Source organism: Streptomyces sp. NPDC093600 (assembly GCF_044764755.1).
GTDB lineage: Bacteria > Actinomycetota > Actinomycetes > Streptomycetales > Streptomycetaceae > Streptomyces.
Genome location: NZ_JBIWIU010000006.1, coordinates 1 through 56,670 on the forward strand (window position 1 = coordinate 1; position 56,670 = coordinate 56,670).

General features: G+C 71.8%; 48 protein-coding genes, 2 pseudogenes and 1 riboswitch (1 of these 51 only partly in view). Of the genes and pseudogenes, 20 read left to right on the forward strand and 30 right to left on the reverse strand.

The genetic code is table 11. The features are described from left to right. From ACIRB4_RS16685 to ACIRB4_RS16695, 3 genes and pseudogenes are all read left to right on the forward strand, one after another. On the forward strand, positions 1–2,207 hold a 2,207-nt coding region (locus ACIRB4_RS16685; RefSeq protein WP_403291884.1), incomplete at its 5' end, for an SbcC/MukB-like Walker B domain-containing protein. A 177-nt stretch (positions 2,208–2,384) separates the two neighbouring features. Further along, on the forward strand, positions 2,385–3,083 hold the full coding sequence (locus ACIRB4_RS16690) for a lysostaphin resistance A-like protein (RefSeq protein ID WP_403291886.1): 699 nt from the start codon (positions 2,385–2,387) through the stop codon (positions 3,081–3,083). A 23-nt stretch (positions 3,084–3,106) separates the two neighbouring features. Then, positions 3,107–3,294 (forward strand): annotated as a pseudogene (locus ACIRB4_RS16695) (hypothetical protein); the annotation flags it as partial. On the opposite strand, the gene ACIRB4_RS16700 reads toward ACIRB4_RS16695, so the two are convergent. From ACIRB4_RS16700 to ACIRB4_RS16710, 3 genes are all read right to left on the reverse strand, one after another. Next, positions 3,284–3,730, reverse strand: coding sequence for an Lrp/AsnC family transcriptional regulator (locus ACIRB4_RS16700; protein ID WP_403291888.1), 447 nt, complete (start codon positions 3,728–3,730; stop codon positions 3,284–3,286). The pseudogene ACIRB4_RS16695 and the gene ACIRB4_RS16700 sit on opposite strands and share 11 nt — an antisense overlap. Positions 3,731–3,897: 167 nt before the next feature. After that, the gene (locus tag ACIRB4_RS16705; RefSeq protein WP_403291889.1) at positions 3,898–5,601 is read right to left on the reverse strand and encodes a DUF885 domain-containing protein; all 1,704 of its coding nucleotides are present in this window, start codon (positions 5,599–5,601) and stop codon (positions 3,898–3,900) included. A gap of 49 nt (positions 5,602–5,650) precedes the next feature. Continuing rightward, the gene (locus ACIRB4_RS16710) at positions 5,651–6,148 is read right to left on the reverse strand and encodes an Lrp/AsnC family transcriptional regulator (protein ID WP_403291891.1); all 498 of its coding nucleotides are present in this window, start codon (positions 6,146–6,148) and stop codon (positions 5,651–5,653) included. 60 nt (positions 6,149–6,208) lie between these two features. On the opposite strand from ACIRB4_RS16710, the gene ACIRB4_RS16715 reads away from it, so the two are divergent. Further along, complete coding sequence (locus ACIRB4_RS16715) at positions 6,209–7,426, forward strand: trans-sulfuration enzyme family protein (RefSeq protein ID WP_403291893.1); 1,218 nt, start codon at positions 6,209–6,211, stop codon at positions 7,424–7,426. Here the strand turns inward: ACIRB4_RS16715 and ACIRB4_RS16720 are convergent. From ACIRB4_RS16720 to ACIRB4_RS16730, 3 genes are all read right to left on the reverse strand, one after another. After that, positions 7,338–8,765 (reverse strand): GNAT family N-acetyltransferase, encoded by a 1,428-nt coding sequence (locus ACIRB4_RS16720; RefSeq protein ID WP_403291894.1) that lies wholly within the window; start codon positions 8,763–8,765, stop codon positions 7,338–7,340. The genes ACIRB4_RS16715 and ACIRB4_RS16720 overlap by 89 nt on opposite strands. Positions 8,766–9,002: 237 nt before the next feature. Next, positions 9,003–10,586, reverse strand: a complete 1,584-nt coding sequence (locus tag ACIRB4_RS16725; protein ID WP_403291896.1) for an alkaline phosphatase D family protein — start codon at positions 10,584–10,586, stop codon at positions 9,003–9,005. 134 nt (positions 10,587–10,720) lie between these two features. Next, complete coding sequence (locus ACIRB4_RS16730; RefSeq protein WP_403291898.1) at positions 10,721–12,196, reverse strand: PLP-dependent aminotransferase family protein; 1,476 nt, start codon at positions 12,194–12,196, stop codon at positions 10,721–10,723. A gap of 47 nt (positions 12,197–12,243) precedes the next feature. Between ACIRB4_RS16730 and ACIRB4_RS16735 the strand changes: the two are divergent. Further along, a pseudogene (locus ACIRB4_RS16735) lies at positions 12,244–13,080 on the forward strand (DMT family transporter); the annotation flags it as partial. Positions 13,081–13,122: 42 nt separating this feature from the next. On the opposite strand, the gene ACIRB4_RS16740 reads toward ACIRB4_RS16735, so the two are convergent. Continuing rightward, positions 13,123–13,953: an alpha/beta fold hydrolase gene (locus ACIRB4_RS16740; RefSeq protein WP_403291900.1), complete on the reverse strand. Its 831-nt coding sequence runs from the start codon at positions 13,951–13,953 to the stop codon at positions 13,123–13,125. A gap of 125 nt (positions 13,954–14,078) precedes the next feature. On the opposite strand from ACIRB4_RS16740, the gene ACIRB4_RS16745 reads away from it, so the two are divergent. Next, the gene (locus tag ACIRB4_RS16745; protein WP_403291902.1) at positions 14,079–14,963 is read left to right on the forward strand and encodes an RNA polymerase sigma-70 factor; all 885 of its coding nucleotides are present in this window, start codon (positions 14,079–14,081) and stop codon (positions 14,961–14,963) included. A gap of 273 nt (positions 14,964–15,236) precedes the next feature. Continuing rightward, complete coding sequence (locus ACIRB4_RS16750) at positions 15,237–15,980, forward strand: GntR family transcriptional regulator (RefSeq protein WP_403291903.1); 744 nt, start codon at positions 15,237–15,239, stop codon at positions 15,978–15,980. Between the two features lie 37 nt (positions 15,981–16,017). Here the strand turns inward: ACIRB4_RS16750 and ACIRB4_RS16755 are convergent, their stop codons facing one another. Continuing rightward, positions 16,018–17,175: an ROK family transcriptional regulator gene (locus tag ACIRB4_RS16755; protein WP_403291904.1), complete on the reverse strand. Its 1,158-nt coding sequence runs from the start codon at positions 17,173–17,175 to the stop codon at positions 16,018–16,020. Between the two features lie 153 nt (positions 17,176–17,328). Between ACIRB4_RS16755 and ACIRB4_RS16760 the strand changes: the two genes are divergently transcribed. Continuing rightward, complete coding sequence (locus tag ACIRB4_RS16760) at positions 17,329–17,697, forward strand: hypothetical protein (protein ID WP_403291906.1); 369 nt, start codon at positions 17,329–17,331, stop codon at positions 17,695–17,697. Between the two features lie 70 nt (positions 17,698–17,767). On the opposite strand, the gene mug is transcribed toward ACIRB4_RS16760, so the two are convergent. The 4 genes from mug to ACIRB4_RS16780 all read right to left on the reverse strand — a co-directional run bounded on the left by mug (position 17,768) and on the right by ACIRB4_RS16780 (position 28,240). Further along, the gene (gene mug, locus ACIRB4_RS16765) at positions 17,768–18,337 is read right to left on the reverse strand and encodes a G/U mismatch-specific DNA glycosylase (RefSeq protein ID WP_403292395.1); all 570 of its coding nucleotides are present in this window, start codon (positions 18,335–18,337) and stop codon (positions 17,768–17,770) included. Next, positions 18,334–19,776 carry an adenylosuccinate lyase gene (gene purB, locus ACIRB4_RS16770; protein WP_403291908.1) on the reverse strand — a complete coding sequence of 481 codons (1,443 nt, stop codon included), beginning with the start codon at positions 19,774–19,776 and terminating at the stop codon, positions 18,334–18,336. Before purB ends, mug begins: the two co-directional genes overlap by 4 nt. 245 nt (positions 19,777–20,021) lie before the next feature. Continuing rightward, positions 20,022–20,450 (reverse strand): hypothetical protein, encoded by a 429-nt coding sequence (locus ACIRB4_RS16775; protein WP_403291910.1) that lies wholly within the window; start codon positions 20,448–20,450, stop codon positions 20,022–20,024. Further along, entirely contained in the window at positions 20,447–28,240 is a 7,794-nt protein-coding gene (locus tag ACIRB4_RS16780) for a ricin-type beta-trefoil lectin domain protein (protein ID WP_403292396.1), read from the reverse strand. Before ACIRB4_RS16780 ends, ACIRB4_RS16775 begins: the two co-directional genes overlap by 4 nt. A 646-nt stretch (positions 28,241–28,886) precedes the next feature. On the opposite strand from ACIRB4_RS16780, the gene ACIRB4_RS16785 reads away from it, so the two are divergent. Next, positions 28,887–32,021 (forward strand): hypothetical protein, encoded by a 3,135-nt coding sequence (locus tag ACIRB4_RS16785; protein ID WP_403291911.1) that lies wholly within the window; start codon positions 28,887–28,889, stop codon positions 32,019–32,021. Between the two features lie 85 nt (positions 32,022–32,106). Here the strand turns inward: ACIRB4_RS16785 and ACIRB4_RS16790 are convergent, their stop codons facing one another. From ACIRB4_RS16790 to bioB, 10 genes are all read right to left on the reverse strand, one after another. Next, a complete protein-coding gene (locus ACIRB4_RS16790; protein WP_403291913.1) occupies positions 32,107–32,910 on the reverse strand; it encodes an endonuclease I family protein in 804 nt (267 codons plus the stop codon). A gap of 194 nt (positions 32,911–33,104) precedes the next feature. After that, positions 33,105–33,893: an SGNH/GDSL hydrolase family protein gene (locus ACIRB4_RS16795; protein WP_403291915.1), complete on the reverse strand. Its 789-nt coding sequence runs from the start codon at positions 33,891–33,893 to the stop codon at positions 33,105–33,107. A gap of 110 nt (positions 33,894–34,003) precedes the next feature. Continuing rightward, positions 34,004–35,023: a hemolysin family protein gene (locus ACIRB4_RS16800; protein WP_403291917.1), complete on the reverse strand. Its 1,020-nt coding sequence runs from the start codon at positions 35,021–35,023 to the stop codon at positions 34,004–34,006. Beyond that, positions 35,020–36,360, reverse strand: a complete 1,341-nt coding sequence (locus ACIRB4_RS16805) for a hemolysin family protein (protein WP_403291919.1) — start codon at positions 36,358–36,360, stop codon at positions 35,020–35,022. The genes ACIRB4_RS16800 and ACIRB4_RS16805 overlap by 4 nt, the downstream gene beginning before the upstream one ends. A gap of 212 nt (positions 36,361–36,572) precedes the next feature. Continuing rightward, positions 36,573–37,067 carry a GNAT family N-acetyltransferase gene (locus tag ACIRB4_RS16810; protein ID WP_403291921.1) on the reverse strand — a complete coding sequence of 165 codons (495 nt, stop codon included), beginning with the start codon at positions 37,065–37,067 and terminating at the stop codon, positions 36,573–36,575. A gap of 63 nt (positions 37,068–37,130) precedes the next feature. Next, the gene (locus ACIRB4_RS16815) at positions 37,131–37,796 is read right to left on the reverse strand and encodes a class I SAM-dependent methyltransferase (RefSeq protein WP_403291923.1); all 666 of its coding nucleotides are present in this window, start codon (positions 37,794–37,796) and stop codon (positions 37,131–37,133) included. Between the two features lie 82 nt (positions 37,797–37,878). Then, positions 37,879–38,223 carry a VOC family protein gene (locus ACIRB4_RS16820; protein ID WP_403291925.1) on the reverse strand — a complete coding sequence of 115 codons (345 nt, stop codon included), beginning with the start codon at positions 38,221–38,223 and terminating at the stop codon, positions 37,879–37,881. 19 nt (positions 38,224–38,242) lie between these two features. Next, a complete protein-coding gene (gene bioD / locus ACIRB4_RS16825) occupies positions 38,243–38,959 on the reverse strand; it encodes a dethiobiotin synthase (RefSeq protein WP_403291927.1) in 717 nt (238 codons plus the stop codon). An 89-nt stretch (positions 38,960–39,048) separates the two neighbouring features. Then, the gene (locus ACIRB4_RS16830; RefSeq protein WP_403291929.1) at positions 39,049–40,329 is read right to left on the reverse strand and encodes an adenosylmethionine--8-amino-7-oxononanoate transaminase; all 1,281 of its coding nucleotides are present in this window, start codon (positions 40,327–40,329) and stop codon (positions 39,049–39,051) included. Continuing rightward, positions 40,322–41,578: a biotin synthase BioB gene (gene bioB / locus ACIRB4_RS16835; RefSeq protein WP_403291931.1), complete on the reverse strand. Its 1,257-nt coding sequence runs from the start codon at positions 41,576–41,578 to the stop codon at positions 40,322–40,324. The genes ACIRB4_RS16830 and bioB overlap by 8 nt, the downstream gene beginning before the upstream one ends. 144 nt (positions 41,579–41,722) lie before the next feature. Between bioB and ACIRB4_RS16840 the strand changes: the two genes are divergently transcribed. Both ACIRB4_RS16840 and ACIRB4_RS16845 read left to right on the forward strand, forming a co-directional pair. After that, a complete protein-coding gene (locus tag ACIRB4_RS16840) occupies positions 41,723–42,928 on the forward strand; it encodes an 8-amino-7-oxononanoate synthase (RefSeq protein ID WP_403291932.1) in 1,206 nt (401 codons plus the stop codon). Positions 42,929–43,127: 199 nt separating this feature from the next. After that, the gene (locus ACIRB4_RS16845; RefSeq protein ID WP_403291934.1) at positions 43,128–43,556 is read left to right on the forward strand and encodes an ATP-binding protein; all 429 of its coding nucleotides are present in this window, start codon (positions 43,128–43,130) and stop codon (positions 43,554–43,556) included. Between the two features lie 30 nt (positions 43,557–43,586). Here the strand turns inward: ACIRB4_RS16845 and ACIRB4_RS16850 are convergent, their stop codons facing one another. Both ACIRB4_RS16850 and ACIRB4_RS16855 read right to left on the reverse strand, forming a co-directional pair. Next, on the reverse strand, positions 43,587–44,063 hold the full coding sequence (locus ACIRB4_RS16850; RefSeq protein ID WP_403291935.1) for a C40 family peptidase: 477 nt from the start codon (positions 44,061–44,063) through the stop codon (positions 43,587–43,589). 3 nt (positions 44,064–44,066) lie between these two features. Then, positions 44,067–44,265, reverse strand: a riboswitch (cyclic di-AMP (ydaO/yuaA leader). A 314-nt stretch (positions 44,266–44,579) separates the two neighbouring features. Further along, entirely contained in the window at positions 44,580–45,227 is a 648-nt protein-coding gene (locus tag ACIRB4_RS16855) for an ATP-dependent Clp protease proteolytic subunit (RefSeq protein ID WP_403291937.1), read from the reverse strand. Between the two features lie 55 nt (positions 45,228–45,282). On the opposite strand from ACIRB4_RS16855, the gene ACIRB4_RS16860 reads away from it, so the two are divergent. From ACIRB4_RS16860 to ACIRB4_RS16890, 7 genes are all read left to right on the forward strand, one after another. Beyond that, positions 45,283–45,570: a type II toxin-antitoxin system Phd/YefM family antitoxin gene (locus ACIRB4_RS16860; protein ID WP_403291938.1), complete on the forward strand. Its 288-nt coding sequence runs from the start codon at positions 45,283–45,285 to the stop codon at positions 45,568–45,570. A gap of 184 nt (positions 45,571–45,754) precedes the next feature. Further along, on the forward strand, positions 45,755–46,057 hold the full coding sequence (locus ACIRB4_RS16865) for an urease subunit gamma (protein ID WP_403291940.1): 303 nt from the start codon (positions 45,755–45,757) through the stop codon (positions 46,055–46,057). A gap of 16 nt (positions 46,058–46,073) precedes the next feature. Beyond that, a complete protein-coding gene (locus ACIRB4_RS16870) occupies positions 46,074–46,403 on the forward strand; it encodes an urease subunit beta (RefSeq protein ID WP_403291942.1) in 330 nt (109 codons plus the stop codon). Continuing rightward, positions 46,396–48,117, forward strand: a complete 1,722-nt coding sequence (locus tag ACIRB4_RS16875; RefSeq protein ID WP_403291944.1) for an urease subunit alpha — start codon at positions 46,396–46,398, stop codon at positions 48,115–48,117. Before ACIRB4_RS16870 ends, ACIRB4_RS16875 begins: the two co-directional genes overlap by 8 nt. Beyond that, the gene (locus ACIRB4_RS16880) at positions 48,117–48,788 is read left to right on the forward strand and encodes an urease accessory protein UreF (RefSeq protein ID WP_403291945.1); all 672 of its coding nucleotides are present in this window, start codon (positions 48,117–48,119) and stop codon (positions 48,786–48,788) included. Before ACIRB4_RS16875 ends, ACIRB4_RS16880 begins: the two co-directional genes overlap by 1 nt. 18 nt (positions 48,789–48,806) lie before the next feature. Next, on the forward strand, positions 48,807–49,484 hold the full coding sequence (ureG, locus tag ACIRB4_RS16885; protein ID WP_403291946.1) for an urease accessory protein UreG: 678 nt from the start codon (positions 48,807–48,809) through the stop codon (positions 49,482–49,484). Next, a complete protein-coding gene (locus ACIRB4_RS16890) occupies positions 49,481–50,224 on the forward strand; it encodes an urease accessory protein UreD (RefSeq protein WP_403291948.1) in 744 nt (247 codons plus the stop codon). The genes ureG and ACIRB4_RS16890 overlap by 4 nt, the downstream gene beginning before the upstream one ends. A gap of 218 nt (positions 50,225–50,442) precedes the next feature. On the opposite strand, the gene ACIRB4_RS16895 is transcribed toward ACIRB4_RS16890, so the two are convergent. Both ACIRB4_RS16895 and ACIRB4_RS16900 read right to left on the reverse strand, forming a co-directional pair. Next, positions 50,443–51,480: an NAD-dependent epimerase/dehydratase family protein gene (locus ACIRB4_RS16895; RefSeq protein ID WP_403291950.1), complete on the reverse strand. Its 1,038-nt coding sequence runs from the start codon at positions 51,478–51,480 to the stop codon at positions 50,443–50,445. Between the two features lie 64 nt (positions 51,481–51,544). After that, on the reverse strand, positions 51,545–52,261 hold the full coding sequence (locus tag ACIRB4_RS16900; RefSeq protein WP_403291952.1) for a lysophospholipid acyltransferase family protein: 717 nt from the start codon (positions 52,259–52,261) through the stop codon (positions 51,545–51,547). Positions 52,262–52,351: 90 nt separating this feature from the next. Here ACIRB4_RS16900 and ACIRB4_RS16905 point away from each other — a divergent pair, with 90 nt between their 5' ends. Both ACIRB4_RS16905 and ACIRB4_RS16910 read left to right on the forward strand, forming a co-directional pair. After that, the gene (locus ACIRB4_RS16905) at positions 52,352–53,350 is read left to right on the forward strand and encodes a DUF3048 domain-containing protein (protein WP_403291954.1); all 999 of its coding nucleotides are present in this window, start codon (positions 52,352–52,354) and stop codon (positions 53,348–53,350) included. A gap of 51 nt (positions 53,351–53,401) precedes the next feature. Continuing rightward, positions 53,402–53,752 (forward strand): PRC-barrel domain-containing protein, encoded by a 351-nt coding sequence (locus ACIRB4_RS16910; RefSeq protein ID WP_403291956.1) that lies wholly within the window; start codon positions 53,402–53,404, stop codon positions 53,750–53,752. A gap of 35 nt (positions 53,753–53,787) precedes the next feature. On the opposite strand, the gene ACIRB4_RS16915 is transcribed toward ACIRB4_RS16910, so the two are convergent. The 4 genes from ACIRB4_RS16915 to ACIRB4_RS16930 form a co-directional block, all read right to left on the reverse strand. Next, positions 53,788–53,994 carry a hypothetical protein gene (locus ACIRB4_RS16915; protein ID WP_403292427.1) on the reverse strand — a complete coding sequence of 69 codons (207 nt, stop codon included), beginning with the start codon at positions 53,992–53,994 and terminating at the stop codon, positions 53,788–53,790. A gap of 169 nt (positions 53,995–54,163) precedes the next feature. Continuing rightward, positions 54,164–54,964 (reverse strand): inositol monophosphatase family protein, encoded by an 801-nt coding sequence (locus ACIRB4_RS16920; RefSeq protein WP_403291957.1) that lies wholly within the window; start codon positions 54,962–54,964, stop codon positions 54,164–54,166. Between the two features lie 56 nt (positions 54,965–55,020). Next, positions 55,021–55,971, reverse strand: a complete 951-nt coding sequence (locus ACIRB4_RS16925) for a cytochrome c oxidase assembly protein (RefSeq protein ID WP_403291959.1) — start codon at positions 55,969–55,971, stop codon at positions 55,021–55,023. Between the two features lie 104 nt (positions 55,972–56,075). Then, on the reverse strand, positions 56,076–56,670 hold the 3' portion of the coding sequence (locus ACIRB4_RS16930; RefSeq protein WP_403291961.1) for a 6-phosphofructokinase. The gene runs 431 nt beyond the window's last position; the window shows 595 of its 1,026 coding nt (coding positions 432–1,026); its start codon lies beyond the right edge, outside the window; the stop codon is at positions 56,076–56,078.

Below are 56,670 nucleotides of genomic sequence, written 5' to 3' on the forward strand. Positions count from 1 at the left end.
CGCGCGGTCTGCTCCCGGCCGACCTGGCCGACGCGGGCGCGGAACAGCTCTCCGCGCTGGAGCGGCGGCTGCGTGAAGAGCTCGGCGGCCTCGAATCCGCGCGCCGCGCCGAGCGGCGCGCCGCCGAGATCGCCAGAGAACGCGACGTACTGGAACGGCAGGCCCGCGCGGACGAGGAGATCCTCCAGGACGCGGCCGGCTGGCTGGCCGGATGGGGGGCCCGCCGCGCGGAGCTCACCGCCCGGATCGAGACCGCGCAGGAGGCGGCCGCCCGGGCCGAGCACCTCGCCGGCCGACTGGAGCCCGCCCGGCGGCGGCTGGCGGCGGCCCGCCGCCGGGACGACCTGGCGCTGCGGGCGGCCGAGGCCGAGACCCGGCTGACGGCCGCCCGCGAGCGCCGCAACGAAGCCCACGAGACCTGGCTGGACGTCAAGTCCCGCCGCCTGCAGGGCATCGCGGCCGAACTGGCCGCCGCCCTGACCCCCGGCGACCCCTGCCAGGTCTGCGGCTCGGCCGACCACCCGGCCCCCGCCCGCACCGGCGCCGACCACGTCGACCGTACGACGGAGGACGCGGCCTACGCCGCCTTCACCCACGCTGAGGAGACCCGCACCGCCGCGGAACGCGACCTCGCGGTCACCCGGGAGGCCTGGGCCTCCGCCCGCGCCGACGTCCTGACGACCCCGGCGGCGGTTGCCGGCGGGGGAGAGCGGGTCGCGGCCGCGGCGGGCGTGTCCGGGGGGCCGGTGTCCGGCCCGGGCGGGCGCGCCACGGCGGCCGAGGCCGACGGCTCTGCGGAGGAGTCGGCTCCGGCCCGGACGCTGCCCGCCGCCAGAGGCGAAACGCTCCCCGCCGCCTTCTCGGGCCGACAACCGAACCACGGCACCGTGCCGGAACAGGCGACGGGCGCCGAGTCCGTACCCACGTCCGGCGTACGCGAGCCCAGCGTCGACCAGCTCGCCCGCGAGGTCGACGAGCTGGCCCGGCAGCACGCCGAGGCGCATGCGCTCGCCGCCCAGACCCATGCCGCGCGGGAGGCCCTCGCACGGGCCGAGCGGGAGTACGAGGAGAGGGCCGCGGCGCAGCGGGACGCCGAGCGGCGGGTCGCGGCGCGGACCTCGCAGCGGGAGGCGCTCGACCGGGAGCAGACCACCCTGGAGGCCGAGGTGGCCCGGGGCCGGGGGGAGTCGGGCTCCGTCGCCGAGCACGCCTCACGCCTGGAACACCGGATCGCCGTCCTGCTCGACGCCGCCGAGATCGTACGTACCGTCGAGCTCACCGCGCAGCGCCTGAAGGAGGCCGACGACCGCCTCGCCGACGCCGCCTTCCGCGCCGGCTTCGACACCCCGGCGGCGGCCGCCGCCGCGCTCCTCGACGACCGCGAACACCGGGCCCTCCAACACCGCCTGGACGCCTGGCACGCGGAGGCCGCCGCCGTCGCCGACCGGCTCGCCGAGCCCGAGACCGAGGCCGCCGCGCACCGGCCGCCCGCCGACGTGGCCGCCGCCGAGGCGGCGCATACCGCCGCCGAACGCGCCCTTCGGAACGCGACCTCGGCACTCGCCGCCGTACAGGCCCGATGCGCCGAACTCGCCCGGCTCTCCCGCGCGGCCGACGCCGAGGTCCGCCGGCTCGGCCCTCTCCGCGAGGAGTACGAACGCGTCGCCCGCCTCGCCGGGCTCACCGCCGGCACCTCCGCCGAGAACGAGCGCAAGATGCGCCTGGAGTCGTACGTCCTGGCCGCCCGCCTCGAACAGGTCGCGGCCGCCGCCACGGCCCGTCTCCAGCGCATGTCCTCCGGCCGCTACACCCTCGTCCACTCCGACGCCCGCTCCGGCGGCAAGCGGGCGGGACTCGGGCTGCATGTCGTCGACGCCTGGACGGGCAACGAACGCGACACCGCGACACTCTCCGGCGGAGAGACCTTCTTCGCCTCCCTGGCGCTCGCGCTCGGCCTCGCCGACGTCGTCACCGACGAGGCGGGCGGCGTCCGGCTCGACACCCTCTTCATCGACGAGGGCTTCGGCAGCCTGGACGACCAGACCCTCGACGAGGTCCTCGACGTCCTCGACTCCCTGCGGGAACGGGACCGCAGCGTCGGCACCGTCAGCCACGTCGCCGACCTGCGCCGCCGTATTCCCGCGCAGCTCGAGGTCGTCAAGGAGCGGACAGGATCGGTCGTACGGCAGAAGGGGGTCGGTGCCTGACCCGCCCGGTGTGAGGCCGGTGCCCCCCGGTCAGCGGGAGCGCGGAAGCCAACGTCAGGAGCACGGGAAGACGGGCTTTCCAGCGATCGCGTTCGGAAAGCGGAAGCCTTCTCACAGCAGGGGGGCGGGGCGCGTTGCGGTGTCTTCGCCAGGAACCTGTCGGCGATCCTGGGAACCATGCGGATGCTGCTCTCGGTCGTCTTGGTGCTCGCCGCCGTGAACGTGGTCAACAACCGGTTGGCCCCCGGCCTCTACGTGCCGGTCTGCATCACCACGGCGGCCCTGCTCCTGCTGATCGCGCGGCTCTCCGGACTGACGGCGGGTGATCTGGGGCTCGGCAGGGACTCGGTCCGCCGCGGACTGCGGTGGGGGCTGATCCTGGCCGGGGCCGTCGTCACGGTGTACCTGGCCGGGCTCGCCGTGCCGTTCACCCGGGATGTCTTCCAGGACCAGCGTGCCGCAGGTCTGACCGGCGGCGAGCTGGCGTACCGCGCACTGGTCCGCGTGCCGCTCGGTACGGTGCTGCTGGAGGAGATCGCGTTCCGTGGTGTGCTGTGGGCCATGCTGGAACGACGGTGGGGCCACCTCTGGGCGACGACCGTCTCCTCCTTCCTCTTCGGCCTCTGGCACGTCCTGCCGTCACGCGGGTTGACTCGCGCCAACGCGGCCGCCGAGGCCGTCTTCGGCACCGGCCCCGCCGGCGTGGCCCTGTCGGTGGTGACGGCTGTCGCCGGCACGGCCCTTGCCGGGGTCCTGCTCTGCGAACTCCGCCGCCGATCGGGGAGCCTGATTCCGCCCATGGCACTGCATGGCGCGCTGAACGGCACGGGGTACGTGCTGGCCTGGGCGGCCGGACGCTGGTGGGGCTCCCCGTAGCCCCGCCAGCGCTCCGAGCCTCCGGCAGCCTGGACGACCAGACGCTCGACGAGTCCTGGACGTCCTCGCTTCCCTGCGGGAACGGGACCGCAGTGTCGGCATCGTCAGCCACCTCGCCGACCTGCGCCGGCGGTTCCCGGTCCAGCCGGAGGTGGTCAAGGAGCGGCACGGCTCGGCCGTGCGGCGCCGTACGCGCGGTGTCAGCGGCTGATGGCACGCCGGGGGAGCGGGGAGGAGTAGACGACACTCGTCGTCACCGAGCCCAGTGTCATGACCTTCCCGGAGATCTCCTCCAGGTGCGCCATGGACCGCGCCGCCACCTTCAGGACGAAGCAGTCGTCGCCGGTGACATGGTGCGCCTCCAGGATCTCCGGCGTCGCGTCGAGCAGGTCGTGGAACGGCTTGTAGTTGCCGTTGGGATAGCGCAACCGGACGAAGGCCAGGATCGGCAGCCCTAGCCGCTCCTGATCGACCACGGCCGTGTAGCCGGCGATCACACCGGTCTCCTCAAGGCGGCGCACCCGCTCCGTCACGGCCGACGCGGACATGGAGACGGTCCGCGCCAGTTCGGCGAAGCTGGCGCGGCCCTGGCTCTGCAGGGCTTCGATGATCCGCCAGTCGGTGGCGTCCGGTGCGTATCCGCTCATGGGCGAGGAATAGCAGGGCGGTCCCCGGACGATCAAGCGATGCCCGGGGAGTTCTCGCGGCTCGGACGCGCCGGCGGGCGGAATCCTGCCCGGGAGCGGCCCGCTGCCCGCCGCCGCTCCGGCCCGCCGCCGCTCCTGTCAGCCTCCGCTCCTGCCCGCCTCCGCCGTCAGAGACGGGAGATCTCGTCCACCAGGTCGTCGAGACCGAGCGGCCCCTGCGACAGCGCCGCCATGTGCCACGCCTTCGCGTCGAACGCGTCGCCGTGCGCGGCCTTCGCGTTGGCCCGGCCCAGCAGCCACGCCCGCTCGCCCAGCTTGTAGCCGATCGCCTGGCCCGGCATCGACAGATAGCGCGTCATCTCGCTCTCGACGAACGACGGCGGGCGGCTGCTGTGCTGCTGGAAGAACTCCTGCGCGAGCTCCGGTGTCCACCGCTCGCCCGGGTGGAACGGCGAGTCCGCCGGGATCTCCAGCCGCAGGTGCATGCCGATGTCGACGATCACCCGGCAGGCGCGCATCATCTGGGCGTCCAGGTAGCCCAGTCGGCGTTCGGCGTCCGGCAGGAACCCCAGTTCGTCCATGAGCCGCTCCGCGTAGAGCGCCCAGCCCTCCGCGTTGGCGCTGACGCCGCCGATCGTCGCCTGGTAGCGGGAGAGCTGGTCGGCGACGTGCACCCACTGGGCGATCTGCAGATGATGGCCGGGTACGCCCTCGTGGTACCAGGTCGACACCAGGTCGTAGACCGGGAAGCGGGTCTCTCCGTCGACCGGCAGCCAGGTTCGGCCGGGGCGCGAGAAGTCCTCCGAGGGACCGGTGTAGTACGGTGCGGCGGCGCTGCCGGGCGGGGCGATCCGGGACTCCACCTTCCGCACCCGCTCGGCGAGTTCGAAGTGCGTGCCGTCGAGCGCCTCGATCGCCTCGTCCATCAGGTTCTGCAGCCAGACGCGGACCTCCTCGACGCCCTCGATGTGGGTGCCGTGGACATCCAGGTGCGCCAGAGCCTCCCAGGGGCCGGAGCCGGGAAGGATGCGCTCCGCCTCGGTCCTCATCTCGCCCAGCAGGCGGTGGTACTCGGCCCAGCCGTACGCGTACGCCTGGTCCAGGTCCAGGTCGGTGCCGTTGAAGTACCGCGACCAGCGCTGGTAGCGCTCGCGGCCCACCGTGTCGGGCGCGTCGGCGACCGCGGGAGCGTAGACGTCACGCATCCAGTCCCGCAGGGAGACGACGGCCTCGTTGGCGATCCGGCCGGCGGCGGCCAGCTCCGTACGCAGTTCCGGATCGAGGGAGTCGGGCCTGGAGGCGGCGAACTCCTCGAACCAGCCGGGGCTCGCCGAGTCCGCCCCCGACCACTCGGTCAGCTGGTCGACGAAGGTGGCGGTCGGCCGCGGACCTCCCAGGAGCTTGCGTTCCAGGCCGAGTTCGAGCGAGGCGCGGTAGCCCTCGAACGCCGCCGGCACCGCGCGCAGCCGCTGGGCGACCGCCTTCCAGTCCTCCGCGGTCTCCGTCGGCATCACGGTGAAGACCATGCGCACACTGTGCGCGGGAGAGCGCATGTTGCTGACCGTGCACAGGCCCTCGTCGGCGTCGTGGACGGCGAGCTCGGCCGTCAGACGCTCCCGCAGCAGCCTTCCGCACCGGCGCTCGGCATCGGCGTCCGCGCCCGGCCGCCGCTCGGCCTCGTCGAGCAGTTCCAGAGTGCGGCGGGCGAGTTCGGCCACCGCCTCCTGCCCCGCGGGAGAGAAGTCGGGCAGAAGACCGGCACTCTCCTCGACTCCCAGGTATGTACCGGTGATCGGGTCGAGTGCGATGAGTGCGTCGACGTAGGTGTCGGCGACCTGGCGGGGCAGCGCGCTGCGGGAAGTCTCTGGCATGAGGTTCATCCTTGTCTCTCCGCGGGCCTCGCGTCATCCCCGTTCTCTCTCAGTCGGCTGACAAATGAGCGCTCGGGGACGGCGGCAGGAGCGGTCCGCACTCCCACTGCTGGAAGATCAGCCGGGTCTCGACACGGGCCACCTCGCGACGTGACGTGAACTCGTCCAGGACGAGTCGTTGCAGGTCGCTGGGGTCGGCGACGGCCACGTGCACCAGATAGTCGTCCGGGCCCGTCAGATGGAACAGCGCCCGGGACTCCGGTAGCGCACGGATCCGGTCGACGAACGGACCGATCAGTTCCCGCCGGTGCGGACGCACCTGGACGAGGAGAAGCGCTTCGAGGCCCCGGCCGAGTTTGGCCGGATCCAATCGCAGCTGATGCCCCAGGATCACTCCGGTGCGGCGCAGCCTGGCGACCCGGTCCAGGCAGGTGGAGGGTGCCACCCCGACCTCGGCGGCGAGCTCCCGGTAGGTGGTCCGTGCGTCGTTCTGCAAGAGGCGAAGAATGTGCAGATCGACCGCGTCCAGTACGACAGAATCGGCCATGCGGCGAACGTAGCACGGTGTTTTCCCCCTACCCTCCGGTATCCGTTCACAGTTCCGCCCATGGACTACGACGCCTCGACCACCCCCAGGGCTCTGGCCACCGAAGCCGTGCACGCCGGCCGCGAGGATCTCGCCGGGCTTGGCCTGCACGCCCCGCCGCTCGATCTGTCGACCACCTACCCGTCGTACGACACGCGGGCCGAGGCCGCGCGGATCGACGAGTTCGCCACCACCGGGGCCCGGCTGGACGGCCCGCCCGTCTACGCGCGCCTCGACAACCCCACCACCGCGCGCTTCGAGTCGGCCCTCGCCCGCCTGGAGGGCACCGACTCCGCCGTCGCCTTCGCCAGCGGCATGGCGGCCCTGACCGCCGTCCTGCTGGTCCGGGCGAGCCTCGGTCTGCGGCATGTGGTCGCCGTCCGGCCGTTGTACGGCTGCAGCGACCATCTGCTGAACGCGGGCCTGCTCGGCACGGAGGTGACCTGGACCGACCCGGCGGGCATCGCGGAGGCGATCCGTCCGGACACCGGTCTGGTGATGGTGGAGACGCCGGCCAACCCGACGCTGGCCGAGGTCGACATCCGGGCCGTCGCCCACGCCTGCGGCTCGGTGCCGCTGCTGGTGGACAACACCTTCGCCACCCCGGTGCTCCAGCGCCCGGCCGAGGACGGGGCGCGGATCGTGCTGCACAGCGCGACCAAGTACCTGGGCGGACACGGCGACGTCATGGGCGGCGTCGTGGCCTGCGACGAGGAGTTCGCCCGCGCGCTGCGCCAGGTGCGGTTCGCGACCGGCGGTGTGCTCCACCCGCTGGCCGGCTATCTGCTGCTGCGCGGGCTCTCCACCCTGCCGGTACGGGTGCGGGCGGCGTCGGCGACCGCCGCGGAGCTGGTCCGGCGGCTCACCGTCGACCCGCGCGTCGCCCGGGTCCACTACCCGCGGGTGGGCGGCGCGATGGTCTCCTTCGAGGTGTACGGGGACCCGCACGACGTGATCGCCGGGGTACGGCTGATCACGCCGGCCGTCAGTCTCGGCAGCGTCGACACCCTGATCCAGCACCCCGCCTCCATCAGCCACCGGATCGTGGCCGAGGGAGACCGGCGCTCGGCGGGCGTCAGCGACCGGCTGCTGCGGATGTCGGTCGGCCTCGAGGACGTCGAGGACCTGTGGCGGGATCTGACCCAGGCCCTCAGCGCTCCGCCCGCTGATGCGTCCCGTCCTGGAGCTCCTCGTACGGCGGACGGCTCCGTGCCGCAGTCGCGGCCAGCCGGGCGGTGATGACGAGCGTCCCCTCCTCGATCTGGTAGTCGAGGGGCAGGTTCAGCGCCCGCATGGCGGCGACCATCCCGGTGTTGGAGGACTGCGTGACGGCGTAGACGCTCTCGCAGCCCGCCTCGACCGCCATCGCGACCAGTCGGCCGAGCAGCTCGGAGCCGATGCCGCGACGCTGCCAGTCGTCCTCGACCATCAGGGCGACCTCCGTCTCGTCGCCGTCCCAGAACAGATGGCCGAGGGCGACGAGACGGCCCGAGGCCGTCTGCACGGCGAGCGTACGGCCGAAGCGCGGGCTGAGGAGATGGGTGAGATAGCGGTCGGCGTCGCTCACCGGGCCGTGGTAGCGCAGGCTCAGGGTGCGCTCGGAGCAGCGGTCGTGCATCGCGCGTGCCGCGACCAGGTCGCGCTGGTCGGCGCGGCGGACGGTGATCTCGTTGCCCTCGGGCAGGGTGAGAACGTCCTGGCTGCGCGGCACGCGCGGGCCGAGCCGGGCGTCGAGCTCCACGAGTGCGCGGGCGCGGGCGAACTCGGTCGGGGTGAACGGCAGATACGGCCGCTCGATGGTGATCGCCCCGCCGCCCGGGTCGCGCAGCCGCATCACCGTCTCTTCGAGGATGCCCTCGACCGGGGCGCTCTCACCGGTGGGCCGGCCGGTCAGGGAGACGGCCGGCAGCGAGTGGATGGTGCAGCGGCCGAGGAGCTGACGGAGAGCCAGGGGCAGTTCGGCGGCGTCCAGGGCCGTACGGGTCGCCAGGCCGAGCAGTCGGGTGGGGGTGTCCACCAGGTCGTGGGCGTCGGCCCGCTCGATCCAGGTGCTGCTGCCGCCGGCCGCGGCGATCTCCCGCGTGAGGTGGTTGGCCTGCAGCTCGGCGGGGGCGCGCAGCAGGAACTCGTCGACCGTGCCCTCGGCGAGCGGGTGGGTCTGCAGGGTCAGGATGTCCACCCGGTGCCGGGCCAGCGCCGTGCACAGTGCGGCGAGGCTGCCGGGGGTGTCCCGGACCGTGGTCCGCATCCGCCACAGCACGGCCGCGACGGGCTCGGCGGCCTCGTCCCGCTCCGTGGTGCCGCCGTCGGTCGGCGGCGGGGGAGTGGACCCGCCGCCGGTATCGGTGGCGGGCGGCGCATGGCTGTGACGCCGTGCCCACCAGGTGTGGAACGTGGCGGTGGCGATCAGCGCGATCGCCGAGAACACCAGCATGTACGGACCCTCGGCGCCCCGGACGACGGTCTTGGCGACGGTGTCGGCCACCACCACGGCCGTGAAGAGGGCGGCCAGTTCGATGAGGTCCCGCCGCCAGTGGTGCGGACGGCGGGCACTCTTCGCGGAAGTCACATCAGTCATGACCTCACTGTGACCCAACGGTGTTGCGTGATCACGAACGCTTTGTGACTGACGGGTTAAGCGCTGATCTGGGGGTTTAGTGGCCGTTTTCAACCACTTGTGCGCGGAGCTGATCGGTCTGTGGTGAGATCCTGTCGCCTAGTCGCCTAGTCGCCTAGTCGCCTAGTCGCCTAGTCGCCTAGTCGCCAGAGCGCCTTCCGTGGACGCTTCGCCCGGCCCTCCGCCGTCACCCGGGCGTCACTGCCCCACGCGGCCCGGCTGCAGCACCTTGCTGAACAGCACAGTCCCGCCCTCCGCGCGGAGCCTGACCGTCAGCTCGCCGCTGCCGCCGTCGATGTCGACCTCGCCGAAGTACTGCGGGCTCTCCATCGGCGACACGTTCGCCCGCTCCGGCGCCCGGACGAAGACCCGCTCAGGGCCGAAGGTGGCGTCCAGCTTGTTGGCCGGGAAGCCACCCGCGGCCAGCGGCCCGGAGACGAACTCCCAGAACGGCGCGAAGTCCTGGAAGGCCGCCCGCTCCGGCGCGTAGTGCTGCGCCGAGGTGTAGTGCACATCGGCGGTCAGCCAGAGCGTGCCGGTGATCCCGCGGTGCTTGACGAACCGCAGCAGCTCCGCGATCTGCAGCTCCCGGCCGAGCGGGACACCCGGATCGCCCTGGGCGATCGCCTCGATGTTCGCCGCGCCGTCCGGGACGACCAGGCCGAGCGGCATGTCCGCCGCGAGGACCTTCCACACGGCCCGCGACCGGCTCAGCTCCCGCTTGAGCCAGGCGAGCTGGCCCTCGCCCAGGATGCCGGTCGTGTCGTCCGCCTGCCGGCCGGGCGAGTTGGCGTTGCGGTACGAGCGCATGTCGAGGACGAACACGTCGAGCAGCGGCCCGTACCGCACCACGCGGTGCATCCGGCCCTCGGCGCCGCCACCGCGCGCGTGGAGCGTGGACACCGGGAAGTACTCGCCGAACGCGCGCGTGGCACGGGCCGCGAGCACGTCCACGTCCTTCTCCGTGTAGCGCGGGTCGTCGAGGATCTGGCCCGGGTACCAGTTGTTGCGGACCTCGTGGTCGTCCCACTGCACGATCGACGGCACCTGCGCGTTGAACGCGCGCACGTTGTGGTCGAGGAGGTTGTAGCGGAAGTTGCCGCGGTACTCGTCCAGGGTCTCGGCGACCTTCGACTTCTCCGGCGTGGTGACGTTCCGCCAGATCCGCCCGTCCGGCAGCGTCACGCTCGGCTGGAGGGGCCCGTCGGCGTAGATGGTGTCCCCGCTGCACAGGAAGAAGTCCGGGTCCAGCCGGCGCATCTCCTCGTACGCCCGGAAGCCGCCGATGTCGGGGTTGATCCCCCAGCCCTGGCCGGCGATGTCCCCCGACCACACGAAGCGCACGCCGTCGCGCCGCCTGGCCGGAGCCGTACGGAAGGTGCCGACGACCGGCTCGCCCGTACGTCGCGGGTCGTCCGGGTCCGCGAGGGTGACGCGGTAGTGGATCTGCTCACCGGCGGGCAGCCCGCGCAGAGCGGTCGTCCCGGTGAAGTCGCTGCCCGGGCCGAGGAGGGGCCCGTAGTGGCGGCGGCCGCGGCGGAACGATTCGCTCGCCGAGGTCTCCACGATCATGCGGGCGGGCCGGTCCGACCGGACCCACACCAGGCCGGAGGAGGCGGTGACGTCCCCGGTCTGCACGCCCCACGCGGCCCGGGGGCGCCCCGACAGGGCCAGGGCCGGGGCCGTCGCGGCGCCGCCCAGGGTGAACGCCGCGGAGGCGGCCAGCGAGCCGCGCAGCACACTGCGGCGGGCGGGGGACGGACCGGGGGTGCGGTGCGACATCGAGAGGCCTCCAGAGCCTGGGCCGGGTGGGTGCGTGGTGCCGCCCCATGAGTAGAGGACGCGGGCGGCGCGGACACGAACCCCGCGTGAACAGACCGGAAGCGCTCCCACGCCACCGCCTCACCCCCGGCCGGCTACCGCCCCGCCGCCCCACGGGCCCGCGCCGCCAGGCCGATCCCGTGCGCGATCTCGGACGGTGTCAGATGGGCGTACCCGATGACGAGACGGACGGCGCCGTCCGCGTACCGGGCCGTGCCGTACTCCTCCAACGGCCGCAGGAGCACCCCGGCGGACGCCGCCCGCTCCACGAAGAGCGAGGTCGGCCCGTAATGCCCCGGCACGCGCGCGATGATGTGCAGTCCGGCGGCGATCCCGCTCACCCGGGTGCCGGGGAAGTGCTCCTCCAGGGCCGCCACCAGGGCGTCCCGCCGCTCCCGGTACGCCCGCTGGCAGCGGCGCAGTTGCCGGTCGTAGGCGCCGCTCGTCACGAACTCGGCGAGCAGCGCCTGGTCGAGGGCGGGATTGCCGAGGTCCATCGTCCGCTTGCGCTCCACGACGTCCGCCACCATGCCCTCCGGCACCAGCATCCAGCCGAGCCGCAGCCCCGGAGCGAGGGACTTGCTCACCGAGCCGGTGTACACGACCCGTTCCGGGTCGAGCCCCTGGAGCGCGCCCACCGGCGCCCGGTCGTAGCGGAAGTCCCCGTCGTAGTCGTCCTCCAGGATCCAGCCGTCCACCGCCCGCGCCCAGTCGAGCAGTTCGGCCCTGCGGGCCGCCGAGTACGCGAGCCCGGAGGGGAACTGGTGCGAGGGCGTCGTCACCACCGCACGCACCCCCGACGCGGCGAGCGGACCGGGCATCAGCCCCTCCTCGTCCAGCGGCAGCCACACCGTGTCCATTCCGGTGGAGGCGAACAGCCGTCCGTGCTCAGGGCTGCCCGGGTCCTCGATACCGACCGTCCGCTGTCCGCGCGCCCGCAGGACGAAACCGAGCAGCGTCGACGCCTGCGCCACCCCCGAGCAGACGACCAGGCGCTCGGGATCGGCCACCACCCCGCGCCGCCGCGCCAGCATCCCGGCCAGCGCGTTCCGCAGCTCCGGCAGCCCGCGAGGGTCGGGATACCCGAGCGACCGATGGGGCAGCCGGGACAGTACGGAGCGGTGCGCCGCCGACCATGCCGACCGGGGGAAGAGCGAGAGGTCCGGCGTTCCCGGGCGGAAGTCGACGGCCTCGGCCCCGGCGCCCGGCGCGCGCGGCGCGAGATCCCGGGCGCCCTGCGCGGCTGCCGCCCGCGCCGCGTCGCCCACCCAGGTGCCCGAGCCCCGGTCGCTGCGCAGATAGCCCTCGGCGGTGAGCTGTTCGTACGCCTCGGTCACCAGGCCCCGCGAGACACCGAGGTCGGCCGCCAGATCACGGCTGGACGGCAGCCGGGTCCCCGGCGCGAGCCGGCCCGTGCGCACCGCCTCGCGCAGCGCCTCCCGCAGCGCCCGGCCGCGCCGCCGCGCTGGAGCGGCCACCGCGGGAAGCAGCAGCTCCCAGGCGGGATGCGCGGCCGCCGCGGGTGAGCCGGGCTCCGGCACCGTACGGGAAGTGGTCCCCGATGTCGTCATGGAAGTGGACCTTAAACCGGACCGCCCCGCTTCCTAACGTCGGGACCATGAACGCGAACTCCCTGCGCGGGGCGCTCCTCGTGACCCTCGCCTACGCCCTCGTCGGCGCCTCCTTCACCGCCAACAGCCTCCTCGGCGACTATCCGTACGCGGGCGGCCAGGCCCTGCGCTACGGCGCCGCCTGCCTGCTCCTGCTGCCTCTCCTCGGCTCCGGCGGTCTCGCGCCCCTCCGCGGGCTGACCGGTCGCCACTGGGTGCGTCTCGCCCTGCTCGCGGCCGTCGGCATGGTCGGCTTCAACCTCGCGATCCTCGCGGCGGAACGCACCGCCGAGCCGGCCGTCCCCGGTGTCCTGGTGGGCTGCGCCCCCGTCGTGGTGGCCGTGCTCGTCCCGCTCCTCGACGGGCGCAGGCCCACCCGGCCGGTCCTCCTCGGGGCGCTGCTCGTGGCCGCCGGGGCCTTCACCGTGCAGGGCTGGGGCCGTACCGACCTGGCCGGCCTCCTCTACTCCGTGGGAGCCCTCGCGGGCGAGGTCGGCTTCACCGTCCTCGCCGTGCCCGTGCTGCGTCCGCTCGGCCCGAAGCTGCTCACGGCCGTCGTCTGCGCGATCGCGGCCGTGGAATCGGCCCTGCTCGGTCTCGTCGTGGACGGCGGCGCGTTCCTGCGGCTGCCGACGGCCGTGGAGACCGGGGCCCTGGTGTGGCAGGCGTTCCTGGCCACGGTCGTCGGCTTCGTGCTCTTCTACATGGGCGTCCAGCGGATCGGTATGGAGAGGGCCACGCTCTATACCGGTGCCATTCCGGTGGCCGCCGCCCTGACCGCGGTCCTGGTCTCGACCGGTCGCTTCGGCCTCCCGCAGGCCGTCGGCAGCGTTCTGGTCGGCGCCGGAGCGGTCCTCGGGACGGGGCTGTTCACGCGCGCGGGGCGGTCAGCGGCTGCCGTCCAGGATCACCCGCGCGACAAGAGCCGGGTCGTCGTTCATGGGCACATGACCGCAGCCGGGAAGCCGGACGAGCCGTGCGCCGGGCACGGTCTGCTTGGCCCGGACGCCTTGCCGGCGCAGCAGCAGCCGGTCCCGGGTGCCCCACGCGATGGTGACGGGCACGGCGGGCACGTCGTGGCCGAACACCACGGTCCGGCCGGCCTCCAGCGTGTGGCGGAAACCGGTGGCCTCGCGCAGGGCGAGCGTCTCGGCGACCACCGCCTCCGGTGAACGGCGCCCGGGCCGTGCGTAGATGGTGCTGGTGAGGGCGGTCCGCCCGGCCGCGGTGCGGGAGAGGCGCTCGATCACCGGCACCGGCATCGCCAGCGCGGCCACCCGCATCGCGCGCAGCGTCCCGAACGCGTACAGCCGCTCGCGCTCCGACCAGAAACCGGCCGGGGAGAGCGCGGTCACCGAACGCACCAGCTTCTCCCGGCCGAGCTGCAGCGACAGGAGCCCGCCCAGCGAGTTCCCCGCGACATGCGGCCGCTCGATGCCGAGGGCCTCGCAGAACGCGCCGAGCACCGGCACGACGGTCGACAGGTCGTACGCGCATCCCTCCGGCAGCGCCGGGGAGGCGCCGAAACCCGGCAGGTCGACGGCGACGACATCGCGCTCGGCCGCGAGGACGTCGAGGACCGGCTCCCACGCCTGCCAGTGGTGACCGATGCCGTGCAGCAGCAGCAACGGCTCGCCCGCACCCCTGCGTTCGTACGTCAGGGAGGCCCTGCGGGGACCCCCGGGAGACGGAATCGTGAACGAGATCTGTGCGGACATGCGTCTGCTCCCTGTCATCGGCACCTTTTAGACGCCCTGTCAGCAAGAATTACCGTCGGGTAGCCGGGAGTTCAAGGGCCCGGGCGGAACTGGACAGGACCGGCCCGTTCGGCTGGGATGGGGGAGTGGCGACCGAGACGACGACCGACGTATTCCAAGAGCACCGGCCGATGCTCACCGGCGTGGCCTACCGCATGCTCGGCCGCGTCGCCGACGCCGAGGACGTGGTCCAGGAGGCGTGGCTGCGCTGGTCGGCCGCGGACCGCTCGGACGTCCGCGAACCGCGCGCCTATCTCGTACGCGTCACCACCCGGCTCGCCCTCGACCGGCTCCGCCAGGTGCGGGCGCGCCGCGAGTCGTACGTAGGGCCCTGGCTGCCCGAACCCGTGGTCACCGACTTCGGCCCGGCCGTCCCCGACACCGCCGAGCGCGCCATGCTCGCCGACTCCGTCTCCCTCGCCGTGCTCGTCGTCCTCGAATCCCTCTCGCCCCTGGAGCGCGCGGTCTTCGTGCTGCGCGAGGCCTTCGGTTTCCCCTTCGCGGAGATCGCGACCGCGCTCGACCGCTCCGAGGCCGCCGTCCGGCAGCTCGCGGCACGGGCCCGCCGCCATGTCGACGAGCGCAGGCCGCGGTACGACGTCGATCCGGCCGAGCGGCGCGACCTCACCGAACGCTTCCTCGCGGCGGCGGCCGGCGGCGACCTCGAACAGCTCCTCGCGCTCCTCGCCCCGGACGTACGCCTGGTCGGCGACAGCGGCGGCAAGTCCAAGGCGCCGCTGCGGATCATCGAGAGCGCCGACAAGGTCGGCCGCTTCCTCTCCGCCGTGGCGCAGGGCGCCGAGCAGCTCTACGAGTTCCGCTTCGTGGAGGTCAACGGAGCGCCCGCCCTGCTCAGCCTGGCCGACGGCACGCCCGACGCCCTCTTCCAGATCGAGGTACGCGACGGACGCGTCCAGTGCGTCTACATCGTCCGCAACCCCGACAAGCTGCGCGCGCTGACCGTCGACTGACCGGCTGCCGACGTCCATGTGCCCCGCCCGGGCCGCCCGAGGCGGGGCACGGTGCTGTGCGGGGGCGCAGCAGGGGTGAGGCGACGGCTCACACGGGCGCGAACGCCGCGTGAACGATCCCTGCCGGAGGCGCCGATTCCCGCACGCCCGACGCAGGATTGGTCTTGACCAAGGGGGTGTGCCGCTTTATGGTCGCAGAGATAGTGCAGGAACCTTTAATAAACAAGGGCGCGGAAAACCGTCGCGGGACACGGCGAATTGCGGAGGATCAGGGTGGGGACCACGCAGCTGGAATCGGTGCCGGAGCCTAAGTACTGGCACCTCAAGACCGTGATCAGCGAAGCGCTCGACTCCGACTTCGCGGTCGGGGAGATCCTGCCCAACGAGCGGGATCTGGCCGCGCGCTTCGGCGTCGCCCGGGCCACGCTCCGGCAGGCCCTGGAGCAGCTGGAGCTGGAGGGACGCCTGCAGCGCCGCCGCGGCGTCGGCACCACCGTCGCCCCGCCCCGCGTGGGCGTGGACGTCTCCACCACCCAGCACACCTGGCCCGGCGTCACCGAGGAGACCTGGCAGTCGGTCGACTGCGCCGTCGCCGTGGCGCCCCCCGCCGTGGCACGGCTCCTGGACATCGAGCCCGACGAGCAGGTGCACATCGTGCGCCGGCTGCGCGCCACCCACGGGCAGCCCGTCGCGGCCGAGCTGCTGTACGTGCCGTCCGGCTCGGTCCCCGAACTCGGCGCGTCCGGCGCCGCCGCGACCGGTCCCGCCCGCGCCCGCGGTGTGCTGTGCGAACTCCAGCGCCTCGCCCTGGACGGCCAGGACCGCGCGGTGGAACTGGGTTCCGCCCGCGCCGACGACGCCAAGGAACTGGACCGCCTGCCCGGCGCTCCCGTCCTCGTCGTGACGACCCGCTACCTCTCCGAGGGCCGCACCGCCGCGGTCTCCGTCGCCACCTACCGCGCCGACACCTGCCGGCTCACCTTCGGCGACTCGGGTGACCTGGTGATGGCCTCCTGAGGGGCCCCGCCCTTCCGACGACTTGAACGCCCGCCGCTCAGCGGCGGGCCGTCACCGTCCGCTCCACCGCGAACAGCTGCTCCTCCACATGGTCGAGGGCCAGCCGCAGCGCCCCGGTGCCGACCGCCGAGTCACCCAGCATGGACAGGACCACCCGTGGCGGCCGCAGGCAGAAACGCGCCAGTTCGTCCCGCAGCGGCTGCAGGACACCGTCAAGCCCCGCCGCCCAGCCGCCGATCACCACCAGCTCCGGATCGAGGGCCAGGACCAGCGCCGCCACGTCGTGGACCAGGCGCTGTGTGAAGCGTTCCACCGCGGCCCGGGCCCGGGCGTCGCCGCCGCGAGCGAGCGTGAAGACCTCGGCGACCGCCTGCTCGTCCAGCGGATGCAGCGGCTCGTCCGTGGTCGAGAGCAGATGCTCGGGCGTGACCCCCCGGCCCAGCAGATGCAGCGCCCCGATCTCCCCGGCCGCCCCACCGAACCCACGGTGCAGCCGCCCGCCGATCAGCGAACCCGCCCCCGGGCTCAACCCCGCAAGGACGAAGACGATGTCGTCGGAGTCGGTCGCTGCGCCCTTCCAGTGCTCCGCCACCGCGGCCGCGTTCGCGTCGTTCTCCACCAGCACCGGGCAGCGGAACGAGCGCCGCAGCCGCTCGCCGAGCGCGAGACCGGTCCAGCCCGGCAGCGCGGTGCCGAGCCGTACCGTGCCGTCCGCCTCCACGATCCCGGGCGTTCCCACACCGACCGCCCGCAGGCTGGACCGGGGGACCCCGGCCCTGCGCAGGACGTCGGCGACGACCGTACGGACCCGCTCCAGGCGCTCGTCCTCGGGAGCCGCCTCCGAGACCTCCCGGGCCCCGGCGCCGATGATCCGGCCGTCCAGGCCGGAGAGGAGCGCGGCCACCCGGTGCGGGCCGATCTCGACGCCGAGCAGATGCCCGGCCTCCGCGCGGAAACGGAACCTCCGGGCCGGGCGCCCCTGCCGCCGGGCCTCACCCTCCTCGGGCGCCACCTCGACGACGAGCCCGCCCACGATGAGCCCTTCGACCACGCCCTCGACCGTCGGCCGCGACAGGCCCGTGACCCGCGTCAGATCGGTCAGCGTGAGCGCGTCGGCGCCCCGCAGAGCATGGAGTACCACCGCGGAGTTGATCCGCCGCAGCAGCGACGGATCCCCGCCGGTCAGCCGCCCCACCGTGTGTCCTTCCAGCTCGTGCGCATGTCTGCCGGATGTTACTCAATGGACAGGAGCGCGGCGAGGGCCGCCCGCGCCCGCCCGTGCCCGCCCTCACCCTCACGGGAGCCTGACGGAGTACCAGCTGTCCGACCCGGGCGCTTTACTGGAGCGATGACGCTCGCACAGCACCTCGCCGCCCTCGACCTGCTGCGCGCCCGCGCGTTCCCCGAGGAGGGGTACCACCTCGCGGAGTTAGCCGTCGGCGCCCCGTCCGAGGAGCAGGCGGAGGCCGAACGGGAGGCGCTCGCCCTCGTCCTCGCCGGCCGCTGGGGCCCGCCGGCGCTCGTCGGCCTCTCCTCGATGCTCGCCCGGCACGGCGAGGGAGAGGCGATACCCCGCCCCTGGGACCTGCTCTGCACCTCCGTGCCCGACATCCAGCTCTGGCGGGTGGGGGACCGATGGGTCGCGCTGGGACTCGCGCGGTGGGACGAGGCCGGGCTCCGCATCGTCGCCTGTCACACCGAGGTGGACCCGCCCTGACCCGGCTCACCGACCGGGCACGGCCCCTACGCGTCCTGCGTACGCGGGTCGCACCCTCCGCGGCCAACGGTCATGCGTCCTCCGTACGCCGGTCGGGCACCCCCGCCGCCACCCGCAGCCTCGCGAACTCCTCCGCCATCGACTCCGCCGTCCAATGGGCGTTGAGCCCGCTCGGATTGGGCAGGGCCCAGATCCGGGTGTCGCCGATCATCCGCTCCTGCGGTCCGATGAGCGCCTTGCGCTCCCCGAAAGCCGTCCGGTAGGCGGTGATGCCGACGACCGCCAGCCAGCGCGGACGCAGCCGCTCCACCCGCTCGGTCAGCAGTCGGCCGCCCTCCCGGAACTCCTCCTCGCTCAGCTCGTCGGCCCGCGCGCTCGCCCGCGCCACCACGTTCGTGATCCCGAGGCCGTACGAGAGCAGTTCCTCCTGCTCCGACGGCTTCAGCTGGCGCGGGGTGAAGCCCGACCGATGGAGCACCGGCCAGAACCGGTTGCCAGGGCGCGCGAAATGGTGGCCGGTCGCCGCGGACATCAGACCCGGGTTGATCCCGCAGAAGAGTACGGAAAGGCCGCTCGCGGCCACGTCGGGGACGACGCGGTCGCGAGCGGCCCGGAGCTCCCGCGGGGTGAACCCGGTCAGAGGATCGACCCGGGGGTGTAGCCGGCGGCCTCCGGGTGCTGCTTGACGATCTCCTCGATACGGGAGATCACCGCGCCCACCTGGTCGGCGGCGGCACCGGTGAAGGACAGCTTGTCGGCCATCAGCGCGTCGAGCTGCGCCCGGTCGAGCGGGATCCGCTCGTCGGCGGCCAGCTTGTCCAGGAGCTCGTTGCGCTCGGCGCCCTGCTCACGCATGGCCAGCGCGGAGGCGACGGCGTTCTCCTTGATGGCCTCGTGGGCGACCTCGCGGCCCACCCCGGCGCGCACGGCGCCCATGAGCACCTTGGTCGTGGCCAGGAAGGGGAGGTAGCGGTCCAGCTCGCGGGCGACGACGGCCGGGAAGGCGCCGAACTCGTCGAGCACGGTCAGGAAGGTCTCAAGGAGGCCGTCGAAGGCGAAGAACGCGTCCGGCAGCGCCACCCGGCGGACCACCGAGCAGGAGACGTCGCCCTCGTTCCACTGGTCGCCCGCCAGCTCGCCGGTCATCGAGGCGTAGCCGCGCAGGATGACCATCAGTCCGTTCACGCGCTCGCAGGAGCGGGTGTTCATCTTGTGCGGCATCGCGGAGGAGCCGACCTGGCCGGGCTTGAAGCCCTCGGTGACCAGCTCGTGGCCCGCCATCAGGCGGATCGTCTTGGCGACCGACGACGGCGCGGCGGCCAGCTGCACGAGCGCGGTGACCACGTCGTAGTCGAGCGAGCGCGGGTAGACCTGGCCGACCGAGGTGAAGGCGTGCGCGAAGCCGAGGTGACCGGCGATGCGCTGCTCAAGCTCCGCCAGCTTGGCCGCGTCGCCGCCGAGCAGGTCGAGCATGTCCTGGGCGGTGCCGACCGGGCCCTTGATACCGCGGAGCGGGTAGCGGCCGAGGAGGTCCTCGAGACGGCCGTAGGCGACGAGCAGCTCGTCGGCGGCGGTCGCGAAACGCTTGCCGAGGGTGGTGGCCTGGGCGGCCACGTTGTGGGAGCGGCCGGCCATGACCAGCTCGGCGTACTCGCCGGAGAGCTTGCCGAGGCGCGCCAGGACGGCGACGGTGCGGTCACGCATCAGCTCGAGCGAGAGCCGGATCTGCAGCTGCTCGACGTTCTCGGTGAGGTCACGCGAGGTCATGCCCTTGTGGACGTGCTCATGGCCGGCGAGGGCGTTGAACTCCTCGATCCGGGCCTTCACGTCGTGCCGGGTGACCTTCTCGCGCTCGGCGATGGAGGCGAGGTCGACCTGGTCGAGCACGCGCTCGTAGTCGGCGAGGGCCGCGTCCGGAACCTCGATCCCGAGGTCCTTCTGGGCACGCAGCACGGCGAGCCACAGCTGACGCTCCAGCTTCACCTTCTGCTCGGGGGACCAGAGGACGGCGAGCTCCGCGGAGGCGTAGCGGCCGGCCAGGACATTGGGGATACGGGGCTTCGCAGTCGCAGCAGTCACGTGACCAGATTCTACTGGCGGTTTCTGCAGGCCAGCGCCATGGTCCGGGCTGTGCGTTGCTACGAACGCGCCAGGGGCGCGATCGGCGGTGCCGCCTGCGCCGGGCCGCATCGGACTGAAGGGCCGCCGCCGGGGTGTGGTTCTCCCAGGTCGAGGCGGCGAGAAGCCCCGCCAGGCCGTGCCTGGCGGGGCTTCTCGCCGTTCGAACGCCACGAGCTCGCCTCGCGGGGATCAGCGCACCGGGGCTACACCCGGAAGACCCTGTTCTCCACGATGGACCCGGGCTGCGGAGACTCCTCGAGCAGGGGGCTCCGCTCCCCGGGGAAGACGTTCACCTCGGCCCAGAACAGATACCCCGCGACCACGTAGTCGCACGGATTGCCCTCGGAGAGGAGGAAGAGACGGGAACCGCGCCAGCTGCCTCCCACTCTCCGCTCCTCGGCCCGCATCGTCTCCGGGTCGGCGGTACGGACACCGAGGTCCGTGTACCGATCCGACAGCGAGATCCGTGACACGTCCTGGAAGAGGACGTCGAACATCCTCGGACGCCCACCGTCCTCGCCCCCCAGGAGTCCACGGAGCAGGACCTTGCTGTGGCCCACCTCGATGGCCCACGGCTTGAAGGTCCCCGGCAGCCTCAGGGGAAGGTCTCCACCGACCAGCTCGTACGTCATTTCTTCAGTTTCACCTTCGTCCAGTCCTCCTGGCGTCGATTCCAGCGATAGAAGTCGACGGAGTCCATGAGACCGGCTTGGTGGACCTGCAGCAGCTCCCACTGAGTCCACATGAGCAGCTTGGGATCCGTCTCCTGGGCGATCTTCAGCGCCCTGGCCGGCCCCTGGCTGGCGCCGGGGAGTCCGTCCAGCAGGAACGAGATCTTCGCCTCGCCCTGCGCGGCTCGCTGGATCGCCCCCAGGACATCGTCCTTCCAGGTGGCGTCCGGCGACCCGAGGAAGTGCTCGGCGCCGATCTTCTCGGCGAAGCCCTTCAGGTCGCTCTCACGCCTGCCGAGCGCGTAGTGGTCGCAGTTGTGGACGAGGAGCGGGGTGGCCTCCGCCAGCACGTAGTACGTGTGGAAGTCGGAGACCGTGAGGTTGTGGACCTCGGCCCGCGAGGCGGTCCACCGCTGGATCGCGGCGATCTGGACGTGCGTGCCGGCGCTGGTCCTCAGCCACTGGCCCGACCGCAGGTCGGTCGCCCTGACCCAGTCGCCGAGCTCCGGAACCCAGATGGGGTGGCCGTCGGTCGCGGTGACCTGAGCCGTCTCGGAGCCGGCCGCGCCATCGGTGTCGACGGTGATCTTGACCAGGTTCTTGAGGCCCTGGCCCTTGATCTCGGACGTGACCGCCTGGACCCGGGTCGCCCCGGTCCTCGGGTCGGTCGCGACGACCTGGTCGCCGGCCTTGACCTTCTCGATCGGCTTGGTCGACCCGTCGGCCATCAGCACCTTCGTGCCGGGCACGAAGCTGTTGCAGGTGCCGCCCTCCTCGACCTTGCCGGAGCCGCCGCTTCCGCTGGATCCGCCCTTACTGCGGGCGGAGCCGCCGGATTTGCCGCCGGGCTTGCCCGAGTCGGACTTCCCCCCGGCGGAACTCTTGCCGCCCCCTGAGCTCTTGGGCTTGGGCTGCGAGGAGGCCTTCGGAGCGGCCTTGGCCTGCGCCTTCTTCTGGGCCCGGTTACCGGTCTTCCTGGCCTCGGCGGCCGCCTTGTCGGCTGCTCGCTTCGCTTGCTCGGCGGCCTTCTTCTTGGCTCTCTGCGCGGCCTCCTTCTTGGCCTTCTCGATGGCGGCCTTCTTGGCCTTCAACGCTGCCGCCTCGGCGGCCTTGGCTGCCTTGAGGACGGCCTCGGCGGCCTTCTTGGCGGCCTTGAACGCCTGGATGGCGTCGATGGTGCGGTTGACGGCCTTGATGACCGACGGGATCTTGCCGAGCTTGGTCCACGGGATCGCGTCGATGATCAGACCCGCGCACGACCACATGTCACCGCCGAAGCAGGCCATGGCGTCGTTGATGCCGATGAAGTCCTTCAGCGTCTCCCACGCGATCGAGAGGATCACGGAGGTGAGGGACTTGCCCATGGTGGCCTGGGCCTGGGCGACCTGCGCCGAGGACAGACCCGCACCGCGGAGGGCGGCCTCCTTCTCGGAGGCGGTCAGGGTGATCGCCAGACCCGTCGGGTCGGAGTACGTCACCGGGTTGTTGTGCGCGTACGCGTACGCGTTCGACTGCAGCGGTTCGGCCAGGTCGAGCACCGGGTCGGCCGACAGGAAGCGTCCGACCACCGGGTCGTAGAGACGGGCGCCCAGCGGCTGGAAGCCGGAGGCGTCGTCCCGGGTGGCGCCCAGGAAGCCCTTGTGGGTCTGGAGGTTCTGACCCGCCGTGCCGGCGGCACGCTGGTTGCCGAACGGGTCCTGCTTGCGCACCCGGACCGGCTGGCCGGTGTAGAGGCCGACCTCCGTGTAGATGCTGCCCTGATGGTCCGAGGCGAGGGCGACGAGCGCCTCGCCGCCGGTGCCGTTGGCGTAGCGCAGGACCGCGCCGCCGGCTGCGGCGTACGTACGCTCGGAGCGGACCAGTACCCCGCCCTGCTGGACGGTGACCTGGGCCTCGCCCAGATCCAGCGTGGCCTGCTTGCCCTGGATGGTCAGCAGGCGCTCACCGGTGGGACCGTAGATGTGACGGGTGTCGTTCTGCGCCAGCCACTGCTGAGCCGTGGAAGCGGCATCACAGGTGGCGAGCACGATCGGCGTCGCGTTCACGTTCGCCGCGCCCTGCACCGCCAGGCACAGGCCGGAGGCGACGTGGGTCAGCTGACCGGCCGCGTTCCGCTTGAGCTGCTGCGCGGTGGTTCCGTCGCACTTCTGCAGCTGGATCGCGGAGCCCGCGGTGTTCGCCGCCGGCTGCACACACCAGGTGTCGTAGACCTCGAGGGTGCCGACGTTGGCGTCGGTCTGGCCCGGAACCGGGTCGAAGTGCCACGACTGGGCGACCGTGCTGTTGCACTGGTACAGCTGGATCGCGTTGCCGGCGGACGCGAGACCCGACTTGAGGTCGATGCACTTCTGGCCCAGACCCACGTACGCGGTCTTGCCGTTGGCGCCCTGGCCGGTGATCCGGTCGACCTTGCCGTCGTAGGTCCAGGTCAGCTCCTGCTTGTCGCCGTTCTCGACCGAGGTGATCGACTTGGTCTCACCCGTCAGCTCGTAGAGCCGCTCGGCCTCCGCGGTGACCTGCGCACCCGCCGGGGTGGTGTACTTCTTCGTCACCTTGGTGAGAGTGCGCGGCTGGGCCTTGTCGGTGCCCTTGCCGTACGCGTAGGTGCTGACCGCGTCCTTGGCGGTGTCCCCGGTGAGGTCCTTCTCGGTCAGCTTGGTGCGGTTGCCGAGGAGGTCGTACTCGTACTCCTGCCAGTAGCCGGAGTTGTCCTTGCCGGCGGCGACGTTCAGGGTGCCGTCGGTGTTCTTCGGAGCGGTGCAGTTCGCCTGGTCCTTGGAGGTCCAGGCCGACTTCAGCTGACCCAGCGGGTCGTAGACGAAGCACTGGCGCTCCTCGATCCCGACCGACTTCTCCTGGATCGAGGTGACGTTGCCCGCCGGGTCGTAGCCGTACGCCCGGTTCGAGACCAGGTTGCCACCCACCAGGCCGGCGGTGTTCTGCTCCCGGAAGACCGACTGCTCCTTGAGCTCACCGCTGCCCTCGTCGAACGAGTTCTGCGTCCACACACGGTACGGCTGCGCACCGAGGGTGGAGCGCACGACCTGGCCGTACGCGTCGTAGGTCGTCTCGGAGCCGTACCAGTCCTTGCCGGAGACGGAGAGCGGATTGCCGTCCTTGTTGTAGCGGACGACCATCTTCTCGGCGGCCAGCTTGCCGGCGGCCGGAAGCTGTGCCTCCTCCAGCGCCCCGGTGTCGGTGTAGTTGTAGCCGTAGGTGTAGTCCTTGGCGAAGCCCCACGTGTCGACGATCGACTGCGGAAGCGACAGCGTGGTCGAGGTCGGCTGGTAGTCCTTGGTGTAGCCGTTGACCTTCTGTGTGTACGCCAGACCGTCCGTGTACCGCGTGGCGGTGGCGGGCATGCCCTTGCCGCCCGGAGCGGTGTCGTACGTGTACTCGGACAGCAGCGTTCCCGTGGCGCCGTTCAGACGCTGCTGCTTCGGCCGCGACAGCTCGTCGTAGCCGTTCCACACCGTGCCCCGGGCCGTGGTCGTGGTCAGGACACGGTCACGGTGGTCGTACGTGGTGCGTGACGTCCCGGAGTCCGGATCGGTCGCGGTCTCCATCCGACCGCGGTGGTCGAAGGTCCACGTCCACGGGTGCGTCGGATCCGCCGAGCTGGTGGCCTTCACCAGTCGGCCGAGCGCGTCGTACGTGTACCTCGTCGACGTGAAGCCGCCGGGGGCCGCCGGGTTGAAGGTGTCCGAGCGGACCGTGCGGCCCTGCGCGTCGGTGTAGACGCGGTAGGACGAGGCACCTTCGGGGTTGATGACCTTGGACCAGTCCTGGCCGTACTCGTAGCGGGTCGCCCGCTCGGGGTACGCCTTGGAGGAGGCCTCCTTGGTGACCGGGTCGACGTACTTCATGTACGGCGTCTCGGCCACGACACGGCCGAGGCCGTCGTAGGCGTAGCGGGTGATGTTGGGGATGGCGGTGTCGGCGAGCGGCGTGAACAGCTCGCCCGGCTTGGCCTCCCTGGTCAGGTAGGCGTTGTTGGTCTGCCACACCTCACCGGAGCTGTTGTACAGCGTGTCGGTGACGAGGTAGCCGGCGTTGTTGTCGGCCTCCTCCAGGGTCTGGCGCTCACGGCCGAGGCCGTCGTAGAGCGTGACGGAGGTCTCGATCCGGTTCTCGTGGCCGCGCGCGTACGTGATGACGTACGGGGGCTTGCGGATCTCCAGCTTCGGGTCGGTCGGATCCGGCTCGGGCTTCGGGATCGTGTACTCGGCGCGGAAGTCCGGCACGGCGCCCGTGGCCGGGGTGCGACCGGGGCCCCATGCCTCGGCGAGACGGCCCAGCGGGTCGTACTTCGCCTGGCTCACCAGACCGTTGAGGTCGGTCGTCTTCACCGTGGTCGCGCGCCCCGGCTCCAGCTCCTGCACCTGCGTGTGGGAGAGGGAGTTCGTGTGCGTGATCTTGAAGACCTGACCGGTCGGCGGGTCGTAGGTGATCGTGTCCGACTTGCCGTCGGCGTCGGTCTGGCGGATGACGCGGCCGACCTCGTCGAAGGCGCTGGTGCCGTTGGTCTGGAAGTCGGTGCCGGTCCCGTTGAGCGACCAGGACTCCGTGGCCAGACCACGTGTGGTGCCGGACAGTGCGGTGCCGTAGGCCGTGCCGTCGTACGCCGTGCGGTTGGCACCGCTCAGTGTGGTGAGGTCGGCCCAGTCGGCGTTGGCACAGGTCGTCGGCGAGGCCAGCACCTGCTTGGTCAGACCGATGATGTTCTTGGTGGTCTGGTGCAGGTACTCGGACTTGGTGCAGGACTCGTCGCCGGTCTTCCCGGTGTCGCCGAGCGACTCCACCAGCGTGGGCAGACCGTGTGTCGGGTCGTACGTCGTCTTCGTCCTGACCTCGCGCAGGGTGCGCGGGTCATCGGTGTTCGTGCCGGACGACTTGGTGTACGCGACCTCCTCCGGCTCCGTGACGCGCCAGGCCTTGAGGTCGCTCAGGTCGTCCCGGTCGCGCTTGGCGAGGAGCGTGGCCTCGGGGATGGTGACGCTGCGGGACAGCCAGTCGGTGTCGGCGTCCGTGGGGTTGGTGTACGTGAGCTCTTCGGCGATGCGGCCGGCGAAGGCCTCGCGGTCGTAGACCGTCGAGCCGTCCGAGGCCTTGATGATGTCGCCGTGAATGTCCTTGACCGGGACGGTGTCGCCCATGCCGCGGAAGAAGCGGTTGACGGCCTTGGACTGCTTGCTGCCGATGGCGGGGTCCTCGGCGCCGGTGAGCACCGTGGTCTGCTCGAAGCCCGCGAACTGCGAATAGGTCCGTGTGGACTTCTTGGTGAACTCGGCCTCGGCGTACTTCCAGCCCGGGTTCTTGTACTGGTAGGCCGTCCTGGTCGCGAAGGCGCCGTCGACGTTGGGGAGTTCCTCAATCGACTCCACGGTGTACTTGTGGAACCAGTCGATGTCCTCGACCTCGGGGTCCGGGTTCCAGAAGGCCGGGTAGCACAGCCGGTTGTTCGCCTTCAGCGCGGCCGTGTCCGTCTTGCCGGGCAGGGTCTGGCCGGTGGCGCAGTCGTCCGCCGTGTCGCCCCACTTGGGGATGGTGTAGTTGACGACGGTCTCGCCGCCGTACTCGTTGATGACGCGGGCGACGCGCAGCCTGGAGAACGCGGGGCGGGGGTCGATCGAGTCGCCCTTCTTGCCGGTTGCGTCGTCCGCCGTCCTCCGCTTCAGCACGCGGTTCGGCATGTCCTCGGTATTGGACTCGAACCGGATGGCGTTGAGGGCCTTCTTCTCCCCTGTGATGCCGTCGCGGCCGTAGCCGGTGCGCTGGATGGACTCCAGCCACAGGGCGGTGTTCGGGCCGGTCTTCAGCTCGGCGAAGCTCTGCTTGAGCTGGTAGTCGTCGACGGCCTGACGGGAGGCGTTGCCGGAGATGCGCTGGGTCGACGTGGTGATCTTGTCGAGGCGCTTACGGGACCAGAAGGTCGGGCCCGCGTTCCAGCACATCTTGCCCTTCTCGCAGCGAAGGTCGGCCGGAGTGTCGAACCAGGGCCGGTAGTTGCCCGGGTCCTTCGACGTGAAGTTGGCCTCGGTGCACGTGACCGTGCCGACCGTGTAGCAGCGCTCGGCGACGTCGAAGGTCACGCGGGCGGGCGCGGAGGCGGAGAAGATGCTGCCGTTGGCGTCCTTGCGCTGGCCGTAGTCGATGTGCGTCAGGTACCCGTCACGGTCGTAGACGACCGGGCCCTTGAAGTACATGTTCCGCGCGTAGTAGTTCTGGTCCTTCTTCCACCACAGCGACATGGCGTTGCCGTGGATGTCCTCGACGTAGTCGAGACCCCAGCGCCAGCCCTGCGTGCAGTAGGAGTGGGCCCAGTCGCCGGCCTTGTAGCAGTCCTCACCCGGGTGGTTGCCGTAGACCGGGACGGTCAGGACGGAGTCGGTGGTGGGGTCGTCGGCGGCGGTGCCGTGGTCGGACCAGCCCGGCAGCTTGTGCTTGCCGAAGTGGTACTTGGTGCCGTCCTTGGTGGTGACGATCCAGTACTCACCGTTGCGGGCGCCGTTGCCGGTGGCCTGGCCGGTGATCCGCTCGACCTTGGAGCCGTCGCCGTTGGCCGTGAACCACGTGCCCTTCGTCTCGTCCCAGACCAGCTCGGTGGTCATGCCGCCGAGCGAGAGGGTCGCGTTCATCGACCCCCAGCACAGGTCCGCCGTCTTGTGGGTGGCGTTGTTGGAGCCGGCCTTCTTGGAGTCCTGGCGGCAGTTGGCGTACGTGCGGGTGATGGAACCCGCGTTGTAGTCCCAGCCGTCACCGATCCAGGAGGCCTGGTTGTTCGTCGAGGACGTACGGCCGTCGACGGACTGCGAGGAGTAGGAGAGGGCGATCTTCGGCATGAGACCACCGGCGGTCTCCGGGACCTGCACCTGGTACTGGTACGTGAACGCACCCGAGGAGGACCCGGCCGACCACGAGCCGGACGACAGCAGCGGCGACGCGGTGAAGTCACCCGACACCGACGCACCGGTGTCCATCGCGCCGACGGCCTGCGAGCCGGAAGCGTCCACCGACGGGAACGCGGCCTTGCGCGCGCCCGACGGCCTCTCGCCGCCCAGGAGGTCGGCGACCGGCACGTATCCGGAGAGGATCTTTCGGGTCTTGGCGTTCTTCGCCGCCGTGGTCCTCGTGGGGGCGTCCTTCGCCGCGACCGTCTTCACGGTCGAGCGCAGACGCTCGAACTTCTCGGCCGTGTCCCCGCCGTTCTCGCCGTCCGTGCCGGACATGGTCTCCGTGCCCTCTTCGGCGACACAGTCACCGACCGGCGTGGCGGAGAGGACACAGTCCGGGAGAAGGACGAGACCGAAACGGTCGGCGGCCTGCGGCCCGTAGAGGTCTTCGAACGCGGTGTAGTCGACGGCGAGGGAGACCTGCGCGGCCGGGTCCGCCGTCGCCGGCGGAGTGACCTGCATGATCAGACCGGACACACCGGCCTCCTGGGACGCCTCCGGCGCCTTCAGGTCGATCTTCCAGTCACCGGCGACAGCGGCCGGGTCGGTACCCGCAGGCACGCCCACCGCGACCGGCAGATTGCCGGCCGGAACCATCGTCCCCGGCTCGGTCTGCGCCGTCAGCGGCGCCGTGCCGATGTCCGCCGTCCACGGCGTGACCGCCTTGGGCTCGTACGGAACCACCGGCACCTCAGGCGCCGTGGTCAGCGCCTTCTGCGCCTCGGCGTCACCGTCGAGCTCGGTGCTCCTGGGGAGGTCGGGGAGGTCGACCGAGGTGGTCGATTCCTCGCGGTTCATGCCCGGGCCGGGGATGGCCAGCGCCTGGGTGCCCAGACTCGTCAGCGTCAACAAAGAGGACAACAAAAGGACGGTCGCCGTGCGGCTTCGCCGCCGGCGCCGTCGTATCGACTCTGTCATGACGGGGCGTTCTCGCCCCAGCCATGGCAGCGGACCTGAAGCACGCATACGCGTCGACTCCCACCAGCCACGAAGTGAAGGGATTGCAAACAGAAAGGCGCAGAAACGCCAAGAGGCGCACGTCCGGAGACGTCCGCGGGGGCACTTTCCGTCATGAGAGCCGACGACAGCAAGGTCTATTACGGCTACACAAAGTAAGTCCACGTGACCTTGGTCACGGCATATTGCAGGCCACAGTGCACCTCTGATGGTGAATCAGGCAATACGGGTAATCGCCTGATGTCCCCTCAACTCTTTGCCGTAAAAGGCGTAAAGGGGGAGTGGCCCGGCATCACGGAGGTCGATCGCTCTGCTTTGGTAAACGATTTATAAAGTTCTCATCTGTGGACGCTCTGTGGCGGGTGTGTGATTGTGACGCTCCCATGCCCCGCGGCTCGCCGTAGGGGCTGGTCGTGCTGTCCACCATCCATCTGGTTACACGGGAGTAGACCTCGTGCCCGCGCCGCCTCCATATCTCAGCCCCTTCGTGCGCACGCGCACGCGGCTGTCCCTGACCATCGGCCTGGTGTTGGCCGCCCTCACCGCTGCCCTCTTGCCCTGGTGGCAGCCCGATTCCGCGCCTGTGACGACCGGTGGCAAGGCCACCGATGCCCAGCGGACCGCCACCGGCCCGAAGAACGAGGCCACCGCGCTGGCCGAGGCCGTGCGCAGCGGCAAGAAGGTCCTCGTCGACACCGCCACCACGGCCACCGCGCTGACCTGGGCGCTGCCCGACGGACAGCTGCGGTCGCAGACGCACGCTCTTCCGCAGCGGGCGAAGAACGCCGCCGGCCGGTGGGCCCCCATCGACAACAAGCTCCAGCGCTCCGACAAGGCGTCTCGGGGGCTCGGCATCTCGCCCGTGAACGCCGCGTATCCGGTGCGATTCGCCGACGGCAGCGCCCAGGCGTCCCGCGCCGACCGCTCGTACGCCCGCGCCCCGCAGCCCGGTGAATCACCGCTGGCCGAGGTCGAGTTCGGCGGTCACACCATCACCTACACCTGGCCGGGCGCCCTGCCCGAGCCCGTGCTCGACGGCCCGCGCGCCCTCTACTCCGAGGTGCTGCCGGGTGTCGACCTGCTCCTCGTGGCACGTGAGGAGGGCGGCTTCGCCCAGCTCCTCATCGTGAAGACGCCCGAGGCCGCGCGTCAGCGGGCGCTCGAATCCGTCTCGTACGGGCTGCGCTCGGCCACCGCCACCTTCCAGCACGACACGAAGGCCAACCGCGTGCTGGTGCTGGACAAGGGAGGCAAGGAGGTCGGCTCCATACCGACCCCGTTCGCCTGGGACTCCAGCGGCCGGGATCCGGAGCTGCCCGAGGGCTCCGTCGCCCGCACGTCCACCGCAACCCCCGCGGATGTGCTCAAGCTGTCCGGCCTCACCGGTATCGAGCCGGGCGCCAAGTCCGCCCAACTGCCGGTCGCCCTGGAGGGTGACAGGACCGGCACCGCCCGGATCGCGCTGCACCTCGGCGCGACCAGGCTCCTCACCGGCGACGGCGTGAAGTTCCCGCTCTTCGTCGACCCGACGATGAACTCCGGCTGGCAGGCGTGGACGACGGCGTACCGCCCGTACCCGAACTCCAGCTTCTACAACGGCACCAACTTCTCCTCCGGCACCTCCGACGCCCGCGTGGGCTACGAGTCGGAGACCGGTGGTCTGGGCCGCTCCTTCTGGCGGATGGGCTTCGACTCGAAGATGAAGGGCGCCAAGGTCACCTCTGCGGCCTTCAAGGTGCTGAACAACCACTCCTGGTCCTGCACCGACCGTGAGTTCAAGTTCTACCTCACCGGCTCGATCTCCTCCGGTACGACGTGGAACGCGCAGCCGTCCTGGTCGACGCACCTGCAGTCGAAGTCCTTCGCGCACGGCTGGTCGACCTCCTGCCCGGACGAGTACGAGATGTTCAACAACTCCGGCGTCGTCGCGGCCGCCCAGAAGGGCGCCGACAACGGCTGGTCGAACATCACCTTCGGCCTGCGTGCGACCAGCGAGAGCGACACGCAGACCTGGCGCAAGTTCCGTGCCACCTCCGCCACGCTGGAGGTCACCTACAACCGTCCGCCGGCGGAGCCCACCAACGGAACGATCGGTGGCTACGCCTGTGTCGTCGGTGCCCCGGGCCGTACCGTCGGCAAGACCAACCTGGTCCTGAAGGCCTACGCCTCCGACCCGGACGGCAACCTGAAGGGCCTGCGCTTCAAGTTCTGGAAGGCCGGCACCACCGTCCCGGCCGGCACCCTGGTCACCAGCCTGTCCAGCGGCTGGGCCTCCACCACGATCGCCTCCACCTCCCTGGAGGACAAGGCCACCTACTACTGGGCCGTGCGCGCCGAGGACGCGGCCGGTGCCGTCTCCTCCTACTTCCCGGCCAACACCGCCGACAACTGCGCCGTCACCATCGACGGCTCGGCTCCGCCGCCGCCGGTCGTCGACGAGGACACCACCCCGTTCAAGCGGGCCACCTCCGACGGCGCCACCTGGGCTTCGGTGAAGTTCGGGGGCACCGGACCGATGACGTTCACCTCCGAGGGCGCGGCGAAGTTCCGCTACGGCTGGGAAGGCGTCAGCTACACCGACGTCACCGCGGTCAACGGCTCCTACACCGTGCCCGACCTCAAGCCCCCGCACGCGGGCCCGAACTGGCTGCACATCTTCGCCCTCGACGCCCACGGCAACGTCAGCGCCCGCACCGACTACGCCACCTACGTCCCGCCGCGTGACACCGCCGACGGTCCCGGCGACGTGGGCGGTGACGGCATCCCGGACCTGATGATCATCGACGCGAACGGCAACTTCTTCTCCTACCCCGGCTCCCCGGGCGGAGAGCTGTACGCGGGCCTGACCGGCTCCTACACCATCGGCGCCGACGGCAAGCCGGTCCTGGCCCCGAAGACCCCGTGGTGGAACGGCACCAAGGCCGCGCTGATCGCCCACTACCAGGACGTCTACCCGGGCGACGGGTCCACGGACCTGTTCGCGGTCGACCCCGACGGCACGTTCTACCTCTACCCCGGCGACGGCTACGGCACCTTCAACGTCGACGACCGGCTGAAGGTCCGCCTCCCGTCGAACGCGCCGGCGCCCTCGACGTGGACGCAGATGAAGGCGGTCGGTGACATCACCGGCGACGAGCTGCCCGACCTCGCGCTGCGCGCGGGCACCGCCTTCTGGGTCCTTTCCGGCTACACCGGCGCCACCTTCCAGACCGCCACCCTCATGGAGGGCAGCGCCTGGGCCGCCCCGCGTGACATCGTCAACCTCGCCGACATGAACAAGGACGGCACCCCCGACCTGCTGTGGCGCAACACCGAGAACGGCAACATGTACGTCCGCCACGGCAAGCCGGGAACCGGCGCCGGGAGCGTGAACCTCGACTCCCTCAAGCTGGCGGCGAACTCGCTCAACGGCGACGTGTCCTTCGGCACCAACTGGACGGCGGCCAACGTGTCCACCGCGATCGGGATCCCCGACGTCAGCGGTGACGGCATCCCGGACATCTGGGCCCGCTTCGCCTCCACCGGCTACATCAGCGTCTACCACCCGTCCACCACCAACACCAACGGACCGGTCAAGACCGTCCTGTCGGCCAACTGGAACGGCATCAAGTCCTTCGGGTGACCCCCTGAGTGATCTGACCGCCTGACCAAGTGAGGGGCCGTCCCGGAGTGATCCGGGGCGGCCCCTCCTCCCATGTCGCGATCCGCTACCAGATCGCCTCGACCCACTCCGGGTGGTCGATGAACGGGTTCCGGTTGCCCTGGTAGGTGCTGTGGATGAGGTCGTTGCGGCGCTCCTCGAAGGCGCTCGGCGGGTCCTGCTCGTTCCACTGCTTCAGGATCGCGAGGCGGCCGTGGAACGGGACGCTTCCGTTGGTCGACGACTCGTTGGGCTCCAGGTCGGCCCAGGCGTCGTCGCCCTCGTACCGGACGGCCATGTAGAGGATCATGCGCGCCACGTCGCCCTTGTCCGCGTTGCGCGGTTCGAAGGAGTTGCTGTCCGTGTAGCTGCCGGTCGCGCCGCTGACCGGGCTGCCGCCGTTGTCCCAGTCCTTGTTGCCGCGGATGCTGTTGACCTGGACGTCGCACGCGCGCAGGTGGTGCAGGTCCGTGCCGGGGCCGGCCGACGTGCCGAAGCTGCCGTGGGACTGGGCCCACACGTGCTCGCGGTTCCAGTCGCCGACGTCGCCGCCGTTGAGGTTCTTGCTCCGCGAGACGCCGCTGTACAGCAGGAGCACGTTGGCGCTGTTGTTCGGGTCCTGGTCGGTGGCCTTCAGCGCGGTCCAGACGGCGTCGTACGAGATTCTGCTCTGGTTGCTGATGATCGTGTGCAGCGAGGACTTCAGGCTGGTGCCGGTCTTGCCGACCGCGTTCTTGTAGTACGTGCTGTCATAGGCGGTGGTCGTGGCGCTCGCGGGAGTCGCGGTGACCGCGGGGAGCGTGAGGCCGACGAGCGTGGCGGCTATGCCTGCCGCCAGCATCTTCCAACGGCCTGTGTGCAGAACGGACATGGGGGGCCCTTTCCCGGGGACGGCACGCGCGACGAACGACGCTCCGGGCTCAAGGGCGCGGCATTCTACGCGTGTTGAGTGTGTGTCACCGGGAGAGTGGCACGCGGAAGTATGTTGTCGTGTAACGGTCAGAGGGCTTTTCCGTGACGTTCCGGCATACGATGCGACCCCCGCCCGCCCGCCCGCCCGTTCGCTCAGGCGCCCAGGCCCGTCGGCGGCTCGTACGGCAGGAGTTCGGGCCGCTTGGCCGGGCGGCCGTCGCCCGAGGAGCGGCCGGTCAGGCGGCGGCCGACCCAGGGACCGAGGTGTTCCCTGGCGAAGCGAGCGTCCTCGACGCGCCGGGTCATCCACCTCGGGCGTACGGCCGCCGGCAGCGGTGCCCGCCAGTCGTCCTCCGGGTCCATGCCCAGGGCCTGCCACACGGCCTCGGCCACCCGCCGGTGCCCCTCGCCGGTCAGATGGAGCCGGTCCACGTCCCACAGCCGCGGGTCCCCGAGTGCGGGCGCCCCGTACAGGTCGACCACCAAGGCGCCGTGCCGGGCGGCGAGCTCGTCGACGTGCCCGAAGAGCTCCTCCATGCGGGGCCGGAACCGTTCCATGACCGGGCCCTGGCGGCCGGGGCTGCGCATCAGGACCAGCTGCCCGCAGGAGGGCGCCAGCCGCTCGACCGCCTCGGTCAGCAGCCCGCGCACCCGCCCCATGTCGCACTTCGGCCGCAGGGTGTCGTTCAGCCCGCCGACCAGGGTCACCACGTCCGCCTTCATCGCGGCGGCCAGGTCCACCTGCTCCTCGACGATCTGGCCGATGAGCTTTCCGCGTACGGCGAGATTCGCGTACCGGAAGTCGGGCGTACGCGCGGCCAGCCGGGCCGCGAGCAGGTCCGCCCAGCCCCGGTACGTGCCGTCGGGCAGCCGGTCCGACATGCCCTCGGTGAAGCTGTCGCCGACGGCGACAAGACTGGTGTAGGTGGCATTCATCTCCATGGCGGAGGAGATCATACCGTGCGGTATGGGAGCGTCCGGGGGCACCTCCCCGACGCGACGGAGCCCCGGGCCGCGCGTCCGTGCGCCCCGGGGCTCCCGCAGAGCCGGAGTCAGTGCGTCGCCGGCCGGCCCACCAGCTTTCGCAGCACGTCCTCCATCGTGACGAGGCCCGCCAGCTTGCCGTCCTCGTCCAGGACCGCCGCCAGATGGGTGCGGCTGCGGCGCATCGCCGTCAGTACGTCGTCCATCGGCGTCGCCGCCCGCACCCGGGCGATCGGCCGCATCGCCGCGACCGGGAACGGCAGGTCGCGCGGTGCCGCGTCCAGGGCGTCCTTCACATGGAGGTAGCCGAGGATCCGGCGGCCCGAGTCGACCACCGGGAAGCGGGAGAAGCCCGACTCCGCCGAGAGCGCCTCCAGCTCCTCCGGTGTCGTGCCCACCGCCGCGTACACGACCTTCTCCACCGGCATGACGACGTCCCGCACCGGACGGCGCCCCAGCTCCAGGGCGTCGTGCAGCCGTTCGGCCGCCCGGTCGTCCAGCAGGCCGGCGACGCCCGCGTCCGTCACCATCCGGGCCAGCTCGTCGTCCGAGAACGTCGCCGAGACCTCGTCCTTCGGCTCCACCCGCAACAGCTTGAGCAGGGCGTTGGCGAAGGCGTTGACCGTGAAGATCACCGGACGCAGCGTCCGGGCGAGGGCCACCAGCGGCGGGCCGAGGAGCAGCGCGGTACGCGTCGGCTCCGCCAGCGCGATGTTCTTCGGGACCATCTCACCGAGCAGCATGTGCAGATAGGTCGCCACGGCCAGCGCGATCACGAACGAGATCGGGTGCACCAGACCGTGCGGCACGCCGACCGCGTCGAAGACCGGTTCGAGCAGATGCGCGATGGCCGGCTCGGCGACGACACCGAGCACCAGGGTGCACAGCGTGATGCCGAGCTGCGCCGCCGCGAGCAGCGCCGAGACGTGCTCCAGACCCCAGATGACGCTGCGGGCCCGCCGGTCCCCGGCCTCCGCCTCCGGCTCGATCTGACTGCGGCGTACGGAGATCAGGGCGAACTCCGCGCCGACGAAGAAGGCGTTCACGACCAGGGTCAGAAAGCCGATCAGCAGCTGGATCGCGGTCATCGGCCCGCCTCCCCGGTCTCGTCGGAGCCGTCGTTGCGCGGCGCGTGCAGCAGCACGCGCGCCGCCCGGCGCCCGGAGGCGTCCACGACGTCCAGCCTCCAGTCGGCCAGCTCCACCCGGTCACCCACCGCCGGGATACGGCCCAGCTCGGTGGCGAGGACCCCGGCCAGCGTCTCGTACGGGCCGTCCGGTACGCGCAGCCCGATCGCCTCCAACTGGTCCGTACGGGCCGCGCCGTCGGCGGACCACAGATCGCGTCCGTCCGCGTCCACGCCCGCCGGTGCCAGGTCGGGAGTCTCGTGCGGATCGTGCTCGTCGCGCACCTCGCCGACGACCTCCTCCATGATGTCCTCGAGCGTCGCGACGCCTGCCGTACCGCCGTACTCGTCGATGACGACGGCCATCGTCTGCTTGCCCGAGAGCCGGTCCAGGAGCCGGTCCACGGTCAGGGTCTCCGGGACCAGCAGCGGCTCGCGCAGCATGTCGCCGATCCGGCGCAGGCGCCGCTCGCCGGCCGGTATCGCCAGGACGTCCTTGATGTGGGCGATCCCGACCACGGAGTCGAGGTTCCCGCGGTACACGGGGAAGCGGGACAGGCCGGTCGCGCGGGTCGCGTTGGCGACGTCCTCGGCGGTGGCCTGCACCTCCAGTGCGGTTACCTGGACCCGCGGCGTCATCACGTTCTCCGCCGTCAGCTCGGCCAGGTTGAGGGTCCGTACGAACAGCTCGGCGGTGTCCGGCTCCAGCGCGCCCTCACGGGCGGAGTGGCGGGCGAGCGCCACCAGCTCCTGGGGGGAACGCGCGGAGGCCAGCTCTTCGGCCGGCTCCATCCCGATCCGGCGCAGGATCCGGTTCGCGGTGTTGTTGAGATGGCTGATCAGCGGCTTGAACGCGGCGGTGAAGACCCGCTGCGGGGTGGCCACCCGCTTCGCGATCGCCAGCGGTGAGGAGATGGCCCAGTTCTTGGGGACCAGCTCGCCGACGACCATCAGGACGACGGTCGACAGGGCGGTGCCGATCACCAGGGCGACCGAGGAGGCGATCGAGGGGGCGACGCCGACCGCCTCCATCGGGCCGCGGATCAGCTTGGCGATCGAGGGTTCGGCGAGCATGCCGACGACCAGGTTGGTGACGGTGATGCCGAGCTGCGCGCCGGAGAGCTGGAAGGTGAGCGTCTTGACGGCCCTGAGCGCGCTCGCGGCCCCGCGCTCCCCCCGCTCGACGGCCGCTTCCAGCTCGCCGCGCTCGACCGTGGTCAGCGAGAACTCGGCCGCGACGAAGGCGCCGCACGCCAGCGAGAGCAGCAGCGCCACCACGAGAAGAAGCACTTCGATCATCGATTCACCTCCGTCCCATGGTCGGACAGGGACGTAAGGGGCGCTCGATGGGGGTCGTGGCGCAGGCTGCTACTGGGAGGCTCGCCCATGGGCGGACGCTCACACCTTTCGGTCGTCGGGAAGAAAGCACCTATGGTAAAGGACGGGCAAAGCGGTCGGCTGATCACCCTGGCGGACGGGCTCGGCCGGCCGCGGCGACCCGTTCGCCCGGGTCACGACCGGCTGCCCACCTCGTCCGGGTCGTCCGCGCCGCCCGCCTCGGCCGGGCCGGGTACGGCGGGTACGGGCGGCAGCGGCTTGACCCAGCGCCTCCACCGCTCCTCCGGCTCGTACCCCGCCGCCCGCCAGGCACGCTGCCCCAGCTCGTTGCGGTTCAGCACCATGGCGTCCGCCCGCCGCCCCCCGAGCCGTACGAAACGCTCCTCGGCCGCCGCGAGCAGCGCGCCTCCGACGCCCTGGCGGCGGTGGCCCGGGTGGACGGCGAGCCGGTAGAGGTGACAGCGCCATCCGTCGAAACCGGCGATGACCGTGCCGGCCAGCTCGCCGCCGCGCTCGGCGAGGATCAGCGCCTCGGGGTCGCGGGCGACGAGCCGCTCGATCCCGTCACGGTCGTCGCTGATGCTGGTGCCCTCGGCGGCGACCTTCCAGAAGGCCAGGACGGTGTCGAGGTCGGCGGGGGAGGCGGCCCGGATACGAAGATCGTTCATGGTGGGCATCCCACCACCGCGGACAGCCGGCCGTCGACCCCGTCCCCCGGCCGCCGACGGTCCTCAGCCGCGTCGCGCCGAACCCAGCACACAGAAGGAGGAGGGCATGCGGGGGCCTTCCGCCGGGACGATGAGACGCCGGTACGCCGCCGGTTCGAACCCGGCCGCCTCGATAGCCGCCAGCGGATCGCGCGCCGTGTGGCAGCCGCCGAAGAGCAGCGGCCAGACCGTGCGGTCGAGGGCGCGCTGAGCCCGCGCCATCCCGCGACCCGGTGCCAACCCGTGCTCGAAGAAGCGCAGTTCACCACCCGGGCGCACCACCCGGTACAGCTCGGCGAGCGCGCGCGGCACATCCCGTACGGTGCACAGCACCAGCGAGACCACCGCCGCGTCGAACGCCTCGCTCTTCACCGGCAGCGCCTCCGCCGCGCCGGGCACCACATCGACCGGCACCTCCGCGCGCAGGGCGGCCTCGGCCGCCAACCGCCGCAGATGGCGCTCCGGTTCGATCGCCACGACCTCCGACACGGCCCCGGGGTAGTGCGCGAAGTTCAGGCCGTTCCCGGCGCCGATCTCGATGACCCGGCCCGAGAGGCCGCTGAGCAGCTCCGTACGCAGGTCGCCGATACCGCCCTTGGCGTCGGCGGCGACGCTGAACCGTGCGTAGAAGCGGGCGAAGAGGGGGTGGTGGACGGCGTCCCGGGGGACCCGGGTGGAACGCGAGGACATCGCGGACCTCCTCCGACGCTCGACGGCGCAGCAGACGCGGACGGGGTGATGACGGGGTGATTCTTCCCCGTTCCGCGGCCGCTCAGCCCGTCACGAAGCAGAACTCGTTGCCCTCCGGGTCCCGCATCACCTGGAAGTCCCCGTAGTCGTCGGTGACGATCCCGGCGACCCGCTCCGCCCCCCGGCCGGTCACCTCGTCGGCCGCCGCGTCGAGATCGGGCACCTGGAGGTCCAGATGGAGCCGGTTCTTGACGGCCTTGCCCTCCGGCACCCGTTGGAAGGCGAGCCGGACGAACCCCGGCGGGTCGACGTACGACCAGTCGGGGCTCCGGTCGACCGGAGCCCCGCCGACGAGCTCGGCCCAGAACCGGACCAGAGCAGCCGGATCGGCGCAGTCGAAGACGATTTCCTGAACAGTCGCACGCATACGTCTCAGCGTACGGAGATCACGGCCGGTGCGCCGAGGCGAAACGCTGCGCGTCCCAGCTCCCGCCCAGCGCGGGAGCCAGCCACTCGACCGCCGCCGCCCGGAAGCGGGCCGGGTCCAGCGCGCCCGCGCCCTCCGGCACGGCCCCCAGCAGCGGCGCCCCGGCCGCCTCCGGCAGATCCTCCAGATTGCAGCGCGCGGCCAGATCGGGGACGGCCGGCCAGCTGCCCACCACCACGCCCAGCTGCGCGATGCCGCGCGCCCGCAGGGCCTCGGCCGTCAGCGCGGTGGTGTTCAGCGTGCCGAGACCGGCCGGCGCCACCACCAGGACCGGCGCACCGAGCAGTCGGGCGGAGTCGGCGAGCGTGCCGCCCTCCTCGTCGAAGCGGACCAGCAGCCCGCCCGCCCCCTCCACCAGCACCAGGTCGTGGGAGGCGGCCAACTTCTCCGCCGCCTCGGCGACCTCCCGCGGTCCGACCGGTGCCATGCCCGCCCGCCGGGCGGCGGTGGCGGGCGCCAACGGCTCGGGGAAGCGGGCGAGTTCGGCCGAGGTCTCGGCTCCGGAGAGCCGCACGACCTCGTCCGCGTCGCCCCGCTCGTGCGGAGCGAGCCCCGTCTGCGCGGGTTTGAGCACGGCCACCGAACGTCCCTGGCCGACGGCGACGGCGGCCAGGGACGCGGTCACGATCGTCTTGCCGATCTCCGTGCCCGTGCCGCTGACGACGATCACGCTCATGTGGTGCGGTTCCTCTCTGTCGTGCTCTGTCGCGCCGACCCGTCAACGGTCAGCCGGCCGGCCGTCGACGGGTCGGCGCCGGGGGCGGTTCAGCCGGCTGCCGCCGCCGCGAGGACCGCGGCGCAGACGCGTGCGACGTCCTCGTCGCCGGTGACGAACGGCGGCATGGTGTAGATCAGGTCGCGGAACGGGCGCAGCCACACGCCCTCCCGTACCGCCGCCTCGGTGGCCGCCGCCATGTCCACCTCGTGATCGAGCTGGACGACCCCGATGGCGCCGAGCACCCGCACGTCCCGGACGCCCGGCAGCGCGGCGGCCTCCGCGAGCCCCTCGCGCAGCCCCGCCTCGATCCGCTTGACCTCCACCGCCCAGTCCTGGGCGAGCAGCAGGTCGATCGAGGCGCAGGCGACCGCCGAGGCCAGCGGGTTGCCCATGAACGTCGGGCCGTGCGCGAGGACCGGAACCTCGCCGCGCGAGATCCCCTCGGCGACCCGCGTCGTACAGAGCGTCGCCGCCATCGACAGATAGCCGCCGGTCAGCGCCTTGCCCACACACATCACGTCGGGGGAGACCCCGGCGTGGTCGGCGGCGAACAGCGCGCCGGTGCGGCCGAACCCGGTCGCGATCTCGTCGAAGACCAACAGCACGCCGTGCTCGTCGCACGCCTCCCGCAGCACCCGCAGATACTCCGGCGCGTGGAAGCGCATCCCGCCCGCGCCCTGCACCACCGGCTCCACGATCACCGCGGCCAGCTCCTCGGCGTGCCGGCCGATCTCCTCGCGCAGCAGCTCCGCGTACGACTCCTCGTACGCGGCGGGCGGCGCGTCCACGAACACCTGGCGCTGCAGCACGCCCGACCACAGCTCGTGCATCCCGCCCTCGGGGTCGCACACCGACATCGGCTGCCAGGTGTCCCCGTGGTAGCCGCCGCGCCAGGTCAGCAGCCGCCGCTTGCCGGGCCTGCCCACCGAGCGCCAGTACTGCAGGCACATCTTGGCCGCGACCTCGACGGAGACCGAACCCGAGTCGCTGAGGAACACATGCCGCAGCGGCTCGGGCGTGATCTCCACCAGCCGGGTGGCGAGCCGCACGGCCGGCTCATGGGTCAGGCCACCGAACATGACATGGCTCATCCGGTCCAGCTGGCCCCGCACCGCCTCGTTGAGGACCGGGTGGTTGTAGCCGTGGATCGCGGACCACCACGAGGACATGCCGTCGATCAACTCCGCCCGGCCGTGCACCGGTTCGGCGAGGCGGAGCCGGACCCCGGCGGCGGACGCGACGACCAGCGGTTCCGTACGGCCCGGCATGGGGCCGTACGGATGCCAGACGTGCGCCCGGTCCAGGGCGAGCAGTTCGCTGTTACGCATTGGGCGCGAGGTCCGTGCCGGCGCCCCGGCGGCGGACCGCCACCAGGTCCGTACGGGCGTTCGGCGCCTCGGCGGTCTCGGCCGCCGCCGCTTCCCGGGCCTCGGGCACGGGACCGCCGCACGGACCGCAGCCGGCACCTTCGGCGTGCGAGCCGCAGCCGGTCCCCGCCTCCGCGTGCGAGCCGCAGCCGGCCCCCGCCTTCGCGTGCGAGCCGCAGCCGCCCGCCACCGCGGCGAGCGCGTCGGCCCGGTGCTCCGGAAGCGTCGTGGTGCCCGCTCCCTCCACCTCGAAGCCCGCGTCCGCGATCATGTCGAGGTCCGCCTTGCCGGCCTGGCCCTCGCTCGTCAGATAGTCACCGAGGAAGATCGAGTTCGCCAGATGCAGCGCCAGCGGCTGCATCGAGCGCAGATGCACCTCGCGGCCGCCCGCGATCCGGACCTCCACGTCCGGGCAGACGAACCGGACCATCGCCAGGATCCGCAGACAGCGCTGCGGCGTGAGGTTCCACTCCTTGGCCAGCGGTGTGCCCTCGAACGGGATCAGGAAGTTCACCGGCACCGAGTCCGGGTCGAGCTCACGCAGCGCGTACACGACGTCGACGAGGTCCTCGTCGCTCTCGCCCATGCCCGCGATCAGACCCGAGCAGGCCGACAGGCCGGCGGCGTGCGCCTTCTGGACGGTGTCCACCCGGTCCGCGTAGGTGTGGGTGGTGGTGATCTCCCCGTACGTCCCCTCGGACGTGTTGAGGTTGTGGTTGTACGCGTCGGCGCCCGCCTCGCGCAGCCGCTCCGCCTGGCCGTCGGAGAGCAGCCCGAGGCACGCGCAGACCTCGACGCCCTCGTTCTGCTCCTTGATCGCCTCGATGGTCTTGCCGACCCGGTCCACGTCCCGGTCCGTCGGGCCGCGGCCGCTCGCCACCAGGCAGACCCGCTTCGCGCCGCCCGCAACACCGGCCGCGGCGGCCTGGGACGCCTCGTCCGGCTTCAGCCAGGTGTACTTCAGGATCCCGGCCGTGGAGCCGAGCCGCTGCGAGCAGTACGAGCAGTCCTCCGGGCAGAGACCGGACTTCAGATTGACCAGATAGTTCAGCTTCACCCGGCGCCCGAACCACTCACGGCGCACCTTGCCGGCCGCGGCCACCACATCGAGCAGTTCGTCGTCGGAGGTCGCCAGCACGGCGAGCGCTTCTTCACGGGTCGGCAGCTCGCGCCGCAACCCCTTGTCCACCAGGGTGTTCAGCAGGTCCATAAGGGCTGATCCTGGCCTACGGCACGCCCCCCGGCCAAGGAGGAACCGAACAACAGCGCCGGTTTGAGGTGTGTGGATCGCCACACTCTGACCTCGGACGCGGCCGGTTAGGGTCTGTGCGCTGCCTACAAAAGGATCTGCCTCATGCTCAGGGACGAGGACACGCGGGCCGAGGGCTCGGACGGGGGTTCGGGCACCGACGGGCGCCGGACCGCGTTCGACTGGACGGACGCCGAGGCACGCGGCCGTGCGGCGGCCGGTCTCGTCCGCACGCTGAGGCCCCGGGCCGCGGAGTCGGAGCTGCTCGACCTGGCGAGCAACGACTACCTCGGCCTGACCCGGCGCCCCGAGATCACCGAGGCCGCCGCGGCGGCCGCCCGGCGCTGGGGCGCGGGCTCCACCGGTTCGCGGCTGGTCACCGGCACCACCCGGCTGCACGCCGACCTCGAACGCGAACTCGCCGCGTTCTGCGGCTTCGAGGCCGCCCTCGTCTTCTCCTCCGGTTACACGGCCAATCTGGCCGCCCTCACCGCGCTGAGCGGCCGCGGCTCCCTGATCGTCTCGGACGCCGGCAACCACGCCTCGATCGTGGACGGCTGCCGGCTCTCGCGCGCGGAGACGGCCGTGGTCCCGCACCGCGACCCCGAGGCCGTACGCAAGGCACTGCACGCCCACGGCGGGCGGCGGGCCCTCGCCGTCACCGACTCGGTCTTCTCGGTGGACGGCGACAAGGCCCCGCTGGCCGAACTGGCCCGGGCCTGCCGGGACCACGGCGCCGCGCTCGTCGTCGACGACGCCCACGGCCTGGGCGTCCTCGGGGAGGGGGGCCGGGGCGCCCTGCACGCCGCGGGTCTCGCCGGTGACGAGGACGTCGTCGCCACCCTGACCCTCTCCAAGTCCCTCGGCAGCCAGGGCGGCGCCGTCCTCGGCCCCGCGCGGGTCATCGAGCACCTGGTCAACGCGGCCCGGACGTTCATCTTCGACACCGGGCTCGCCCCGGCGGCCGTGGGCGCCGCACTCGCGAGCCTGCGCCTGATCCACGGCGAGCCCGGGCTCGCGGAGCGGGCGAGGAGGGTGGCCACGACCTTGTACCGGCTCCTGACCGACGGCGGGCTGACCGCCGTACGCCCGGACGCGGCCGTGGTCTCGGTGCGCGCCCCCTCGCCGGAGGCGGCGCTGAGGTGGGCGGCGGACTGCCGGGCGGAGGGCCTGGCGGTGGGCTGCTTCCGGCCCCCTTCGGTGCCGGACGGCATCTCCCGGCTGCGGCTCACGGCCCGCGCGGATCTCAGCGACACCCAGATCGCCGAGGCGGTGGCGACGATCGTCCGCACCGCCCCGGCAGGCTCCTAGGGAGTGTCCCGCGGACCGGCCCGATATGCCTTAGGGGAGAGCCGCCTCAAAAAGGTTGCGCCTCGCCGGAGTTCACCGCATCGGGGGACAGATATCGGCATATCTTGGGGGATCGACACCCATGGCGGTACGTCCGGTGGCACTCTGACGGCGAGCGCAATCCGGGGCGGGGCCCCGGTGGGAAAGGGACAGCGTCGCCATGGCAGACCATCAGGAAGCAACCGTCACTCTGCCGAGCGATCCCGCCTCGGTGTCCGCCGCACGAAGATATGTCGCCGACGTTCTCGGCGAGTGGGGCCTCCCGGACGGCAGCGCCACCGCCGACACCGTCCGGCTGATCGTCTCGGAACTGGCCACCAACGCCGTCCAGCACACCTTCGGCCAGTCGCCCACCTTCACCGTCGACGTCCGCCTGGAGCGCGAGGAGCGGCTGTGCGTCGGCGTCACCGACAGCCATCCGCGCCGGCCCCGGCGGCTGCCGGCGGCCGTGCAGCAGGACAACGGCCGGGGGATGGTGATCATCCGCTTCCTCGCGGCCGAGGCGGGTGGCCGGCTCGCGGTCACCCCGACCGCCGACGGCGGCAAGACCGTCTGGATCACGCTGCCCTGGAAGGCTTCCCTGGTCTAGGGCCTCTCGTTCCGGTCAATGCCGGGCCCGTCAGCGGACCCGGCCGTAGTAGATCTTCGAGGACCAGATCTTGTCGAGCTTCACCCAGGAGCCGGTCTTGGGGGAGTGCCAGATCTTGTTGCCACCGGCGTAGATGCCCACGTGGTAGACCCTTCCGCCGGAGTGGAAGAACACCAGGTCGCCCCGCTGCCTGCTGGAGGCGGAGATGTGCCGGGTCTTGTTGTACTGCTGCTGCGCGGTACGGGGCAGCGACTTGCCCGCCTTCTTGTACGAGTAGAGCGTGAGCCCCGAGCAGTCGAACCTGCTCGGCCCGGTCGCTCCGTACTTGTAAGGCGATCCCTTCTTGGCGGCGGCGATGCGCAGCGCCTTGTCGGCGTGTGCGGTCGCGGCCTGGGCCTCCGGTGCGCCGCCCGGCGCCAGCAGCGTGCCGCCGACGGCGGCGAGGGTGAGAGCCGAGACGGCTCCGGCCCGGGACAGCAGGGACGGGACATGAATCTGCGCAGTCATGCGCAACCCTTCGTCAGCCGCCTGTGAAGGATGACCTGTCGGGTTCGGGCAGGACGAAGATGCCCGGCCGCGGCTGCGGCTTCACCCCGAGGGACGGCCCACCTGCTCGGTCGTCCCGTGCTGCTCGGGTCCTCCACTCCTGCCGATCCACTCCTGTCGACCAGACGTCCGGGACAGCGGCAGGACTCGGCGTCCGCCCGGACCGCCCCGCCGCGGTGGCGGGGGCTTGTCGTCGTCACGGATCTTGACCCAAACACTGGTCGAAAACCGAGCTGAAACGGCGATATGTGAGGCTCCTCACGACTGATCCGTTCGAGTGGACAAGAAGGTTTCGTGATCTTCAGAGGTTTGGTCGACGGGCCCCGTACCAGGGCTGGAACAGCCGATTCCGCCAGATGTGTGCACCTGTCCTGCAACTCACCCCTCCCATAAGTCGATTCGTCGACTACGCCGAACGAGGGAGGGATTTCACGGCGCCGGTGCTCCGAGTGGACCTCGACACGACACGCGGGAATGTCAACTGGCCGGTGCGCCGGGGAACCTGACGGGACCCGCGCCGCGCTTCGCGTCCCGGTTCTGGATCACGTGGTCCACCAGGCCGTACGCCGTGGCGGCCGGCGCGTCGAGAACGGTGGTCCGGTCGATGTCGGCGTCGATCCGCTCACGGCTCCGCCCGGTGTGGGTGGCCAGCATCCCGGCCACCATCGCGCGCAGGCGCAGCAATTCCCGCGCCTGGATGTCGAGATCGCTGGGCTGCCCGTGCAACGGCTCGGCCATTGCTGGCTGCTGGAGCACGATCCGGGCTCCGGGCAGGGCGAGCCGCTTGCCCGGGGCTCCCGCCGCGAGCAGGACGGCGGCCGTGGAGGCGGCCTGCCCGAGGCAGGTGGTCGCCACGTCGCAGGTGATCACCTGCATCGTGTCGTAGATGGCGGACAAGGAGCTGAGCGAGCCGCCGGGGGAGTTGATGTAGAGCGAGATGTCCCGGTCCGGGGCGGCGTACTCCAGGTGCAGCAGCTGTGCGATCACGTCGTTGGCCGACGTCTCGTCGATCGGTGTGCCGAGGAAGACGATCCGCTCCTGGAGCAGCTTGGAGTACGGATCGAGGGTCCGGATCCCGGAGCTGGTGCGCTCGGTGAACTCGGGCAGCACATAGCGAAGGTCCATGGGGCACGCTCCTTGTAAAAAATGTACAGGACGTACAGCTCGTAAGATGAGGAGCATGGCCTACGAGATTCCGGTGACGCAAGCACGTGCTGAGCTCGCCGACCTGATCAACCGGGTGGTGTACGGCGGCGAACGCGTCGTCGTGACCCGGCACGGCAAGCCCTTGGTGGCGCTCGTCTCCGCCGCTGACCTGGAACGACTCGAGGCGGACGAGGACCGGGAGGCGGAGTCGGCCGAGGAGCGGATGATCAGCTCGGTCTCCCGCGTCGACACCGCCCCATCCGCTCCGGGCGAACAGAGCCGCTTCGGCATCGCCGCCCGCCACCGCGAGCCGGGCGCGTAGAACCCGGCGGGCGCCGATGTCCACGGGGACGCAAAGCCCGAGTTAACGCGCCGGAAAAACTTCCGCCCTAACGTGCAATGTCTGACCCAGCAGCGCCGCGACGCGGCTCGACACCGTGATGAAGATCGGTAACGTCCGCTGCTGTCCGGGAGAGCCGCCCGGTGGACGACTGTGAGGTGGAAGCGTGCAACTGACCCCGCATGAGCAGGAACGCCTGCTCATCCATGTGGCGGCGGACGTGGCCGAGAAGCGCAGGGCGCGCGGGGTGAAGCTCAACCACCCCGAGTCCATCGCGTTGATCACCGCCCACATCCTGGAGGGCGCACGGGACGGCCGTACGGTCGCCGAGCTCATGGCCTCCGGCCGCAAGGTCCTCTCCCGCGAGGACGTCATGGCCGGTATCCCCGAGATGATCCACGACGTGCAGGTCGAGGCCACCTTCCCGGACGGCACCAAGCTCGTCACCGTCCACGATCCGATCGTGTGACGGGGGAGCGCCGCCGATGATTCCCGGAGAGATCCTGTACGGGGAAGGCCCCGTGGCCCTCAACGAGGGCCGCCCCGTCACCCGCCTCACGGTCCTGAACGCCGCCGACCGCCCCGTCCAGGTCGGCTCCCACTACCACTTCGCCGAGGCCAATCCCGGTCTCGACTTCGACCGCGCCGCCGCGCGCGGGCTGCGGCTCCACATCGCCGCGGGCACCGCCGTGCGCTTCGAACCCGGCATCCCCGTGGAGGTCGAACTCGTACCGCTGGCGGGCCGCCGGGTGGTCCCCGGCCTGCGCGGCGAGACCGCGGGCGCGCTCGACACCGAGGGGGCCGACCGTGCCTGAACTGCACCGCTCCGTCTACGCCGACCTCTTCGGCCCCACCACCGGCGACCGCGTCCGGCTCGCCGACACCGACCTGTTCGTCGAGATCGAGGAGGACCGCTCCGGCGGACCCGGCCGCGCCGGCGACGAAGCCGTCTTCGGCGGCGGCAAGGTCATCCGCGAGTCCATGGGCCAGGCCCGGACGACCCGCGCCGAGGGCGCGCCCGACACCGTCGTCACCGGCGCCGTCATCATCGACCACTGGGGCGTCGTCAAGGCCGACATAGGCATCCGCGACGGCCGGATCACCGCACTCGGCAAGGCCGGCAACCCCGACACCATGGACGGCGTCCACCCCGCCCTCGTGATCGGACCGGAGACCGAGGTCATCGTCGGCAACGGCAGAATCGTCACCGCCGGGGCCGTCGACGCCCACGTCCACTTCATCTCACCGACCGTCGTCGAGCAGGCGCTCGCCACCGGCATCACCACCCTCGTCGGCGGCGGCACGGGCCCGGCCGAAGGCACCAAGGCGACCACCGTCACCCCCGGCCCCTGGCATCTCGCCCGGATGTTCGAGGCGCTGGACACGTTCCCCGTCAACATCGGGCTGCTCGGCAAGGGCAACACCATGTCGCGGGAGGCCATGCACTCGCAGCTCAGGGGCGGCGCACTCGGCTTCAAGATCCACGAGGACTGGGGGGCCACCCCGGCCGTGATCGACGCCTGCCTGAGCGTCTGCGACGAGACCGGTGCCCAACTCGCCATCCACACCGACACCCTGAACGAGGCCGGCTTCGTCGGCGACACCCTCGCCGCCATCGCGGGCCGCACCATCCACGCGTACCACACCGAAGGCGCGGGCGGCGGGCACGCGCCCGACATCATCACCGTCGTCTCCGAGCCGTACGTGCTTCCCAGCTCCACCAACCCGACCCGGCCCCACACCCTCAACACCGTCGAGGAACACCTCGACATGCTGATGGTCTGCCACCACCTCAACCCGGCCGTCCCCGAGGACCTCGCCTTCGCCGAGTCCCGTATCCGGCCCTCGACCATCGCCGCCGAGGACATCCTCCACGACCTCGGCGCCATCTCGATCATCTCCTCCGACTCCCAGGCCATGGGGCGCGTCGGCGAGGTGATCATGCGCACGTGGCAGACCGCGCACGTGATGAAGAAGCGCCGGGGCGCCCTGCCCGGCGACGGCCGCGCCGACAACCACCGCGCCCGCCGCTATGTCGCCAAGTACACGATCAACCCGGCGGTCGCCCAGGGGATGGACCATCTCATCGGCTCGGTCGAGCCCGGCAAGCTCGCCGACCTGGTGCTCTGGGAGCCGGCGTTCTTCGGCGTGAAGCCGCTGACCGTGCTCAAGGGCGGCCAGATCGCGTACGCGCAGATGGGCGACGCCAACGCCTCCATCCCCACCCCTCAGCCCGTCATGCCCCGCCCGATGTTCGGGGCGCTCGGCAAGGCGGCCGCCGCCGGATCGGTCAACTTCACCGCGCAGGCGGCGATCGAGGACGACCTGCCCCAACGGCTCGGCGTGGGAAAGGAGTTCGTCGCGATCGGCAGCACCCGCCGGGTCACCAAGGCGGACATGCGGGAGAACGACGCCCTGCCCCGGGTCGAGGTCGACGCCGACACCTTCACGGTGACGATCGACGGGGAGCCGGTCGAACCCGCGCCTGCCGCCGAACTGCCCCTCGCCCAACGCTACTTCCTCTTCTGATGGCGACCAGCGACCGCGCGGCCCTCCTCGTGCTCGCCGACGGGCGGTTCCCCGCCGGCGGACACGCCCACTCCGGCGGCGCCGAGGCCGCCGTCAAGGCCGGCCGGATCACCGACGCGGCCGGCCTCGCCGCGTTCTGCCGGGGCCGCCTCCACACCACCGGCCTCACCTCGGCGGGCCTCGCCGCCGCGGCCGCGCTCGGACTCGACCCGCACGCCCTCGACGCGGCCGCCGACGCCCGCACACCCTCGCCCGCCCTGCGCGCCGCCGCCCGCAGACTCGGCCGGCAGCTGATGCGGGCGGCCAGGGCCGCCTGGCCCTGCCCCGAACTCGACGCGCTCGCCGCCGCGTTCCCGCGCGGCGCCCACCAGCCCGTCGTCCTCGGCGCCACCGCCCGCGCCGCCGGCCTCGGCCCCGAGGACGCCGCGCACTGCGTCGCGTACGAGACGGTCAGCGGCCCCGCCACGGCGGTCGTACGCCTCCTCGGCCTCGATCCCTTCCAGGCCACCGCCGTCCTCGCCCGCCTCACCCCCGACCTGGACCGGGTCGCCGAACGCGCCGCGGCCGCCGCCCGGCAGGGTATCGACGCCCTGCCCGCCGCCTCCGCGCCGCTGCTCGACATCACCGCCGAACAGCACGCGGCCTGGCCCGTCCGCCTCTTCGCCTCGTAAGCCGCAAGGAGCCGCCCCATGCACCTCGACCACTCCCACGACGGGCCGTCCGCCCTCTCCGCCGACGCACACCGCCCCGACGGCACCCGGCGCGCCCTGCGCGTCGGCCTCGGCGGGCCCGTCGGCTCCGGCAAGACCGCGACCGTCGCCGCGCTGTGCCGCGCCCTGCGCGACCAGCTCTCCCTCGCCGTCGTCACCAACGACATCTACACCCGCGAGGACGCCGAATTCCTGCTCCGCAACGCCGTCCTGCCGCCCGAGCGGATCCAGGCGGTCGAGACCGGCGCCTGTCCGCACACCGCCATCCGCGACGACATCTCCGCCAACCTCGAAGCCGTCGAAGAACTGGAGGCCACGGCCGGCCCCCTCGACCTGATCCTCGTCGAGTCCGGTGGCGACAACCTCACCGCCACCTTCTCCAAGGGCTTGGTCGACGCCCAGATCTTCGTCATCGACGTGGCGGGCGGCGACGACATCCCACGCAAGGGCGGCCCCGGCGTCACCACCGCCGACCTCCTCGTGATCAACAAGACCGACCTCGCCCCCTACGTCGGCTCCGACCTGGAGCGGATGGCCCGCGACGCCAAGGAGCAGCGCGGCGATCTGCCGGTCGCCTTCACCTCCCTCACCAGCGAGAACGGCGTCGGCCCGATCGTCGACTGGGTCCGCGCCCAGCTCGCGGCCTGGGCCGCATGAGCCTGCGCGCCACCGCCCGGATCGTCGCCGACGCGGCGGGCCGCCTGCCGGTCCTGGAGAGCGACGGCCCCCTCGCCGTCCGCCGCACCCGGACCACCGACCCGTACACCCGGGTCACCGTCGTCGGCGCGATGAGCGCGCCGCTCGGCGGCGACCGGCTGGCGATCCAGGCGGACGTACGGGACGGGGCACGGCTGCTCGTCGACTCGGCCGCCGCGACCGTGGCCCTGCCCGGCCGCGCCGCCGAACCCGCCACGTACGACATACGGCTCACCGTCGGCGAGGGCGCCGTGCTGCGCTGGCTCCCCGAGCAGCTGATCTCCGCCGACGGCTCCGACCTGCGGATGCGCACGACGGTCGAACTCGCCGCGACGGCACGGTTCGTGCTCCGCGAGGAACAGGTCCTCGGCCGTCACGGCGAGGCGACCGGCACGCTCACCACCCGCCTCACCGTCCGCCGTGCCGGACGGCCCCTGCTCGACCAGGAACTGGCGTACGGTCCGGGCGCCCCCGACGGGTGGGACGGTGGCGCGGTCCTCGCAGGCCACCGTGCCACCGGCCAACTCCTCGTCGTGGACCCGGCGTTCGGGGAGAAGCCGGTCGAGCCCCGGCTGCTCGCCGAGAACGCCGTCCTCGCCCCACTGGCCGGCCCCGCGGCCCTCGTCACCGCCGTCGCCCCCGACGCGCTCCGGCTGCGCCGCGCCCTCGACGAGGCCCTGCGGGAACTCGCCCCGTTCTGAGATCGCCGCCCCGCCGGAACCGGAGGGGCGGCCACCTCCGCGCCAGGTCGTGTCCGGAAAGTCTCGCCTGGCCTGCGACGCCCTGCACGCGCGGTCGCTGCGTTGGCCAAAAGCCCAAGTAGCTCCGCTACGAGGGCTTCCGGCCGCCTTGCGATCGCACGCACCGGACGCCGCAGACCCCGCCCTCCGGGTGGACGGCGATACTTTCCGGACACTCCCTAGCCGCGTGCGGCGAGCCAGGCGTCCTCGGCGGCGTAGTCGAAGAAGTCCACCCCGTACTTCGCCAGGCCCGGGAACACCTCCCGCCACTCGCCGACCGCGACCCGCCCGGCCAGCCACTCGACCGTCGCCGGCAGGGACTCCGCGTACGACACGACCGGCCGGTACCCCAACTCCCGTTCCGCCGCCGTCATGTCGTAGACGATCGGATGGTTCCCGCTCCACGGGGTCAGCCCGACCGTCCCCCTCGGCGGTTCCCCGTCGATCAGCACGGTCTCGGTCTCCACCCCCATGACCGCGTCGATCGCCGCGCCGATCTCCGCCACCGTCGGCGCCTCGGGGTCGGCCCCGTTGAGCACCCGGCTCCCCGGGTTCGCCGCCGCGAGCCGGGTCAGCTCCCCGAGATTGTCGACGTGCACCGGATGGAACCGCGACGCGCCGCCGTACGCGAGCGGACGCACCCGCCGTCCGTCGAGCGTCCGCTTGACGAACCACAGCTCGCGCGGCCCCGGGCAGTAGCGGCCATGGATGGCGCCGGCCCGCAGCACCGTCGTCGGCAGGGCATCGCCCGCCGCGAGCAACTCCCGCTCCAGCGCCACCTTCCGCGTCCCGTACGACCCGTCGCCCGGCGCGACCGTCCGCCAGCTCTCCGGGGTCGGCACCGGGAAGGCGGGGAAGCCGTCCGGCTCGTCCTGGGTGTCGAAGCTGCGGCCCTTGTCGTCCTCGTAGACCGCGCCGCTGGAGATCACCACCGCCGAGCCGATCCGGTCGGCGAGCCCCGTCAACTGCCGTCCGTGGCCCCGGTGGTAGGCGACGATGTCCACCAGGACGTCGACGCCGTCGCCCAGCGCGGCGGCGAGCGCGCCCTCCTCGTTCCGGTCGACCGACACCGACCGGACCTCCGCCGGCCACTCCTCGTCCCGGCCGCCGCCGCGCGAGGCCGCCGTCACCTCCCAGCCGTCGCCGGCGAGTGCCCGCACGGCCGCCCGCCCCACCTGTCCTGTCGCTCCCAGTACCAGTGCGTTTCCTTTTGTCATGGGCGTGACGCTACGGCGGCTCCGCACGCCGGCCCAGCCGGTTTCGCCGTGCGCGGATCCGCCGTCAGCGTTCCCGTCGCGGGAACTTCCGCACCGCCTTCGAAGTCTCGGCCTCCGCCTTCACCTTGGCCGCGTACTCGTCGACGTACTCCTGGCCCGACAGCGCCAGGATCTCGTACATGATCTCGTCCGTGACCGCGCGGACCGCCGCCTTCTCGCCCTCCATCCCGGCGTACCGCGAGAAGTCCAGCGGCGCCCCGAACCGGATGGTGACCCGCTTGACCTTCGGGACGACCCTCCCCGGCGGCTGGATCTCGAAGGTGCCCACCATGGCGCACGGGATCACCGGCACCCCGGCCGTGATCGCCATGACCGCGACGCCGACCTTGCCCTTGTAGAGCCGTCCGTCGTGCGACCGGGTCCCCTCGGGATAGATGCCGAGCAGCTCACCCTTGGACAGCACGCCGAGCCCCTCGCGGATCGCCGCCCGCCCGGCCTCCTTGCCCGAGCGGTCGACCGGGATCTGCCCGGCGCTGCGGAAGAACGCGGCGGTCAGCCGGCCCTTGAGACCCGGGCCGGTGAAGTACTCCTGCTTGGCGAGGAAGGTGATCCGCCGCTTGAGGACGACCGGCATCAGGAAATGGTCGGAGAACGACAGATGGTTCCCGGCGATGATCGCCGGGCCCTCCTCCGGAACGTGCTCAAGGCCCTCGATGCGCGGCCGGAACAGCAGGCGCAGCAGCGGCCCGAGCAGGACGTACTTCAGTACCTGGTAGAACACGGCGTCCCCGTCCGTTCTTCGAGTCTGTGGGCTTCTTCGACACCACCACTGGAGCGATCGTGGTCCACACTGGAGACGGAGAGAAGGACCATGGCTGCCGCGCGCCGACGCAAACGGCCCGGCGCAGCCGTCGCCGCCGTGCTGTGTGCGGTGATGACCGCCGGGTTGTACGGCTGCGCCGACTCGGGCCCGGCCGAGCCCGCCCCGACCCCCGCTCCCACCACGCCGCCCCAGCAAGAGCGCTCGCCGTTCACCGGGCTCCCGGCCCGCCCGGGCCCGGTCCTCGCCGTGAAGATCGACAACGTCGCGCCGGCCCGGCCGCACACCGGCCTCGGCGCGGCCGACCTGGTCTACGTCGAGCAGGTCGAGGCCGGTCAGACCCGCCTCCTGGCCGTCTACTCCGGGGAGCTCCCCGACCGGATCGGGCCCGTGCGCAGCGCCCGCGAGTCCGACATCGAGCTGCTGCGCCAGTTCGGCCGCCCCGCGCTCGCCTACTCCGGCTCGCACTCCGGCCTGAAACCGATGCTCAGGGCCGCCCCGCTGTACGCGCTGCCGCCCGAGGCCGCAGGCGACGCCTATGTACGCGACCGGCGTCGCCCCGCCCCGCACAACCTGTATCTGCTGCCCAGCCGGGTGCTGGAGGCGGCCCCGAAGGCGGAGCACGCCAAGGACGTCGGTTTCCGCTTCGGCCCCGCCCCCGAGGGCGGCCGGTCGGTCAACGAGCACACGGTGCGCTTCCCGGCCGCCCGGTACACCTTCACCTGGTCCGCAGCCGAGCGGGGCTGGCGGGTGGCGATGGACGGCGCCCCCGCCCGTACCACCGACGGCGGCCCGCTCCAGGCGACCACCGTCGTCGTCCAGCACGTCACGATCCGCCCCTCGAAGTTCAGCGACTACCTGGGCAGCGTCTCGCCGTACACCGAGACCGTCGGCACCGGGACCGCGGTCGTCCTGCGCGACGGGCGCGCCCACGAGGCCCGCTGGAGCCGCCCGACCGCCGAATCCGGCACCGCCTTCACCACCCCCGCCGGTGCCCCGCTGAACTTCGCGCCCGGCCGGACCTGGTTCGTCCTCGCCCCGAACGGATAGCGGCGGACCGGCCGGGTATCCGCGAGGCGACCAGCAGGGAGGAGGCCGGCCATGGGCGCCGACATGTGGGGATACCCCGAGACCTCCGGCCATGTGCCCGGAACGCGGTTGATCGGCTACAGCGTGGAGGCGACCGACGGCTCCATCGGGAAGATCGACGAGCACACCGAGGACGTCGGACGGTCGTACGTCGTCGTCGACACCGGCCCGTGGATCCTCGGCCGGCGCGTACTGCTGCCCGCGGGTCTGGTCGGCAGGGTCGACACCGAGCACCGGACGGTCCATGTCTCCTGCACCAAGGCCGAGGTCAAGGAGTCGCCGCCGTTCGAGGCCGGACAGCACGCGGACGACACCGCCTCCCTCAGGCTGATCGAGCACTACTACGCGAACCGCCACATGTGAGCGAACCGCTGCCGCCGCCTCCGGCCCGGCGCGCCTCAGGGCTGCGGACCCGGCCTGCTCCGCCCGCGCCGCGGGCTCGTGGGGGAGGCGCTGTCCGCCGCCGCCATGCCGATCGTGACCATGCCGAGCACCAGCCAGCCGAACCAGAGCCAGCCGCTGCTGCCGAGCGCCACGGTGTACGCCGTCGTCAGCACCAGGGCCGCGACGGTGATCACGCTCATCGCCTTCGTGGGACCGGACATGGGTCCGCCCTCCTCATGACGGGGCCGTCCCGCTCATCGTGACCCCTGGGACGGGGGAAGCGCTAGGGAGCGTCCGCAAAAGGATCGTCCCCTCGGAGAGCGGACCCCCTGCCTCCCCGGGGCGATCAGCCCCTTCTCGTGGGTGACGACCACGGCTTGGCGACTGAGGTCACCGGCGGCCGCCGAGGATCATCGACATCAGCAGCGCGTGGGTCTCCGCATCGGCGGCGGTCACCAGCCCGCGGCCCTCGCCGATCGGGGCGCCGTCGGTCCCGGTGACGACGCAGCCGGCGGCCCGGCACAGAGCGATGCCGGCGGCGAAGTGCACGCTCCCGGAGAGGTCGCCGCCATCGGTGACGTACGCGGCGCGCTTGCCGGCGGCGACCCAGGCCAGCGCCAGGCTGGTGGACACGACCCGGGGCCGGAAAAGTCCGGCGAAGTCAGGGTGGGCCAGGAGATCCACGGCCCGGAACCCCGGCGCGCTCGGGAACGGCGGATCCAGGTTGACGTCCACCAGCCGGGTGGCGGGCGAGGGGGTGAGCGGTGCGTCGTCGGCCCCCTCCTGCCGTACCCAGGCGGTCTCCCCGTCGGTGAAGAAGACCTCACCGCCGAACGGGTCGGCCACCGCCGCCGCCCCGTCGCGCAGCGCCACGTTGACGGCCACCAGCATGGTGCCGACGGCGTAGTTCAGCGTGCCGCACAGGGGGTCCACCAGCCACTGGCGCACGGCCTCGGCGTCACCCTGCTGCCCGCCCTCCTCACCGAGCACCGCGTCCTCGGGCCGCGCCGCACGGATGACCTGGAGGATGGCCTTCTCGGCCTCCACATCGGCGGTGGTGGCGAAGTCCCCGGCACCCTTGTCGATACGGGCGAGCCGCCGACCGTACAGGGAGCGGACCACGTCCGCGCCGGCACGTGCGGCGGCTATCGCGACCTCGGCGTCGCCGGGCCCTGCGTAAGAGTTGATCATGCCGTGCAGACTAGGGCGAAGCCACCCACCCGGGAAGCCACCCACCCGGTGAACCCCTACTGCCGGCGGGTCCCCAGGGAGGCGAGGTACGCGTTGTACGCCTCCAGCTCCTTGTCGCCGTCGCGGTCGGCCGCCCGGTCCTTGCGGACGGCCTGGCGCTGCTCGGAGTGGTACCACTGGTACACCAGCGCGATCAGCACCAGGACGGACGGGATCTCGCTGAACGCCCAGGCGATGCCGCCCGCCGCGTTCTGGTCGGCGAGCGCGTCGATGCCCAGCGAGGCGGGCGGGTTCGCGTACGCCTTGATCATCGGCTCGCTCGCCATCATCAGGGCGATGCCGAAGAAGGCGTGGAACGGCATGCCGGCGAACAGCTCCAGCATCCGCATCACATAGCCGGGGCGGTGCGGCCCCGGGTCGATGCCCATGATCGGCCAGAAGAACACCAGGCCCACGGCGAGGAAGTGCACCATCATCACGATGTGCCCCACCGTCGACCCCATCAGGGTGTCGAAGAGCGGCGTGAAGTAGAAGCCGTACAGGCTCGCGATGAACAGCGGGATCGTGAAGGCCGGGTGCGTGATGATCCGCATGTAGCGGCTGTGCAGCAGCATCAGCAGCACCTCGCGCGGCCCCTTGCTGCCCCGCGCCGCGACGGGCAGGGCCCGCAGCGCCAGCGTCACCGGAGCGCCGAGCAGCAGCAGGATGGGGGAGAGCATCGAGACGACCATGTGCTGCACCATGTGCACGCTGAACATGACCATGCCGTAGTCGTTGAGCTTGGTGCACATCATCAGCGCCACGCTCAGCACACCGAGCGTGAAGAACACCGTCCGGCTGACCGGCCACGCGTCGCCGCGCCGCCGCAGCCGCGCCACGCCCCAGCCGTACAGCGCGAGCCCCACGGCGCAGCCGATGAGGAAGAAGGGGTTCGCGGAGAACTCCAGCCCCCGTCCCAGCGTGAACGGCGGCAGATCCATGGTCATGCCGTGCCCGCTGTGATCCATCTGTGTACTCCTGGAGCCCGATTCGCGCTTGTTGTCCGCACCAGACTAGAACCGCCCCCGTTCGCGGATGCGACCGGGGGCGGTTCGTCACGGGCGGACGGGCCTCAGAGCACGCACTCCGCCTCGGCGTACCGCTCGGCGGGGACCGTCTTGAGCGTCTCCACGGCCTGGGCCAGCGGGACCATGGTGATCTCCGTGCCGCGCAGCGCGGTCAGCATGCCGAACTCGCCTCGGTGAGCCGCCTCCACCGCGTGCCAGCCGAACCGGGTGGCGAGGACACGGTCGTACGCGGTCGGCGTGCCGCCGCGCTGGACGTGACCGAGGATCACCGGACGGGCCTCCTTGCCGAGGCGGCGCTCCAGCTCGACGGAGAGCTGGTTGGCGACCCCGGTGAAGCGCTCGTGGCCGTACTGGTCCTTGGCGCCGACCTGGAAGCTCATCGAGCCCTCGCGCGGCTTGGCGCCCTCGGCGACCACCACGATCGCGAAGCGCTTGCCCGCCTCGAAGCGCTCGCCCACCCGGGCGGTCAGCTCGTCGATGTCGAAGGGGCGCTCGGGCACGACGATGGCGTGCGCGCCCGCCGCCATGCCGGAGTGCAGGGCGATCCAGCCGGTGTGCCGGCCCATGACCTCGACGATCAGGACCCGCTGGTGGGACTCGGCGGTGGTCTTGAGCCGGTCGAGCGCCTCGGTGGCCACG

Bases quoted from the DNA above. Each gene is read 5' to 3' on its own strand.
- ACIRB4_RS16720 (WP_403291894.1), bottom strand. From the start codon at position 8,765: ATGACTGATGTGACTTCCGCGAAGAGTGCCCGCCGTCCGCACCACTGG.
- ACIRB4_RS16925 (WP_403291959.1), bottom strand. From the start codon at position 55,971: ATGGATCACAGCGGGCACGGCATGACCATGGATCTGCCGCCGTTCACG.
- ACIRB4_RS16730 (WP_403291898.1), bottom strand. From the start codon at position 12,196: ATGACGACATCGGGGACCACTTCCCGTACGGTGCCGGAGCCCGGCTCA.
- ACIRB4_RS16880 (WP_403291945.1), top strand. From the start codon at position 48,117: ATGGCGACCAGCGACCGCGCGGCCCTCCTCGTGCTCGCCGACGGGCGG.
- ACIRB4_RS16690 (WP_403291886.1), top strand. From the start codon at position 2,385: ATGCGGATGCTGCTCTCGGTCGTCTTGGTGCTCGCCGCCGTGAACGTG.
- ACIRB4_RS16920 (WP_403291957.1), bottom strand. From the start codon at position 54,964: ATGATCAACTCTTACGCAGGGCCCGGCGACGCCGAGGTCGCGATAGCC.
- ACIRB4_RS16715 (WP_403291893.1), top strand. From the start codon at position 6,209: ATGGACTACGACGCCTCGACCACCCCCAGGGCTCTGGCCACCGAAGCC.
- ACIRB4_RS16905 (WP_403291954.1), top strand. From the start codon at position 52,352: ATGGCTGCCGCGCGCCGACGCAAACGGCCCGGCGCAGCCGTCGCCGCC.
- ACIRB4_RS16725 (WP_403291896.1), bottom strand. From the start codon at position 10,586: ATGTCGCACCGCACCCCCGGTCCGTCCCCCGCCCGCCGCAGTGTGCTG.
- ACIRB4_RS16810 (WP_403291921.1), bottom strand. From the start codon at position 37,067: ATGAACGATCTTCGTATCCGGGCCGCCTCCCCCGCCGACCTCGACACC.
- ACIRB4_RS16705 (WP_403291889.1), bottom strand. From the start codon at position 5,601: ATGCCAGAGACTTCCCGCAGCGCGCTGCCCCGCCAGGTCGCCGACACC.
- ACIRB4_RS16700 (WP_403291888.1), bottom strand. From the start codon at position 3,730: ATGAGCGGATACGCACCGGACGCCACCGACTGGCGGATCATCGAAGCC.
- ACIRB4_RS16780 (WP_403292396.1), bottom strand. From the start codon at position 28,240: ATGAACCGCGAGGAATCGACCACCTCGGTCGACCTCCCCGACCTCCCC.
- ureG (WP_403291946.1), top strand. From the start codon at position 48,807: ATGCACCTCGACCACTCCCACGACGGGCCGTCCGCCCTCTCCGCCGAC.
- ACIRB4_RS16915 (WP_403292427.1), bottom strand. From the start codon at position 53,994: ATGTCCGGTCCCACGAAGGCGATGAGCGTGATCACCGTCGCGGCCCTG.
- ACIRB4_RS16775 (WP_403291910.1), bottom strand. From the start codon at position 20,450: ATGACGTACGAGCTGGTCGGTGGAGACCTTCCCCTGAGGCTGCCGGGG.
- bioD (WP_403291927.1), bottom strand. From the start codon at position 38,959: ATGAGCGTGATCGTCGTCAGCGGCACGGGCACGGAGATCGGCAAGACG.
- ACIRB4_RS16805 (WP_403291919.1), bottom strand. From the start codon at position 36,360: ATGATCGAAGTGCTTCTTCTCGTGGTGGCGCTGCTGCTCTCGCTGGCG.
- ACIRB4_RS16795 (WP_403291915.1), bottom strand. From the start codon at position 33,893: ATGGAGATGAATGCCACCTACACCAGTCTTGTCGCCGTCGGCGACAGC.
- ACIRB4_RS16815 (WP_403291923.1), bottom strand. From the start codon at position 37,796: ATGTCCTCGCGTTCCACCCGGGTCCCCCGGGACGCCGTCCACCACCCC.
- ACIRB4_RS16870 (WP_403291942.1), top strand. From the start codon at position 46,074: ATGATTCCCGGAGAGATCCTGTACGGGGAAGGCCCCGTGGCCCTCAAC.
- ACIRB4_RS16860 (WP_403291938.1), top strand. From the start codon at position 45,283: ATGGCCTACGAGATTCCGGTGACGCAAGCACGTGCTGAGCTCGCCGAC.
- ACIRB4_RS16855 (WP_403291937.1), bottom strand. From the start codon at position 45,227: ATGGACCTTCGCTATGTGCTGCCCGAGTTCACCGAGCGCACCAGCTCC.
- bioB (WP_403291931.1), bottom strand. From the start codon at position 41,578: ATGGACCTGCTGAACACCCTGGTGGACAAGGGGTTGCGGCGCGAGCTG.
- ACIRB4_RS16840 (WP_403291932.1), top strand. From the start codon at position 41,723: ATGCTCAGGGACGAGGACACGCGGGCCGAGGGCTCGGACGGGGGTTCG.
- ACIRB4_RS16740 (WP_403291900.1), bottom strand. From the start codon at position 13,953: ATGTCCGCACAGATCTCGTTCACGATTCCGTCTCCCGGGGGTCCCCGC.
- ACIRB4_RS16760 (WP_403291906.1), top strand. From the start codon at position 17,329: ATGACGCTCGCACAGCACCTCGCCGCCCTCGACCTGCTGCGCGCCCGC.
- ACIRB4_RS16890 (WP_403291948.1), top strand. From the start codon at position 49,481: ATGAGCCTGCGCGCCACCGCCCGGATCGTCGCCGACGCGGCGGGCCGC.
- ACIRB4_RS16800 (WP_403291917.1), bottom strand. From the start codon at position 35,023: ATGACCGCGATCCAGCTGCTGATCGGCTTTCTGACCCTGGTCGTGAAC.
- ACIRB4_RS16910 (WP_403291956.1), top strand. From the start codon at position 53,402: ATGGGCGCCGACATGTGGGGATACCCCGAGACCTCCGGCCATGTGCCC.
- ACIRB4_RS16790 (WP_403291913.1), bottom strand. From the start codon at position 32,910: ATGTCCGTTCTGCACACAGGCCGTTGGAAGATGCTGGCGGCAGGCATA.
- ACIRB4_RS16895 (WP_403291950.1), bottom strand. From the start codon at position 51,480: ATGACAAAAGGAAACGCACTGGTACTGGGAGCGACAGGACAGGTGGGG.
- ACIRB4_RS16820 (WP_403291925.1), bottom strand. From the start codon at position 38,223: ATGCGTGCGACTGTTCAGGAAATCGTCTTCGACTGCGCCGATCCGGCT.
- ACIRB4_RS16845 (WP_403291934.1), top strand. From the start codon at position 43,128: ATGGCAGACCATCAGGAAGCAACCGTCACTCTGCCGAGCGATCCCGCC.
- ACIRB4_RS16850 (WP_403291935.1), bottom strand. From the start codon at position 44,063: ATGACTGCGCAGATTCATGTCCCGTCCCTGCTGTCCCGGGCCGGAGCC.
- ACIRB4_RS16710 (WP_403291891.1), bottom strand. From the start codon at position 6,148: ATGGCCGATTCTGTCGTACTGGACGCGGTCGATCTGCACATTCTTCGC.
- ACIRB4_RS16830 (WP_403291929.1), bottom strand. From the start codon at position 40,329: ATGCGTAACAGCGAACTGCTCGCCCTGGACCGGGCGCACGTCTGGCAT.